The organism is Acinetobacter sp. YH12211, assembly GCF_013418015.1.
GTDB classification, from domain to species: domain Bacteria; phylum Pseudomonadota; class Gammaproteobacteria; order Pseudomonadales; family Moraxellaceae; genus Acinetobacter; species Acinetobacter towneri.
Genome location: NZ_VPCW01000013.1, coordinates 1 through 57,671 on the forward strand (window position 1 = coordinate 1; position 57,671 = coordinate 57,671).

General features: G+C 41.0%; 51 protein-coding genes, 1 other RNA gene and 3 pseudogenes. 30 read left to right on the forward strand and 25 right to left on the reverse strand.

What is annotated here, in order from left to right; translation table 11 throughout:
• Positions 1–123: 123 nt before the first annotated feature.
• Complete coding sequence (locus tag FTU98_RS08190) at positions 124–1,452, reverse strand: hemolysin family protein (RefSeq protein WP_104852324.1); 1,329 nt, start codon at positions 1,450–1,452, stop codon at positions 124–126.
• A 137-nt stretch (positions 1,453–1,589) separates the two neighbouring features.
• Complete coding sequence (locus tag FTU98_RS08195) at positions 1,590–2,579, reverse strand: LysR family transcriptional regulator (RefSeq protein ID WP_004977282.1); 990 nt, start codon at positions 2,577–2,579, stop codon at positions 1,590–1,592.
• Between the two features lie 645 nt (positions 2,580–3,224).
• Here FTU98_RS08195 and FTU98_RS08200 point away from each other — a divergent pair.
• Positions 3,225–4,826, forward strand: coding sequence for an isocitrate lyase (locus FTU98_RS08200; protein WP_179994050.1), 1,602 nt, complete (start codon positions 3,225–3,227; stop codon positions 4,824–4,826).
• Between the two features lie 127 nt (positions 4,827–4,953).
• Here the strand turns inward: FTU98_RS08200 and FTU98_RS08205 are convergent, their stop codons facing one another.
• Positions 4,954–5,784 (reverse strand): copper resistance protein NlpE N-terminal domain-containing protein, encoded by an 831-nt coding sequence (locus tag FTU98_RS08205; RefSeq protein ID WP_179996063.1) that lies wholly within the window; start codon positions 5,782–5,784, stop codon positions 4,954–4,956.
• A gap of 356 nt (positions 5,785–6,140) precedes the next feature.
• Here FTU98_RS08205 and FTU98_RS08210 point away from each other — a divergent pair, with 356 nt between their 5' ends.
• Positions 6,141–6,767 carry a 1-acyl-sn-glycerol-3-phosphate acyltransferase gene (locus FTU98_RS08210; RefSeq protein WP_104852321.1) on the forward strand — a complete coding sequence of 209 codons (627 nt, stop codon included), beginning with the start codon at positions 6,141–6,143 and terminating at the stop codon, positions 6,765–6,767.
• Between the two features lie 47 nt (positions 6,768–6,814).
• Here the strand turns inward: FTU98_RS08210 and ykgO are convergent, their stop codons facing one another.
• The 3 genes from ykgO to mrdA all read right to left on the reverse strand — a co-directional run bounded on the left by ykgO (position 6,815) and on the right by mrdA (position 9,694).
• Positions 6,815–6,937, reverse strand: coding sequence for a type B 50S ribosomal protein L36 (gene ykgO / locus FTU98_RS08215; RefSeq protein ID WP_026438469.1), 123 nt, complete (start codon positions 6,935–6,937; stop codon positions 6,815–6,817).
• A gap of 105 nt (positions 6,938–7,042) precedes the next feature.
• The gene (gene rsmD, locus FTU98_RS08220; protein WP_004970724.1) at positions 7,043–7,600 is read right to left on the reverse strand and encodes a 16S rRNA (guanine(966)-N(2))-methyltransferase RsmD; all 558 of its coding nucleotides are present in this window, start codon (positions 7,598–7,600) and stop codon (positions 7,043–7,045) included.
• Between the two features lie 3 nt (positions 7,601–7,603).
• Entirely contained in the window at positions 7,604–9,694 is a 2,091-nt protein-coding gene (gene mrdA, locus FTU98_RS08225; RefSeq protein ID WP_180050988.1) for a penicillin-binding protein 2, read from the reverse strand.
• Between the two features lie 254 nt (positions 9,695–9,948).
• Here mrdA and FTU98_RS08230 point away from each other — a divergent pair, with 254 nt between their 5' ends.
• The 4 genes from FTU98_RS08230 (at position 9,949) to FTU98_RS08245 (ending at position 12,920) form a co-directional block, all read left to right on the forward strand.
• Complete coding sequence (locus tag FTU98_RS08230) at positions 9,949–10,467, forward strand: hypothetical protein (RefSeq protein ID WP_180050991.1); 519 nt, start codon at positions 9,949–9,951, stop codon at positions 10,465–10,467.
• A 63-nt stretch (positions 10,468–10,530) separates the two neighbouring features.
• Positions 10,531–11,847 (forward strand): hypothetical protein, encoded by a 1,317-nt coding sequence (locus FTU98_RS08235; RefSeq protein ID WP_167846149.1) that lies wholly within the window; start codon positions 10,531–10,533, stop codon positions 11,845–11,847.
• A gap of 81 nt (positions 11,848–11,928) precedes the next feature.
• Positions 11,929–12,588 carry an adenylate kinase gene (gene adk, locus FTU98_RS08240; RefSeq protein ID WP_004970717.1) on the forward strand — a complete coding sequence of 220 codons (660 nt, stop codon included), beginning with the start codon at positions 11,929–11,931 and terminating at the stop codon, positions 12,586–12,588.
• 128 nt (positions 12,589–12,716) lie between these two features.
• On the forward strand, positions 12,717–12,920 hold the full coding sequence (locus tag FTU98_RS08245; RefSeq protein ID WP_004970716.1) for a hypothetical protein: 204 nt from the start codon (positions 12,717–12,719) through the stop codon (positions 12,918–12,920).
• 328 nt (positions 12,921–13,248) lie between these two features.
• On the opposite strand, the gene nth is transcribed toward FTU98_RS08245, so the two are convergent.
• Positions 13,249–13,938 (reverse strand): endonuclease III, encoded by a 690-nt coding sequence (gene nth / locus FTU98_RS08250; protein WP_154321249.1) that lies wholly within the window; start codon positions 13,936–13,938, stop codon positions 13,249–13,251.
• Between the two features lie 92 nt (positions 13,939–14,030).
• Positions 14,031–14,825 carry an RnfABCDGE type electron transport complex subunit B gene (locus tag FTU98_RS08255; RefSeq protein ID WP_180050995.1) on the reverse strand — a complete coding sequence of 265 codons (795 nt, stop codon included), beginning with the start codon at positions 14,823–14,825 and terminating at the stop codon, positions 14,031–14,033.
• A 357-nt stretch (positions 14,826–15,182) separates the two neighbouring features.
• On the opposite strand from FTU98_RS08255, the gene gdhA reads away from it, so the two are divergent.
• Positions 15,183–16,526 carry an NADP-specific glutamate dehydrogenase gene (gdhA, locus tag FTU98_RS08260; protein ID WP_004970711.1) on the forward strand — a complete coding sequence of 448 codons (1,344 nt, stop codon included), beginning with the start codon at positions 15,183–15,185 and terminating at the stop codon, positions 16,524–16,526.
• 72 nt (positions 16,527–16,598) lie between these two features.
• Here gdhA and FTU98_RS08265 read toward each other — a convergent pair.
• From FTU98_RS08265 to rlmH, 3 genes and pseudogenes are all read right to left on the reverse strand, one after another.
• Positions 16,599–17,381 (reverse strand): annotated as a pseudogene (locus FTU98_RS08265) (DUF4377 domain-containing protein).
• 139 nt (positions 17,382–17,520) lie between these two features.
• Positions 17,521–18,297, reverse strand: a complete 777-nt coding sequence (locus FTU98_RS08270; protein WP_096901485.1) for a dioxygenase — start codon at positions 18,295–18,297, stop codon at positions 17,521–17,523.
• 150 nt (positions 18,298–18,447) lie between these two features.
• Complete coding sequence (gene rlmH / locus FTU98_RS08275) at positions 18,448–18,930, reverse strand: 23S rRNA (pseudouridine(1915)-N(3))-methyltransferase RlmH (RefSeq protein ID WP_026438445.1); 483 nt, start codon at positions 18,928–18,930, stop codon at positions 18,448–18,450.
• 157 nt (positions 18,931–19,087) lie between these two features.
• Here rlmH and FTU98_RS08280 point away from each other — a divergent pair, with 157 nt between their 5' ends.
• A complete protein-coding gene (locus FTU98_RS08280) occupies positions 19,088–20,053 on the forward strand; it encodes a M28 family peptidase (RefSeq protein ID WP_373683476.1) in 966 nt (321 codons plus the stop codon).
• A 355-nt stretch (positions 20,054–20,408) separates the two neighbouring features.
• Here the strand turns inward: FTU98_RS08280 and lon are convergent, their stop codons facing one another.
• The gene (gene lon, locus FTU98_RS08285; RefSeq protein ID WP_131260796.1) at positions 20,409–22,835 is read right to left on the reverse strand and encodes an endopeptidase La; all 2,427 of its coding nucleotides are present in this window, start codon (positions 22,833–22,835) and stop codon (positions 20,409–20,411) included.
• 147 nt (positions 22,836–22,982) lie between these two features.
• Positions 22,983–23,579 (reverse strand): 5-formyltetrahydrofolate cyclo-ligase, encoded by a 597-nt coding sequence (locus FTU98_RS08290; protein WP_026438444.1) that lies wholly within the window; start codon positions 23,577–23,579, stop codon positions 22,983–22,985.
• A 351-nt stretch (positions 23,580–23,930) separates the two neighbouring features.
• On the opposite strand from FTU98_RS08290, the gene FTU98_RS08295 reads away from it, so the two are divergent.
• From FTU98_RS08295 to FTU98_RS08325, 7 genes are all read left to right on the forward strand, one after another.
• Positions 23,931–25,181: a YncE family protein gene (locus FTU98_RS08295; protein ID WP_096902747.1), complete on the forward strand. Its 1,251-nt coding sequence runs from the start codon at positions 23,931–23,933 to the stop codon at positions 25,179–25,181.
• Between the two features lie 97 nt (positions 25,182–25,278).
• Positions 25,279–25,776: a hypothetical protein gene (locus FTU98_RS08300; protein WP_004970693.1), complete on the forward strand. Its 498-nt coding sequence runs from the start codon at positions 25,279–25,281 to the stop codon at positions 25,774–25,776.
• 518 nt (positions 25,777–26,294) lie between these two features.
• Positions 26,295–27,965, forward strand: a complete 1,671-nt coding sequence (gene lldP / locus FTU98_RS08305) for an L-lactate permease (protein WP_180050998.1) — start codon at positions 26,295–26,297, stop codon at positions 27,963–27,965.
• Positions 27,966–27,989: 24 nt separating this feature from the next.
• Positions 27,990–28,739, forward strand: a complete 750-nt coding sequence (lldR, locus tag FTU98_RS08310) for a transcriptional regulator LldR (RefSeq protein ID WP_004970689.1) — start codon at positions 27,990–27,992, stop codon at positions 28,737–28,739.
• Positions 28,736–29,890 carry an FMN-dependent L-lactate dehydrogenase LldD gene (gene lldD, locus FTU98_RS08315; RefSeq protein WP_016659249.1) on the forward strand — a complete coding sequence of 385 codons (1,155 nt, stop codon included), beginning with the start codon at positions 28,736–28,738 and terminating at the stop codon, positions 29,888–29,890. Before lldR ends, lldD begins: the two co-directional genes overlap by 4 nt.
• Before the next feature lie 90 nt (positions 29,891–29,980).
• Positions 29,981–31,696, forward strand: coding sequence for a D-lactate dehydrogenase (dld, locus tag FTU98_RS08320; protein ID WP_035311162.1), 1,716 nt, complete (start codon positions 29,981–29,983; stop codon positions 31,694–31,696).
• A 48-nt stretch (positions 31,697–31,744) separates the two neighbouring features.
• A complete protein-coding gene (locus FTU98_RS08325) occupies positions 31,745–32,644 on the forward strand; it encodes a LysR family transcriptional regulator (protein ID WP_180051001.1) in 900 nt (299 codons plus the stop codon).
• A gap of 105 nt (positions 32,645–32,749) precedes the next feature.
• Here the strand turns inward: FTU98_RS08325 and FTU98_RS08330 are convergent, their stop codons facing one another.
• On the reverse strand, positions 32,750–33,301 hold the full coding sequence (locus FTU98_RS08330; protein ID WP_019837853.1) for a ricin-type beta-trefoil lectin domain protein: 552 nt from the start codon (positions 33,299–33,301) through the stop codon (positions 32,750–32,752).
• 381 nt (positions 33,302–33,682) lie between these two features.
• On the opposite strand from FTU98_RS08330, the gene FTU98_RS08335 reads away from it, so the two are divergent.
• From FTU98_RS08335 to FTU98_RS08350, 4 genes and pseudogenes are all read left to right on the forward strand, one after another.
• Positions 33,683–35,257, forward strand: coding sequence for a sensor domain-containing diguanylate cyclase (locus FTU98_RS08335; RefSeq protein ID WP_180051004.1), 1,575 nt, complete (start codon positions 33,683–33,685; stop codon positions 35,255–35,257).
• 42 nt (positions 35,258–35,299) lie between these two features.
• Positions 35,300–36,430, forward strand: coding sequence for a TIGR00341 family protein (locus FTU98_RS08340; protein WP_004970544.1), 1,131 nt, complete (start codon positions 35,300–35,302; stop codon positions 36,428–36,430).
• A gap of 180 nt (positions 36,431–36,610) precedes the next feature.
• Entirely contained in the window at positions 36,611–36,988 is a 378-nt protein-coding gene (locus FTU98_RS08345) for a diacylglycerol kinase (protein WP_154320482.1), read from the forward strand.
• 56 nt (positions 36,989–37,044) lie between these two features.
• Positions 37,045–37,758: pseudogene (locus FTU98_RS08350) on the forward strand (phosphatase PAP2 family protein).
• Here the strand turns inward: FTU98_RS08350 and FTU98_RS08355 are convergent.
• The 6 genes and pseudogenes from FTU98_RS08355 to FTU98_RS08380 all read right to left on the reverse strand — a co-directional run bounded on the left by FTU98_RS08355 (position 37,739) and on the right by FTU98_RS08380 (position 46,172).
• Complete coding sequence (locus tag FTU98_RS08355) at positions 37,739–39,052, reverse strand: ATP-binding protein (RefSeq protein WP_154320483.1); 1,314 nt, start codon at positions 39,050–39,052, stop codon at positions 37,739–37,741. The pseudogene FTU98_RS08350 and the gene FTU98_RS08355 overlap by 20 nt on opposite strands.
• Complete coding sequence (locus FTU98_RS08360; protein ID WP_180051007.1) at positions 39,052–39,729, reverse strand: response regulator transcription factor; 678 nt, start codon at positions 39,727–39,729, stop codon at positions 39,052–39,054. Before FTU98_RS08360 ends, FTU98_RS08355 begins: the two co-directional genes overlap by 1 nt.
• A pseudogene (locus FTU98_RS08365) lies at positions 39,722–41,442 on the reverse strand (phosphoethanolamine transferase). Before FTU98_RS08365 ends, FTU98_RS08360 begins: the two are co-directional and overlap by 8 nt.
• Positions 41,443–41,689: 247 nt before the next feature.
• Entirely contained in the window at positions 41,690–42,391 is a 702-nt protein-coding gene (locus FTU98_RS08370; RefSeq protein ID WP_096902719.1) for a VIT family protein, read from the reverse strand.
• Between the two features lie 858 nt (positions 42,392–43,249).
• Positions 43,250–43,642 carry a Cu(I)-responsive transcriptional regulator gene (gene cueR / locus FTU98_RS08375; RefSeq protein ID WP_179991269.1) on the reverse strand — a complete coding sequence of 131 codons (393 nt, stop codon included), beginning with the start codon at positions 43,640–43,642 and terminating at the stop codon, positions 43,250–43,252.
• Between the two features lie 58 nt (positions 43,643–43,700).
• Positions 43,701–46,172 (reverse strand): heavy metal translocating P-type ATPase, encoded by a 2,472-nt coding sequence (locus FTU98_RS08380; RefSeq protein ID WP_180051010.1) that lies wholly within the window; start codon positions 46,170–46,172, stop codon positions 43,701–43,703.
• Positions 46,173–46,321: 149 nt separating this feature from the next.
• On the opposite strand from FTU98_RS08380, the gene FTU98_RS08385 reads away from it, so the two are divergent.
• From FTU98_RS08385 to FTU98_RS08410, 6 genes are all read left to right on the forward strand, one after another.
• Positions 46,322–46,516 carry a heavy-metal-associated domain-containing protein gene (locus FTU98_RS08385; protein ID WP_004970528.1) on the forward strand — a complete coding sequence of 65 codons (195 nt, stop codon included), beginning with the start codon at positions 46,322–46,324 and terminating at the stop codon, positions 46,514–46,516.
• 503 nt (positions 46,517–47,019) lie between these two features.
• Positions 47,020–48,021, forward strand: a complete 1,002-nt coding sequence (locus tag FTU98_RS08390) for a putative oxygenase MesX (RefSeq protein ID WP_154320486.1) — start codon at positions 47,020–47,022, stop codon at positions 48,019–48,021.
• Positions 48,022–48,047: 26 nt separating this feature from the next.
• Entirely contained in the window at positions 48,048–49,076 is a 1,029-nt protein-coding gene (locus FTU98_RS08395) for a methionine synthase (RefSeq protein WP_179988915.1), read from the forward strand.
• Between the two features lie 122 nt (positions 49,077–49,198).
• Positions 49,199–49,693, forward strand: a complete 495-nt coding sequence (locus FTU98_RS08400) for a flavin reductase (RefSeq protein WP_004970523.1) — start codon at positions 49,199–49,201, stop codon at positions 49,691–49,693.
• A 71-nt stretch (positions 49,694–49,764) separates the two neighbouring features.
• Positions 49,765–50,055, forward strand: coding sequence for a type II toxin-antitoxin system HigB family toxin (locus FTU98_RS08405; RefSeq protein WP_019836372.1), 291 nt, complete (start codon positions 49,765–49,767; stop codon positions 50,053–50,055).
• Position 50,056: 1 nt separating this feature from the next.
• Entirely contained in the window at positions 50,057–50,458 is a 402-nt protein-coding gene (locus FTU98_RS08410; RefSeq protein WP_004970519.1) for a type II toxin-antitoxin system HigA family antitoxin, read from the forward strand.
• Between the two features lie 47 nt (positions 50,459–50,505).
• Here FTU98_RS08410 and ssrS read toward each other — a convergent pair.
• The 3 genes from ssrS to FTU98_RS08425 form a co-directional block, all read right to left on the reverse strand.
• Positions 50,506–50,688, reverse strand: a non-coding RNA gene (gene ssrS, locus FTU98_RS08415) — 6S RNA.
• A 110-nt stretch (positions 50,689–50,798) separates the two neighbouring features.
• Positions 50,799–51,083, reverse strand: coding sequence for a cell division protein ZapA (locus FTU98_RS08420; RefSeq protein WP_004970518.1), 285 nt, complete (start codon positions 51,081–51,083; stop codon positions 50,799–50,801).
• Position 51,084: 1 nt separating this feature from the next.
• Complete coding sequence (locus tag FTU98_RS08425) at positions 51,085–51,636, reverse strand: hypothetical protein (RefSeq protein WP_180051012.1); 552 nt, start codon at positions 51,634–51,636, stop codon at positions 51,085–51,087.
• A 64-nt stretch (positions 51,637–51,700) separates the two neighbouring features.
• Between FTU98_RS08425 and FTU98_RS08430 the strand changes: the two genes are divergently transcribed.
• Positions 51,701–52,339 carry a UPF0149 family protein gene (locus tag FTU98_RS08430; RefSeq protein ID WP_179996074.1) on the forward strand — a complete coding sequence of 213 codons (639 nt, stop codon included), beginning with the start codon at positions 51,701–51,703 and terminating at the stop codon, positions 52,337–52,339.
• Between the two features lie 94 nt (positions 52,340–52,433).
• Positions 52,434–53,768 carry a Xaa-Pro aminopeptidase gene (gene pepP, locus FTU98_RS08435; RefSeq protein ID WP_154320488.1) on the forward strand — a complete coding sequence of 445 codons (1,335 nt, stop codon included), beginning with the start codon at positions 52,434–52,436 and terminating at the stop codon, positions 53,766–53,768.
• A gap of 79 nt (positions 53,769–53,847) precedes the next feature.
• On the opposite strand, the gene FTU98_RS08440 is transcribed toward pepP, so the two are convergent.
• Positions 53,848–54,141 carry a type II toxin-antitoxin system RelE/ParE family toxin gene (locus FTU98_RS08440; RefSeq protein WP_180051015.1) on the reverse strand — a complete coding sequence of 98 codons (294 nt, stop codon included), beginning with the start codon at positions 54,139–54,141 and terminating at the stop codon, positions 53,848–53,850.
• The gene (locus FTU98_RS08445; RefSeq protein WP_004970507.1) at positions 54,131–54,376 is read right to left on the reverse strand and encodes a type II toxin-antitoxin system RelB/DinJ family antitoxin; all 246 of its coding nucleotides are present in this window, start codon (positions 54,374–54,376) and stop codon (positions 54,131–54,133) included. Before FTU98_RS08445 ends, FTU98_RS08440 begins: the two co-directional genes overlap by 11 nt.
• Before the next feature lie 372 nt (positions 54,377–54,748).
• Here FTU98_RS08445 and ubiH point away from each other — a divergent pair, with 372 nt between their 5' ends.
• The 3 genes from ubiH (at position 54,749) to FTU98_RS08460 (ending at position 57,629) form a co-directional block, all read left to right on the forward strand.
• The gene (ubiH, locus tag FTU98_RS08450; RefSeq protein ID WP_179991267.1) at positions 54,749–55,957 is read left to right on the forward strand and encodes a 2-octaprenyl-6-methoxyphenyl hydroxylase; all 1,209 of its coding nucleotides are present in this window, start codon (positions 54,749–54,751) and stop codon (positions 55,955–55,957) included.
• Complete coding sequence (locus FTU98_RS08455; protein ID WP_154320491.1) at positions 55,954–57,204, forward strand: FAD-dependent monooxygenase; 1,251 nt, start codon at positions 55,954–55,956, stop codon at positions 57,202–57,204. Before ubiH ends, FTU98_RS08455 begins: the two co-directional genes overlap by 4 nt.
• A 176-nt stretch (positions 57,205–57,380) precedes the next feature.
• Positions 57,381–57,629 carry a hypothetical protein gene (locus FTU98_RS08460; RefSeq protein WP_004972644.1) on the forward strand — a complete coding sequence of 83 codons (249 nt, stop codon included), beginning with the start codon at positions 57,381–57,383 and terminating at the stop codon, positions 57,627–57,629.
• The last annotated feature ends 42 nt before the right edge of the window (positions 57,630–57,671 follow it).

Below are 57,671 nucleotides of genomic sequence, written 5' to 3' on the forward strand. Positions count from 1 at the left end.
AGGGTGGATGCGGTAAAGGTCGCCCTAAGAAGCAGAAAGCAAGCGAAATCCGTGAGGAAGTCGCCTAAGAGCTTTGCTTTTAGAATCCCCCACTTGAGTGAAAACGAAAGTGGTGGGAGTATGTCAACCATCTGCTTCAGTGTTGTTTTGTATTTCCTGTGTTTCTACAATTCGTGTTACTAAAAGTTGGTCAATTTTAAAATGATCGACATCGACCACTTCAAATTTATAACCATCAAAAAGTACAGAATCGGCAGGGCGAGGGATTTTACGCAGCTTATACATCATAAAACCTGCAATGGTTTCATAATTTTCATCATCTGGCATTTCATCAATTTGCAGCGCGTGTTTAATGTCTTCAATTGGCGTGCTGCCATCAATCAGCCAAGAATTGTTATCACGTTTAATAATTTGCTGGTCTTCTTCAATAGGTGTTACCCAATCGCCCATCACAGTAATCATAATATCAGACAGGGTAATCACGCCCACAACCAAAGCATATTCATTAATCACCACGGCAAATTTTTCTTTGGTCGAGCGGAAACGATCTAAGACTTCAGACAGCGTGAGTGTATCTGGAATGGTCAATACATTACGGATGGTGCTTTCATTCAGTTGCAGTAAAGATTGATTATTGAGGATTCTGACCAGAATATCTTTGGCATCGACATAGCCAATAACATCATCAATATTTTCGCTACAGACCAAAAATTTGGAATAAGGATATTCTGCAAGTTTTTGACGAATACTGGCTTCAGATTCCTTTAGGGTAAAAAACACCACATTTTCACGTGTAGTCATACTCGAAGGCACGTTACGTTCTTCAAGTTCAAACACGTTTTCAATAAAGTGATGTTCCTGCTTTTGTAAAACACCTGCTTGAGCGCCTGCATCCATGACTGCAGAAATATCATCAAATGTAATATTGTCTTCGCGCGTGGTGTTTACTTTGAATAAACGGAACAGCACGTTGGCAATCGCATTAATCATCCATGCCAAAGGCTTGCATATCCGAATAAAAATTTGAATCGGATTAATCACCGATACCGCAATTTTTTCAGGGGCGATCATTGCCAAACGCTTAGGCATTAGGTCGGCAAATAAAATAAACAGCGAAGTCACTAAGGTAAATGACAAGGCAAAACTAAGCGTTTCAGCCCATGGTCCTTGATAGAAGCGCACAACTAAGTTGTAAAAATAAGGACGGAATGCGCCTTCACCTAAAATACCACCTAAAATGGCAACTGCGTTTAAGCCAATTTGTGAGGCAGCAAAAAAATCAGCTGAGTTTTCTTGTAGGTCTAAAACTTTTTGGGCACGTTCATCGCCTGATTCGGCTAGAATTTTCAGTTTAACTTTACGTGCACCAGCCAACGCAATTTCAGTCAGCGATAAAAAACCAGCTCCGACAATGAGGATGAGGATAATAACAATATTCTGGAAGAGGCTCACGAATCCACCTGTGGATTATATTATTTTAAATATAACAATTTGAATCTTTATTAAATCATGATTAAACAATGAGGAATATCGAAATATTCCTCATCTGAGTATAAGCGTTTGTACCAATAAGTTCAGTGAATTTTTAATTAATAGGCTGAAAATTGAGAGTTATTCAGTAAAAACTCACGGTTTTCTTCTTCAATCATTTGGCGCGCTACATATAAAATCAATTGGCGTAACCAACGGTGTGCAGGGTGATGATGTAACAACGGACACCATGCCATCTTTAATTCAAATTCTGGAATATAAAATGGTGGGTCTTTAATCAGTAAACTTTGGCTTTTGGCTTGTAAGCGCGCAATACGTGTAGGTAAGGTTGCGACTAAATCTACATTAGACGCGAGTAGTGCAGGCATTTGATAATGACGGGTAAACACCGAAATTTTACGTTTTTGTCCAATACGCTCTAAAGCTTGATCAATCCAACCCAGTCCCGCTTGTTTCTCTGGATTCACACCAAAACCAACGCCCATACCTGTTTTAGAAACCCAAATATGTTGTGCATCTAAGTAGCTTTTTAAATTCAGGTTATTGGCAGCAGGGTGTTTGTGATTGAGCAGGCAAGAAAAACTATCACGCCAAACTAAAACCTGATGGAAACTTTGTGGAATTTCATTAAAACGGTTAATCGCCAAATCGACTTTACCTTGTTCCATGTCGCGATAAGACACATCACTCGGGGTTAAAAAGTCTAATACCACATTAGGTGCTTCAGAGCGTAAAGCTTTAACCAAGCGTGGGACTAATGTGGCTTCTGCGTAATCGGAGGTCATAATCCGAAATACACGATTTGAAGTATAAGGGCGGAACTCAGTACGCGGCTCCAAAATCATAGAAAGGTCAGATAAGGCATCGCGGATACGCGGTTGTAATTCTAAGGCACGTTCAGTTGGCGTCATGCCTTCAGAAGAACGAATCAGCAGGGGATCATTAAATAAATTGCGCAAACGACGTAAAATGTTACTCATCGCAGGTTGGGTAACGCCCAATTGTTCTGCAGCACGGGTTACATTTTTTTCACGAAGTAAGACGTCAAGATAAATTAATAGATTAAGATCAACCCGCTCCAGATTCATAAAATAAATACCGAAAATAAAATCACTAAATTATTGGAATTATGCCATAAGCCGTAAGGCTTGTGTATAAATTATGATGAAAAAATCGACGAGATAAATAGCAAAAAATCTGAATAAAAACAGCCAGCCCCATCATTATTTCCTAAAGAAATGTAAGCTGCCTAGCACTGCATCTATACTTTTTAATATTAAATGCAAAAACACTTAAAAGCATTGGCAGAACTGATAGCAGATTCTATTTTGTATGAAACTTATGCACTTACATTGTGCTGAAAAGCAGCAAAATTTTGCTAAAAAATGGCAGAAATCGCCAATGCAAGCATTTTTTATGAAATGCAAGACTTAAGTCTAATGCAGAAAATATCGGCACAGAGATGAATTTGTAAGCAAAGATATTTGATTAATTTTCTAAATAAGGTTTTTAAAATCAATATGTTGTGTTTTTATTGTTTTTGTGAATTAAGACTTTGATCTATACATTTTTTTAAAAAATACCGAGAATTACACGAGAATATTGGATTAATTCATTCAGTCACTCTACTCTGTATTCATCGTAACGAAGTGCTCTAAATCTGAGCAATCAAGCATAAGCGCGATTTAGCCTTCGATTGATAAATCCTAAATAATATTACAGGGTACAATATCATGACTACATACCAAACAGCGATTGATGCAATCCGCGAATTAAAAGCAAAATTCGGCAACACTTGGGCAGACATCAGTCCTGAAGATGCTGCGCGTATGCAAATGCAAAACCGTTTCAAAACTGGTTTAGATATTGCTAAATATACAGCTGCGATTATGCGTCGTGATATGGCTGCTTATGATGCTGATTCAAGCAAATACACTCAATCTTTAGGTTGCTGGCACGGTTTTGTTGCGCAACAAAAAATGATTGCGAACAAAAAATACTTCGGTACTACTGAACGCCGTTATATCTACCTTTCTGGTTGGATGGTTGCTGCACTTCGTTCAGAATTCGGTCCACTTCCTGACCAATCTATGCACGAAAAAACTTCTGTTCCTGCATTGATCGAAGAAATCTACACATTCTTACGTCAAGCTGACGCGAAAGAATTAAACGATTTGTTCCGCGCACTTAAAAAAGCACAAGACGCTGGTGATACTGCTAAAGCTGCTGAAATCACTGCTCAAATCGACAACTTTGAAACTCACGTTGTGCCAATCATTGCGGACATCGACGCTGGTTTCGGTAACGAAGAAGCAACTTACTTATTAGCTAAGAAAATGATCGAAGCGGGTGCTTGTGCTCTACAAATCGAAAACCAAGTTTCTGACGCTAAACAATGTGGTCACCAAGCTGGTAAAGTAACTGTTCCACACGAAGACTTCATCGCTAAAATCCACGCTTTACGTTATGCGTTCTTAGAAATGGGTCTTGACGACGGTATTATCGTTGCACGTACTGACTCTGAAGGTGCTGACTTGACTCAAAAAATCCCAGTGGTTAAAGAGCCAGGCGACATCGCTTCTCAATACATCAGCTACTTAGACACTCAAGAAATTGACATCTCTGAAGCGAAAGAAGACGAAATTCTTATCAAGCGTGATGGTAAATTACACCGTCCTAAGCGTTTAGCTTCTGGCTTGTACCAATTCCGTGAAGGCACTCAAATTGACCGCGTTGTACTTGACTGTGTAACTAGCTTACAAAACGGTGCTGACCTTCTTTGGATCGAAACTGCGACTCCAAACGTAGAAGAAATTGCACACATGGTTAACCGTGTGAAAGAAGTTGTTCCAAATGCGAAGCTTGTTTATAACAACTCTCCATCGTTCAACTGGACTTTAAACTTCCGTCAACAAGCTTACGACCGTTGGGTTGCTGAAGGTAAAGACGTATCTGCATACGACCGCGCTAAATTAATGAGCGCTGAGTACGACGATTCTGAATTGGCTGCTGAAGCTGACGAAAAAGTACGTACATTCCAAGCAGACGCTTCTCGTGAAGCAGGCGTGTTCCACCACTTGATCACTCTGCCTACTTACCACACAGCTGCTCTTTCTACTCACGAGCTTGCTCAAGGTTACTTCGGTTCTGAAGGTATGTTGGCTTATGTTGCTGGCGTACAACGTAAAGAAATCCGCGGTGGTATCGCTTGTGTTAAACACCAAGCAATGGCTGGTTCTGACATCGGTGACGATCACAAAGAAATTTTCTCTGGTGACAACGCGCTTAAAGCAGCGGACGAAGCTAAAAACACAATGAACCAATTCAACGCGTAATCGCTTGATGGTTTAAAAGAAAACCCTGCTGATGCAGGGTTTTTTTATGGCTATTTAAAATAGTCAAAGAACTTTGAAACATCCTTAAATTGATGTTCCTTCATTTATGAAATGCAGCAGCTGTAACCTATTTAATTTTGATCACATCTGCCTCTACAGAAGCAGGGTAATGGAAAGACACCTTAATCCATTGTTTTTGTTGTGCAGGAATTGGTTCTAAAAAATGCGGATCGACTACGGCTGCATATTCTTGATATTGCTGATCGACCAAAACCAAGTCATTGGCATGTAATTGTAATGCTTGATCAGATTGATTGTGAATTGCCAGAAAATAATCGTGTGCCATCACAGGGTCGTTTAATTCTTTGACCTCAACATTTTGTACGTGTTCAGCCTGAATATCGACATGCTTCAGGGCATTACTGACTTGCATATTTTCTACAGGATGTAAGAAAACCTGAGTTTCATTTTTCTGCTGATTTTGTGTCTTTTTCTGATTGTATAAGCTGAATTTAAGACCGTGCGCTGTGAGTTGAATACGTGCATAGGCTTGCCCATTTTCTGTATTGAGCAACCATTCATTTGCCGTGTTTTGCGATGGGTGTTGGTTCTGTTTGTCTTGCTGATTGTTGCCCTGAGCAGCTTGAATCGTTCCCGCCACTTGGTTTTCGCGCTGGCGCTGTTTCGAGCGTTTAATGTCGATGAGTTGAAAGGTTTGATCATCATTCAGGCGTAAATGAATCACATGCTGTTCACAGTTGTCACAAGGCAATAAGGCTCTAAAGTTACCTGTAGCTTGTCCTGTCCATGAAGTTGCTGAATTTTGAACTTCAGTTTTGGGCGTAATTTGTGGCTCAGAAGGCAAAGCGGATTGATATTCCCTGCTTGGATCAGTTGATCCGCAAGCTACTAAAAATAAGCTAAGTGTACTGAGTGCAATCGGATAACGATTCAGCATAAATGTTCTGAACTTCAAACTTGTCTTGCTGCCACCTTAAACTTTCACCTTGTATCTGAAAAGCCAATTTGCCTTATTTTTAATGAAGATTTGTAGCAAATCATAACAAGCCAGATGTTTTAAAGTTTTAAGTTTCACTTCAAGGATTACATCGGATTAGACCGTAAAAAACTCAGCAAACTGTGCGTAAATTTATATATTTACCATTTTAAACTTGCTTGAATCTAGCAATGAATAAGCGCAAAAACAGTATGATTTTGCATGGAATGACAAAAATAAGATGAGTGCAGGAAATTTTTATACATTTATAAAGTATTTGTTTATTTATTCGTCGTTTTAGACTTTTGTATTTGTCGATGCTTGCTAAAATTCGCACACTTTATTTGGGGTATGCGGTTGTGTTTGAAAAGTTAGCTGAGCGAAGCTTAAATTTAATGGGTTGGGAAATCGACAATCATTGTCCGTTGGAATTAGACCAATATGTGATGATTGCTGCACCGCATACCAGTAATTGGGATGCCTTATATGCACGCTTAGGGCTTAAAGCTTTGGGCGTTAATGTTCGCTTGACCATTAAAGACAGCTATATGAAATTGCCGTTTGGGCCATTTGTCCGTGCGATGGGAGGTATTGGTATAGACCGTCGTCCGAAAGCACCAGGCGAAGCACGACCTAGTATGGTTCAGCTCATGACGGACTTATTTAAAAACCATCCTAAATTGGTGATGTTGGTGACGCCTGAAGCCACACGTGCGCGTCAAGAACAATGGAAAACAGGTTTTTATCATGTTGCGCTAAATGCAGGTGTGCCAATTGCTTTGGCGTATATGGATTACGCAAAAAAGAAAACGGGTGTGGGAAAAATTGTGCATCCAACCGGCGATTTTGAAAAAGATATGGCTGAAATCATGGCATTTTATGCGCAGGTTCAAGCAAAATTTCCTGAAAGTTTTAGTGTCGATACACGTTACTATTCAGAATAAGCACACTATTTCAGTGTAATAATCTATCAAAACTAAAAGACAGGGGATTATCCCTGTCTTGCTTTAAAACGTGGATTGGATTTGCAAATCACAAATAATTTGCCACGACGTTTCACAATTTGACAATCGGCACGCGATTTTGCACTTTTTAAAGATGAACGAACTTTCATGAAGATAAACACTACAATATGTAATGTTATAATATTACATTAATAGATGACTCTTGAAAAGTGTCGATAGTCATAAAATTACCGCGTATCTTTTAAGGAGAAAATTTAAACAACAATCTTTTGGTATAAGCCCGCACGTACAGTTCCCGCTTTGCTCTCTTTAACTTTTTGCCAAGTCTGCGGTAATTTTAACAGGTTTAAATCACGATCTGCTTCAACATAAATCAGACCTTGTGCCGCAATGAGTGGATCAGCCAACCCTGCCAATTCTTCCCATAAATCTAAACTATAAGGCGGGTCTAAAAATACCAAATCAAACTGATCTTTTAGTGTCGCCAAAGCATGTTGTGCGGTAGAAACTTTTAATTGTGCTTTGCTTTTATTGACGCGTAATAATTCTAAATTTTGCTGTAAAAACTGTGCTTGTGTACGGTTTGGCTCAATCATGACCACGTGTGCCGCACCGCGAGACAGGGCTTCAAAAGCTAAAGCGCCCGAACCTGAACAGAGGTCTAACACTTTGGCGTTTTGCACATCCCACATTAACCAGTTGAATAAGGTTTCGCGCACTCGGTCGGGCGTAGGGCGTAATCCCTCAATTGAAGCAAAAGCCAACTGACGACGTTTCCATTCTCCACCAATAATGCGTAGTTGATTTTTCATGGCTTAGTCGCTCTCAATTGGGTTAGTGGGTACAACTGCTGTTGGCGCAGTTGCAGGTGGATTGGTTGGAGCTGAACTCGGAGTAGTTTGCGAAGGATTTGGGTTGAGCGCAGGGTGATTGGTTGCTGTATTCGGATTATTCACGTTATTCGTATTTGGTGCAGTAGATGAAGGGACTTCACCACTTGGCAATTCACTTGGTTCTAAACCTGCAGTCATTAAGCCACCACTCACTTGTGCGGCAGATGGACGAATTGGCTTTTTATTTTTATTCAGTAACCAATAGTCTAAAATTGGACGCGCCAAAGCCGTTGCTGCAGAACCACCGCGACCATTTTCTAGAATGATGGCAATTGCGATTTCAGGGTTTTCGGCAGGAGCGAAGCCAACAAATAAACCGTGGTCAAGCTGACGGTCGGTCAATAAGGCTTCGTTATAGCGTTTACCTTGCGCAATACTTTTAACCTGTGCTGTACCTGTTTTACCTGCAACTGAATATTGCAAGCCGCCTTTAATCCCTTTACCTGTACCTGATTGAATCACATCAACCATGGCATCACGCATTTTAATCCAGTCTTCTTCTGTGCCGTTAAAGTCAATTTTTCCGTTGGTACCATTGTGAACTTTAAATGGTTTCGCGCCACGACTTTCACGTAACACGTGCGGTGTGACTTTAAATCCTTTGTTGGCGGTGATGGCGGTGGCCATTGCTAATTGCAATGGTGTCGAGGTAAATGCACCCTGACCAATACTGACGGAAATTGTTTCACCTTTCATCCATTTGGCTTTGCGCGTACGCATTTTCCAGTCCGGGTTTGGGTAGAGTCCTGTGCTTTCACTTGGTAAATCGACCCCAGTTTTTTCACTAAAGCCAAATTGACGCATCCAGTCGTTCATTTTTTCAATGCCCATGCGATACGACAATACATAGAAGTAGGTATCACACGACACGACTTGAGCTTTGTGCATATCGACAATGCCATGCCCAGTTTTTTTATGGTCACGGAAACGGTGGCTGTCGCCTGGTAAAGTGAAATAACCATAATCCTGAATGGCGGTTTTCCAGTCGACATAGCCATAATGAATACCGCCTAAACCAAACATCGGCTTAATGGTAGAACCCGGTGGATAAACACCTTGTACTGCACGGTTATAGAGTGGTTGATCTAAATTATCGCGTAAGGCAGAGTAGTCGGTATGGCTAATACCTGTGACAAATAAGTTAGGGTTAAAACTCGGACTGGAGACTAAAGCTAAAATTTCACCTGTACGTGGGTCAAGTGCCACAATTGCACCACGGCGTTCTGCCAGTTGTTCAGAGGCGACCACTTGCAAGCCATAATCCAATGACAAAAACAAATCATTGCCACGTACAGGGTCTTTACGTCCTAAATTGCGCAGCACATTACCATGTGCATCGGCTTCTACAGATTCGTTGCCGGGTACGCCATGTAGCAAGTGCTCATACGATTTCTCCACCCCAATTTTGCCAATCAAGTTGGTGCCTGCATAAGCATCTTTGTCAATTTCTTTCAGTTCTTTGTCGTTAATGCGCCCGACATAACCAATCACGTGCGCAAATAAGTCACCATGCGGATAGTAACGTGTCATCTGGGTTTCAATATTGACCCCAGGGAATTGAAATTTAACTTCACTAAAACGGGCAATATCCGATTCATTTAAATTCAGCTTGATCGATACACGTTCAGTTTTACGTGAAGTTTTAATCCGACTTTTAAAGCGATCGATATCTTCTTCTGTCAGTTGTAAAACAGGTGTCAGTCGCGCAATGGTATCGTCAATATCTTCAACATCTGCACGGCTTAAAGTGGCTGAGAACACAGGGTAGTTATCTGCCAATAACACACCATTGCGGTCATAAATATAACCACGTGCAGGTGCGAGTGGTTGTAGCCGAATTCGGTTTTTATCTGATGCAGTCGCAAATTCATCGTAGCCGCTAATTTGTAAAAAGGCATAACGAGCCACCAACAGCAGCAAGAAAAAAACCACAACACCCACCGAAAAAAAGATGCGATTGCGAAAAATACGCTTCTCTTGCTGAGCATTTTTTAACGGATAGTGTTGTTTCATACAAAAATTGGCTTAACAAAAATGAGGGAGAACGAATTTGGACTATTCTAACGCATCTATTGGCAATTTTGAGTAACCATGTTTGACTGAATTGCCCGATTTAACCTAGAAGATGGGCGCAATCTTAATTTTTGACTTTAGCGACATCAAAATTGTAATTTGCTGTATATAAGAATCCTGACAATTCTGCTAGAGTCAAAACACGAAAACAGGATTGTTTTTAAAATTAAAACAAATGGACACTGGTGACAATAATGACAAAAGTCTATTCTTTCGTGGCATTACTTGCCTTTTCAAGTTTTAGCTCTGCTGGGAACACTACTTTTTTACCTGAAGCAAAAATTAGCGCAGATAGCGCAAAAACCTGGAATGTAGGGGCGGGTATTACCCAAAAATTACTGCATTTGAATGGTGAATGGGTCAATCCTTATGGCATTGCCTATCTAAAAGCGGGGGCTTTTTTAAATGGTGACCATGAAGTCGGTGGGCAAACAGGTTTTCGTTACCCATACCACCTCACAGGTAAAGACAAAAATGGTTATTATATTGGCGCTTACGCAGGACACCTAGAATCTAAATGGGTGGATGGTGAAGAAAAAGCGCGTTTAGGTGCAGGCATTGATCTGGCTTATGTATTACTGAGCCCTGAACGCATCAGTAGCTTTAGTGTTGGCATTGGCGCAGGTGAAAAATTGGAAGATCGACAAGGGCGAGTGATTGCGGAAACTGAGCCTAGACTACAATTTTCCTATACGCTCAGTATGGGTTTGTAGTCAGAATAGTGACTTTTAACTACTTTAGAATCTTGTAATTAGAACTAAATATGGAAAAAATGCATGCTTGAGTACGTCAATCAGTTGTGGCAAACCTTTTTGAATCGTCCAGATTTTTGGGCCGTGCTCAGTATTATTCCTGTGACTGCTTTTGTGACTTGGGCGCACGTGTGGATGGCACTAAAAATGGTGTTCTATCCAATTAGCTTTTGGGGCTTTCACCTTGGGCCTATTCCTGTGGGATGGCAGGGGATTGTACCGCGTAAAGCAGGGCGTATTTCAGGCATCATTACCGATAACACATTGTCAAAATTAGGTTCATTGCGTGAGTTTCTCAATGCTATGGACCCTGACGATATGGCGCGTATTATTGGTGAGCAAGTGGGTTTTGAACTTGAGCACTTAATTGATGAGGTCATGTTAGACCGCAATGCTGTGCTTTGGGAAAACCTACCGTATTCGATTAAACGCCGTATTTACGCACAGGCGCATAAACAATTGCCAGGTGTGCTGCGTGAATTGGTGACTGAACTGACCTTGAATGTTGAATCCTTGGTGGATATGCGTGAAATGGTGGTCAGCCAAATGGAAGGTGATCGCCGCTTAATGGTGCGTATGTTCCTAAAAGTCGGTCAAAAAGAAATTAACTTTATTTGGCATATCAGTGCATTGATTGGGATGTTCTTTGGTATTTTCCAAATGATTGTTTGGTTTCTTGTACCATGGCACTGGACGGTTCCATTTTGGGCGGCAATTTGGGGCTTCTTGACCAACTGGATTGCGATTTGGATGGTATTTAACCCAGTCGAACCACATTACGTGAAATATCCGCAGTTCTTTAAATTGACTGAAAATCGTCAATTTCCATGGATTAAGCCAGTGATTCCACGCATTGGGACTTATAATATTCAGGGTGCGTTCATGAAACGCCAAGAAGAAGTCTCGGATGTGTTTGCAACGGTAGTCACAGAAGATCTGATTACGTTAAAATCGATTATGACTGAAATGATGTATGGCAGTAAAAAAGACAAAACCCGCCGTATTGTCAAACGCCACATCAACGAAATTATGGAAACACCATTGGTTCGTACCTCTTTACAGTTGTCTTTGGGGCCAAAAGAGTATGCCAAACTCAAGACTGACTTGATTGATCGTTCGATTGAAATTACGATGGTGCCTGTATGCGACCCTGCCTTTAATGCGAGCCGTGCACAGAAAATTTATCAAATGTTCAGAGATCGTATTCGTGAACTGACGCCAAAAGAATTCCAGAATCTCTTGCGTCCTGCCTTTCAGGAAGATGAGTGGATTTTAATTGTCTTGGGTGGTGTAACTGGTTTTATTGCTGGTTTAATACATTTGTTTGTCGCTTTCTTATAAGAGGATGCTGGCTGCGTAAAGGGCGATGGCTCTGATATGCAACGAGTGTCAAATACATTGTTAAAATGAGGATGTTTTTTTATGCGCATTATCTTACTCGGACCACCTGGAGCAGGTAAAGGTACACAAGCTCAGTTGATCTGTAAGCGCTACAATATCCCACAAATTTCAACCGGTGATATGCTCCGTGCTGCAATTCGTGAAGGTACTGAATTAGGTCTACAAGCCAAAAGCGTCATGGACGGTGGCGGTTTGGTATCTGATGAACTGATCATTGGCTTAGTGAAAGAGCGTATTGCGCAGCCAGATTGCGTGAATGGTTGTATTTTTGATGGTTTCCCTCGCACTATTCCACAAGCTGAAGCCTTGGAAAGCGAAGGCATCAATATCGACCACGTGATTGAAATTGATGTTGCAGACGAAGAAATCGTACAACGTTTGTCTGGTCGTCGTCAGCACCCTGCATCTGGTCGTATTTATCACCTTGTTTACAATCCACCAAAAGTGGAAGGTAAAGATGACGAAACTGGCGAAGATTTGGTTCAACGTCCAGATGACCAAGAAGAAACCATTCGTAAGCGTTTAAAAGCGTATCACTCAGAAACTGAGCAATTGGTTGGCTTCTATCAAGGTCGTGCTGCTTCTGGTGAAAATGCACCAAGCTATAACAAATTGAATGGTCTTCGTCCAATTGAAGAAGTTCAAGCAGATTTGTTTGCTATTTTAGACCAAGCAAAATAAGTCTAGGTCTTAGACCAAGTCTGTTTAAAAGAAAATAAAATCGTTTAAACAGGCTGCTTGTTTTGACTTTAAAAGAGTCCTGATTCATATTAGGGCTCTTTTTATTTGTTTCAGTTTGGGAGAGTGCTTTGCAACATGCTGCTGTGATCATCATGTTATTGGCAAGTATTGCCGTTTTAGGCTTTCTTGTTTTTGTGAGCTATAAGTTGTTGCGCAATACACAAGCTCAGAATTCGGCTGAAAAAAAATCAGGCAAGCACTATCAATTGCATCCGAAACTTAAACAACAGCAAGAGCAACAACGTCAGTCTGAAGATTCTCAGGATAAATAAACCATCACACATCTGCAAAAGATTGCAATTTTAAATTTGGGCAGTTTTTATAAAACCTTATGAAAAAGAATAAAATTCTATTAATAATTCTTGTGGTTGGTATTATTACTTTAGGTATTGTAATTTTTATAAAATCTCAAGCAGTTACAGAGACAAAAAGATTAGGTAACGGTGAAAATACCAACCATGAAGAAACAAGTTCATCTCTGTACAATCTTGTGCATAGATTGCACAGTTATCCACACGATTTTGGATGATCCACATTGCTTTGATGATCTAGCTTGTCTTCAATAAGTTTAGATCACTTTGCAAAACTCTACCGAAGCACTTACTTAGATATGGGCGCGTGATGAATTTCATGCAGCGTAGTATGACGATGTGCACCAAATTCAAAGCGATCAGGCCAGTTACACACATCTGACACCACACATTCAGCGCATTTAGGCTTACGCGCAATACAACAATAACGGCCATGTAAAATTAGCCAGTGATGCGAGTCAATTAAAAATTCTTTAGGAATGACTTTAATTAAACGGTGTTCGACTTCTAAAACATTTTTACCTACAGCTAAACCTGTACGGTTACCTAAGCGGAAAATATGCGTATCGACCGCCATAGTAGGCTGTCCAAATGCGGTATTTAACACTACATTGGCCGTTTTGCGTCCCACGCCGGGCAAGGCTTCTAAATCGGCACGATTATCAGGCACGATGCTGCCGTGTTTTTCGATGAGAATTTTACAGGTTTTAATGACATTTTCTGCTTTGGAATTATACAGCCCGATGGTTTTAATATATTCTTTTAAACCTTCCACACCTAAGGCATAAATCGCTTCGGGAGTATTGGCAACAGGAAACAGTTTGTCGGTGGCTTTATTGACGCTGACATCGGTCGCTTGTGCAGATAAGGTCACCGCAATCAGCAATTCAAATGGATTGGAAAAATTCAGTTCAGTGGTCGGATTTGGACGTTGGTCACGTAAGCGCTCAAAAAAAGTCTGAATTTGCTTTTTGGTCATATTTTTAGACGGCTTTTCTTTGAGCGTGGTGCTTTTGGCAGCCGTTGTTTTAACCGCTTTATTGGTCAGACGTGTATTTCTTTCGGGCATGTTTATGCTCCTAATTCACGTAACTGTTGTTGTAAATTGGTTAGTAATAGCCGTTTTTTCTCATCGTCACGCACACTGAGTTGTTTTTCGAGTTTTTTAATTTGTGTGCGTAATTTTGCCAGTTCGATGGTGGTTTGTGCATCGGCAGTGGAAATCTGTTCATTTTTTTGCACAGGCAATTCAATCACAGGCACAGCAGCATCGGCTTGTGCAGAAAATTGAGCAAACAGTTCGGTATCAATTTCTGCACGTACCACAGGGCCTTTACGGTGCAGACGACGTTGTTCTTCACGTTGTATGTGGGCGTAGTAGCGTTGGCGTAAATCATTCTGTTCTGCCACTCGTGCGCTATCAGAAAGCAGGGGTTGTGTATCTTCTACCAAGTCAATGCAATCGACAGGGCAAGGTGGAATACACAATTCACAGCCAGTACATAAATCAGTCAAAATGCTGTGCATGAGTTTGCCTGAGCCTAAAATGGCATCGACAGGGCAGGCATTAATACATTTTGTACAACCAATGCACTCATCTTCACGAATTAGCGCTTTCATACGCTGTGGGCGTCCATCTGCCTGCACAGGCCAAACACTGGCTTCTGCGGTCAATACAGGGCGTTGCAGTAAGTTTGCTAGTGCATCTGCAACAGGTTGTCCACCGGGTACGCATTTATTGGCCGCTTCGCCTTCTGCAATCGCTTTGGCGTAGGGTAAACAGCCATCACGGTGACCACATAAGCCACATTGAGTTTGAGGGAGTAGCGCATCAATATTGTGAATCAGAGCAATTTGCGAATTCATGGACAAACCAATGCCACTTTAAACAGCAGCAGAAAAACGGAAGATAAGGCTAGGGGGAAATTCTAGGTCGATGATTTTAGCACGATTTTTGCTTTTAGGCTTGTGCGCAAATTAAGAACAACAATTGCTAGCTTTTTGGGCAAAAATGCTCAAAACTATGAATTAATTTGTTACATTAACTTATGGGCTTAACACGCTAAAAAATAAGTTAAATTTATGAAAATACAAATGTTTTAAAGTTTTTTGAAAAAAACTATTGTAGATTGTTAACAAAAGATATTTAATATTTTGCGCCAAAATATATCATTGATTGAAATTTTGACCAATTTTGATCCATTTTCTGCTGAGGATTAAGCGTTGAAATACAACAGCCTTAACGAATTCCTAGATTACGTTAAAACACGTGATGCACATCAACCAGAGTTTCTACAAGCTGTAGAAGAAGTAATGACCAGCCTTTGGCCGTTCATTGAAAAGAACCCTCAATATGCAGCACATGGTTTGCTTGAGCGTTTGGTTGAGCCTGAGCGTGCAATTCAGTTCCGCGTTTCTTGGGTAGATGACCAAGGTCAAACCCACGTAAACCGTGCATTCCGTGTACAGTACAACTCAGCAATTGGTCCATTTAAAGGTGGTATGCGTTTCCACCCATCAGTGAACCTTTCAATTTTAAAATTCTTAGGTTTTGAACAAACCTTTAAAAATGCTTTGACCACATTGCCAATGGGCGGTGGTAAAGGTGGTTCAGACTTTGACCCTAAAGGTAAGTCTGAAGGCGAAATTATGCGTTTCTGCCAAGCCTTAATGATCGAGTTATATCGTCATTTAGGTTCTAACACGGATATTCCTGCGGGTGATATTGGTGTAGGCGGTCGTGAAGTGGGTTACATGGCGGGTATGATGAAGAAGCTCAGCAATGACACTTCATGTGTATTCACAGGTAAAGGCTTGTCTTTCGGTGGTTCTTTGGCGCGTCCAGAAGCTACAGGTTACGGTACTGTGTATTTCGCTGAGGAAATGCTCAAGACTCGTGGCGATTGCTTTAAAGATAAAGTCGTTGCGATTTCTGGTTCAGGCAACGTTGCACAATTTGCTGCAGACAAAGCAATGTACTTGGGTGCGAAAGTAGTTTCACTTTCTGACTCGAATGGTACTGTGTACGTGAAAGAAGGTTTCACGCCAGAATTACTTGCTGAAGTGATGGAACTTAAAAACGTAAAACGTGGTCGTATTTCTGAATTTGCGTCTAAGCACGGTTTTGAATACCTTGAAGGTCAACGTCCTTGGGGTATTAAATGTGATATCGCGCTTCCATGTGCGACTCAAAACGAACTTGATGCGAATGATGCAGCAGCGCTTCTTGCAAACGGCGTAATCTGTGTTGCTGAAGGTGCGAACATGCCTTCTACACTTGAAGCGGTTGAGAAATTCGTTGAAGCGAAAATTCTTTATGCGCCAGGTAAAGCATCTAACGCCGGTGGTGTAGCAACTTCTGGTCTGGAAATGTCTCAAAACGCATTGCGTTTAGGCTGGACTTTCGAAGAAGTTGATGAGCGCTTACACGCAATCATGAAAGAAATTCACCGCAACTGCGTAAAATTCGGTACGAAAGAAGACGGTACCGTGAACTATGTAGACGGCGCAAACATCGCTGGCTTCGTAAAAGTTGCTGATGCAATGCTTTCTCAAGGCGTATTCTAAGTCTGACTGAGTTTAAGCTTGAAAAAAAAACCGAGGTGAATGCCTCGGTTTTTTTATATTGCGATTTTATCGTTATAGAGTGCCTTTGACTGCTTCACGCTCTACGGTCATGTCGAATACATAGGCATATTTAGACTGGTCAGCTGCCGGATTTTTAATTTCATAACGTTTTACCCGAATAATCTGACGCTCATTCGATGAATGCTGAAAACCTTCGATCTGATCGTAAAATAAAGTCCAGTCTTTATCGACCTGAGTCTTTAAGCCTTTTTCATCATATTTGATTTCTTTCACCTGTAAGCAGGTTTGCTGAGCTACACCCGTACAGGCTTTAGTCTGTGACGAAACTTCCAGGAAAATGGTTTCTGCCTGACCTTGTTATTTGGTTTCCGGTGTCATTTTTCCGGTAAAGACATATTTTTGACCATCAGCTGCAGTAATACTCAGTTTTGGCTGATTGGCATCATTTAGATCCAGACTAAACGGAATATTACGCTTTTGCAGAAGCTGGCTGATAAAACGTTCCTGTTCCATTAATGGTGCATCACATGCCATCATGGTGCCCATCATGTCACCCGTACTCAGGGTATTATCTTTAACAGTCCAGCTCGTGCCAAGGCCATTACAGCCAGAAGCTACACTTAGTCTGCCTCGTTGATCAAAGCTCAGAACAATCGGGCGTTGCAGCCCACGATCAAGTTCCCAGGTATAAGCGGGCAAAATTTGTGTAGGCGTTTTTAATGTGGTGGATAGAGTAGAAATAGCCGGATCTCCTGAAGTGGCAGGAAGATGTGAAGATTGACATGCAGTTAAAGCCAAAGGGAGCAGGGCAAGCGCAAAAATACTGAATTTCATTGGTTTATATTCTATGTGCTAAAGTTTCAACGTGATTATAATCAAGAGATTAACAAAAAATATGGATACAAATCGTAGCTTTTGCTAACAAAATGTATCCAAATTAAAAAGTCAGATTTTAAATAAGCGGAGCTATCGGTTAGTCAAAACGATAAATATCCATACCGAGTGAACCCATGCTAAAGCTGCTATGTACAATGTTAAATCGATCTCCCGTACCCATTGCAAAAAACAGCGGTGCAAAGTGTTCTAGGGTTGGGTGATTACGTGCTACATGTGGCAATTGTTGCCAATCTAGTACTGCATCATAATTGCGATGACTTAAATGCTGCACCACACGATTACGGAAACTAGATGCCCATTCAGGCACAGCTGCATTGGGTGTATTCCATGATAATTCACGTAAGTTATGGGTGATACTGCCTGAGCCAATCAGTAAAATTTGCTGTTCACGTAATGGCGCTAAACTTTGCCCAATGTGATAAATCTGTTCGGCGCTCATATTCATGGGCAAAGAAATGGTAATCACTGGAATATTGGCATCGGGATACATGTGTAGTAATGGCATCCATACGCCATGATCATGCGGGCGTGTGCTGTTGGCATGGGCAGCAAAGCCCGCATCAGCCAAACGCTGCAAAATATCTTCTGCCAGTTCAGGTAAGCCAGGTGCAGGGTAGCGCAGGGCGTACAAGGCTTCAGGAAAACCACGGAAGTCATGCCATGTTTCAGGGCGAATACCTGTGTTGACCTCCAGTGCATTACTTTCCCAATGCGCCGACATCACCACAATGGCTTGCGGTGTTGGCAAATTTTCACTTAAACGGCTGAGTGCAGGCCCGACCTGTTCAGGATTGAGTGCCAACATGGGCGAACCATGTGAGATAAATAAACCGGGTAATGTCTGTAAGTTCATGCCTAGATCCCTAAAGCCTGCTGTTCTACAGCATCGCAAAAAAGTGTGTATAGCGAAATGTACTTTTGTTCAACGCTATGTTGCAGCTTTGCAACGTCGTTTGAGTTGAAGATATTTTGATAACTCAACGTACAAATTGAATAAGTTGATTTAACCTGCACGATGATAAGGATGGTTGTGGTTGATGCTCATAGCACGGTATAGCTGCTCAATCAGCATCACGCGAACTAAAGGGTGTGGCAAAGTTAGTTTGGATAATGACCAATGCCATGCTGCTGCTTTACGTACTGCTTCAGAGTGACCATCTGGTCCACCAATCGCAAGCACGACATCATTGCCTTCTAGCATCCAGCCTTTCATGGTTTCTGCAAGTTTTTCGGTGCTGAACTCTTTGCCGCCCACTTCCAAGGCAATTAACAGCTCATTGTTTTTCATGGCATTTAAAATGCTATCACCTTCAATTTGGCGATATTTTAGAATATCGGCCTCAGAATCATTTTTGCCACGTTTCGCCATTGGCAGTTCGACAATTTGAGTCTGCACAAAAGGCTGAATCCGTTTGAAATAATCTTCAAAACCAGTCAGCACCCAAGCAGGCATTTTTTGTCCAATGGTCAGAATGCGAATTTTCATAGGCGAGTTCATGTAGCGATCAATCAGAATCTCGCATTATACCCATGATTCAACACAAGCGCTGTGTAACGACACAATTTGCAATTGAATTTGCCAACAGGCTGTTGCTTTAATACTCAGCAATCTTATTGGTCTTTTTTGTCTTGGAATTATCAGCATGCGCGCGTTTCAAAGTCAGCAGTTATATTCATGGATATTGGGCGCGGGTATGGGATTGATGACCACTGCTACATTTGCTGTGCCTGAGGCTCAATGGGCAGAACCAAACAATTTGCAAGTCTATATGCAGCAAGTGATTGGGCAGCAGGGTTTGGGTAATTCCGAACAGTATCGTCATTATAAAAATGTGATTGAACTGAATCGGGTTTCGGCATGGATTCGGGAACAAATGCGAGTATTTGGAATTCCGTGTCAATTTCAAAATTATGTGGTCAATCAGCAAAGCTACCGCAATGTGGTGTGCAAATTGAATATCGGTGCTGCGCAAAAAACGATTTTTGGTGCGCATTACGATGTTTATGGGCAGCAGCAGGGGGCAAATGACAACGCTTCTGGCGTTGCAGGTGTAATCGAAACAGCACGAATTTTGGCGCAGGAAAAGAATAAACTTAGTCAAAATGTTGAATTTGTTTTTTATACCTTGGCAGAGCCACCATTTTTTAAAACCGAGTCGATGGGCAGTTTTATACATGCCAAATCTGTGCAGGCTGAAAAGGAAAAAATCCGTGCGGTGTATGTGCTGGATATGATTGGTTATTACGATAAAAATTTGGTGCAAAATTACCCAATCGGTTTAAAGTGGATTTACCCAAGTCATGGCAATTTTATTGTGGCATTGAGCAATATGCAATCACGTGAAATGAGTGCAAGCTATTGCAATACGATGCAGCGTTTGAACCAGTTGCAATGTGAGCGCGTGGTGGCACCGACTTTCATCAAGGGTATAGATTTTTCAGATCATTTAAATTATTGGAAATATGATATTCCAGCTATTTTAATTACCGATACGGGCAGTTATCGCAGCTCACTTCGCCACACCACAGGTGATACTTTAAAAACAGTAAATTTTGAAAAAATGGCACATGTCGTGAATGGCTTGGTTGCACAGATTTTATCACCTTGATGATTGATCGCAGCGCATAAAGAACGCAGCCCTGAATAGAAATAGGACTGCGGTTAAAAGGTCATCCACCTGGAGATATGGATGACCAGACCATGAAGCACGCTTCAATCAAAAGCGTCTGATCAATTTATCGGTCTAAATAGACCAAACAAGAAACATACAGCGCGATGTATCTTAAATTTATATATGTGGATGGTTTGCCTATTTTTTCAAGGAAATTGAATTAAAAACAGACTATCCATTTTAAAAATAATTAAAAAATTATTCAATTATTTTAAATCCAGAATCTAAATACGACAAAAGAGCACCGAAGTGCTCTTTTGAGATGTTCTATGCTTAAAGCAGAGTAACTTGCTTAATGACGTGCGGCTTTGCCTGCTGCTACTGGCTTCACAATCGGTGCCTTGGTTAAAGGCTTAGGCATACTGGTCAGTGCCAAAGGCAAGATTTCATCAATGCTTTTCACAGCCTTGATTTCCAAACCTTCTTTGACATTGTCTGGAATTTCAGACAAGTCACGCACGTTTTCCTGTGGGATAAATACCAGTTTGATACCACCACGATGTGCCGCAAGAAGTTTCTCTTTCAAGCCACCAATGCGCATTGCACGACCACGTAAGCTGGTTTCGCCTGTCATGGCAATATCAGGACGAATTGGAATATCTGTAAATGCAGATACCAATGCCGTAGTCAATGCCAAACCTGCAGATGGACCATCTTTAGGTGTTGCACCTTCTGGCAAGTGTACGTGTACATCGGTTTCGGCAAATACATTGGCTTCAATGCCTAAACTGTCGGCACGGGTACGCACAACGGTCATCGCGGCTTTGATTGACTCTTGCATCACATCACCCAATGAACCTGTGGTGATGAAATTACCTTTGCCTTTCATGGTTGCCACTTCAATGGTGAGTAATTCACCACCCACTGAAGTCCAAGCCAAGCCATTTACACGACCCACTTCGGCTTCTTCTTCTGCCATACCATAGTCAAATTTGTGTGGACCAAGGTAGTCAGGCAAGTTTTGTGAAGTCACATCTACCTGTAGGTTTTTGGCTTTTTTGCTGACTGCTTCTTTCACCACCTTACGGGCAATTTTTGACACTTCACGTTCCAGACTACGCACACCTGCTTCACGTGTATAGCGCTGCACAATGTCACGAATCGCTTCTTCATGAACCGTCAATTCTTTAGCACGCAAGCCATTATTTTTGATGGCTTTAGGGACAAGATAGCGTTCTGCAATATTCACTTTTTCATCTTCGGTATAACCCGGTAGACGAATTACTTCCATACGATCTAACAGAGCTTCTGGAATATTCATACTGTTGGCAGTACAAATGAACATCACTTCAGACAAGTCTAAGTCTAGATCTAAATAGTGATCATTAAACTTGTTGTTTTGTGATGGATCAAGTACTTCTAACAAAGCAGATGCAGGGTCGCCACGGTAATCCTGTGCCATTTTGTCAATTTCATCGAGCAAGAACAGTGGGTTCTTCACACCAACTTTAGTCAATGACTGCACAATTTTACCCGGCATCGCACCAATATAGGTACGGCGGTGACCGCGAATTTCCGCTTCATCACGTACGCCGCCTAGCGCCATGCGCACGAACTCACGTCCAGTGGCTTTTGCAACCGATTCACCCAGTGAGGTTTTACCTACACCCGGAGGACCGACTAAGCACAGAATTGGACCTTTGAGTTTTTTCACGCGCGACTGCACAGCAAGGTATTCCACAATACGGTCTTTGACTTCATCTAAACCGTAATGGTCGGCATCTAAAATTTCTTGTGCTTTCGCCAAGTTAATGCTGACTTTGCTGGCTTTGTTCCATGGCGTATCTAAAATTACTTCCAGATAGTTACGTACCACAGCCGCTTCGCTAGATGCAGGTTGCATGGCTTTTAGCTTACGGAACTCAGCTTCTGCTTTTTTGCGGACATGTTCTGGCAAGTCTGCTTCGGCCAGACGTTTTTCAATTTCAGCGACATCATCTTCCGCACCGCCGTTCATATCGGACAGTTCGCGTTGAATGACTTTCATCTTCTCATTCAAGAAGTATTCACGCTGATTTTTTTCCATCTGGCGTTTAACAGAGTCATGCAAGGTTTGCTCAATCTGCTGTTCTTCAGACTGTTGCAATAAATAAGTCATTAACTCGGTCAAGTGGGCTTCAAACTCATCGTGCTCAAGGAATTTTTGTTTGACATCAATATTCAATGGCACACGGGTTGCAACAAAGAACAACAACTGCAATAAATCTTCAATTTTATTGGCAGCAGCAATCAGTTCACGTGCATTGCGTAATTTTGCTTCTGCATATTGCGCAAATAAGGCACGTAATTCTTGCAAACGTGTTGCTTGGGTATTTTCATCCATCGCAACAGTCATTGGGCTCAAGCTGTGTTCTGCAGTCAAATACGCGTCTTCATCAATAATTTTTTCGAGTTTGGCGCGGTATAAGCCTTCAATCAGCACTTTGATACAGTTTTCATCATTTTCGTGATTCACAACTTGCACAATCTTCGCGACAGTACCGTATTGATATAAATTGTCGTGATCAATTTCTTCTGTAAGCGAATCTTTTTGCGCAACTACAAATACTAGATTGTCACTGTTACGAGCCACATCAACTGCATTGATCGATTTTTCACGACCTACAAATAGCGCAATTTGCATGTGCGGATAAACCACCACATCACGTAGCGCTAAAAGCGGTAATACACTTGGAACCTGAGGCTCTAAGGTTTCTTGATTCATAATAATTTCAGACATGGGCACTCCTAATGAGTGACAACGGTGTTGCCATGTTTTTAATAGTGATGGGTATTTTTTAAAATACAAGGGCAGGTCAACACAAATTGTTTAAAAAGTAGCTAAATATGTGATTTTAAATTGATCTACTCAGTCAAAATGATCAATTTAGCGTTTCAAGGTGCGTTTAAACTGTAAAAAATGTTGTGGAGTTAGTAAGGCATCTACAGGTTGATCCCAATTTTCACGTGGCAAGCGTGTATGAATTAGCTGAAAATCATGTGCAATCCCTAAGCGATAAGGATGCTGCGGGGCAGAGGCTAAAGTGCGGTCATAATAACCACCGCCCATTCCAATGCGGGTGCCATGCGTATCGCAAGCCAATAAGGGCATCAAGACTAAATCTAAATGGGAGATGTGTTTTCCGCGACTTGTTCTTGGTTCTTGCATCCCCAAACGATGATGGGCAAAGCGACGCTGACGATATTGTTGTGGGGTGATTTGTACCCACACCAAGTGTTGATTCATATTGCAAATCATGGGCAAATACACTTGTTTGCTATGCGCGAAGCAATATTCAATGATGCGGTGTGTATGAATTTCACCAAAAGCATGTAAATACATACCCACTTTTTTTGCGTACTGAAATTTTGGCAGTCGTATTAGCCGCTGCAAAACAGCTTGCTGTGCGTGTTGCTGTTGGGTGCGCGTGACCGCTCTGCGCTGTTGTCGAAGCTGTTTACGCAAGGTTTTAAGTTCCAACAACTGCATCTCGGCACATCCTTATATTCTTGAGTTTAAATGCTTGAATGGGTATGGGATTACTGTCATTTCATCGACAAAAACAAGCTTTTATCATACTTGGCATTTTAACAGGATGTGATGCTGTATTTCTGTTTATCTGAAAATTGACCTGCTATCGGATAGTCTAGCTCGAACCCTAGACGCAAAATTACAAAAACTCTTATGCTATTGCCCAATCAATGCCACGCCAACAATCTTCGAGATCGCTTCAAGATGGATTAGGCAGGCTTCAGTTAAAAACAACAAATATGTAAAAACACAAGCCAAAACAAAAACAACACTTTCATTTTGCTGTTCAGGGAGAACAAGAACATGAATTATTCCAACAAGGTGTTTAAACATCTACTTCAAGGCGTGCTGGCTTTAGGAAGTTGTGTCAGCGCACAAAGTTATGCAGATTCGACCTATTTACCGCAGCCACCGAATACCCAACAAGTCTTTTTTGTCGGCAATAACTGGGATGGCACAGTGACGGTGATTCACCCTTCACAAGACTTTGGCAAAGTGGGTGTGGTCAATATGATTCCTGACCGCAAAGAGCGTTTATTAGAAATTCATTTAAATCCAGTGAAATTGATTGCCTACACTTACATTCAACAAACTGCAGGTGAGGGCAATGACCAGTTGGTGGATGATATGTATTCCACGCCAGATGGACAGTCGATTGTGGCTTCACGTCCAAGTTTTGCCGATGTGGTATCCATCAACATTAAAACGGGCAAAATTAATTGGCGTACGCCAGTCGAAGGTTTCCGCGCAGACCACATGGCGGTTTCACCAGATGGACAACGTGTTGCTGTGTCGGCATCGTCAGGTAATGTGGTGCATGTTTTAGATATTCATACAGGTAAAGAATTGGGGCGTTTTGCAACAGGGGATAAGCCGCACGAAAATATTTACTTTGCAGGTGGAACGAAAATCTTAAACTCTGCGATTGGTAACGTAGAAACTTCGATGGATGCACAGTGGCAAGATTTTACCAAAGGTAAGCGCTTTATTACCATTGCCGATGCCAACAATTATAAAGTTCTGAAAAAAATTGATTTCCGACCTGCGTTAGATGCCTTTGGACGTAAAGATTTATCCAACTCAGTGCGTCCTATGGTGCTAAGTAAAGATGAAAGCAAACTTTATGCGCAGGTTTCATTTTTTAATGGTTTGGTGGAATACGACTTAAAAACCGATAAAGTCACGCGTATTGGACAATTACCGGGCAGCAGTACAATTCCAAAAGACCGCAGCAAATGGGTAAATGATTCACGTCATCATGGTTTATCCATCAGCGCAGATGGCGAAAAACTCTGTGTGGCAGGCACGATGGATGATTACGCGACCATTGTAGACCGTCAGAGTTTAAAAGCAGGCAAACTGATTCCTGCAGGTAAACCATATTGGGCAACCCGTAGCCCAGATGGAAAAAGCTGTGTGATTTCAGAAAGTGAAACCGATGTGGTAACGGTGATTGACTTTGCTACGGGAGAAAAAGTCCGCAGTGTGCCAGTGGGGAATCACCCACAGCGAGTGCGTTTGGGTTATGCACCAAGCGATTGGTCGACGCCGTAATTTTTAAGCCGATCATAACAGGCAAAGCATGCTAAGGCGCTCAAGACGATATTTGAATTGAGCGCATTTTAGGATGGTTTGCTTATGGAGCATGCACATGAATGGGACTCGATGGCTCGGTATTGGCTTTTTTGTTTTGGCGGTCGCGGTGTTGTTTACCGTGGTGTATGTATTTCAACCACCGAATAAGACTGTTTCGGAAACAGTGTGGGTGAAACCGAACACGGCTTCCACAGAGATAGAAACAACGCAAAGTCTATATTCAGATGAATCTGAAAATGTACTGGAAACAAACGCTATGCTAGAGCGTGCTGCGGTATCTGCAGTTGAAATGCAGCAATTAATCCAGCAACGTGATCAGTTGTATTTAGGCTTTAAGCAAATTAGTACAGGTTTAAGCCAAGGGCAAAAGCCTGATTTAAACCGTGTACAAAGTATGTTGCTACAGCAGGAACAATTGGTACAAGCAGGCGTATTAAGAGCAGAAGATGCAATGAACTATAGCCAGTTTTTAAAGCAAATTTTACCTGAAATTGCAGGGCAAATTGATTTGCATATTTCGCGTTTAAAGCGCCTGAACGTGGTGACAGGTTAAGCCACAGTAAGGTGTGAGTTGCTGTTATAAATACACGATGACGCCATTGTTGCAGTCAATAATGGCGTTATTTTTTTGTCTAAAAAATTCTTTTAATCCACATGTTTTTAAGCCGAATAGCGGCCACTTGAGCTGAATTTATCCATGATTCCTTTGATCAAGCGTTCAATTCATCTTAGAAGAAAGCACACGTATTTTACTGTATTAGACGAAAGTTGTATAAGGCTGTGCCGAATAAATTTGGTTTTTCCTTCCTCTTAAAAACTACAGAAAAAACAAAGTTTAAATTTTTCTTCACCGTATTTTTTATGCTGCGAACAAAGATCATCTTTATTTAAATTGGTATGACCAAATGAATAAACAATCCAACCAATATTGACATTTATTTGTATAAAACTATTATTTGTTGCAAATATTAAGAGTATTTTGATTTTTATCTTAATATTGGTCAGACCAAAATTAGAATTTTATCTATATGCTTAGACCTATGTTTACGTTTGAGTGAGCATTTCAAGGAGATGACAATGCTTCAACATTGGCAACAGATCTACGATCCAATGGCAAATATTTGGATTTCGAGTCTTATTGCATTAATCCCGATTATCTTTTTCTTTCTGGCATTGGCTGTATTTCGCTTAAAAGGAAGTGTTGCGGGAACAATTACGGTTATTTTGGCGTTATTAGTGTCGTTATTTGCCTATGGCATGCCTGTACCAATGGCTTTTGCTTCATTGATCTATGGCTTTTTCTACGGTTTATGGCCAATCGCATGGATTATTATTGGCGCATTATTTTTATATAAAATCTCTGTAAAAACAGGGCAGTTTAACATTATTCGCTCATCTATTCTGTCAATTACAGAAGATCAGCGTCTCCAGATGCTACTAGTGGGCTTCGCGTTTGGCACATTTTTAGAAGGTGCAGCGGGCTTTGGGGCGCCAGTGGCAATTACTGCTGCTTTGTTGGTGGGTTTGGGTTTTAAACCTTTATACGCTGCGGGTTTATGTTTGATTGTGAACACCGCACCTGTTGCGTTTGGCGCAATGGGGATTCCAATTATTGTGGCGGGTCAGGTTTCGGGTGTAGAAACCATGGAAATTAGCCAGATGGTTGGGCGTCAGTTGCCATTTATGGTGCCTATTGTGCTGTTCTGGATTATGGCAATTATGGATGGCTGGCGCGGTGTGAAAGAAACTTGGCCTGCAGTGTTGGTGGGTGGTGGTGCTTTTGCGATTGCACAATACTTGACCTCTAACTTTGTTGGACCTGAGTTACCTGACATTACAGCCGCAATTGCCTCTTTGATTAGTTTAACGGTCTTATTTAAATTCTGGCAGCCAAAACACATTTTCCGTTTTAGCGATGCAGACACCAAAGTGGATGCCAACTTAGTTGCAGAACAACAGCAAAAATACAGCATCGGGCAGATTGTTAAAGCATGGTCACCTTTTGCAGTGTTAACGGTGATGGTCACTATTTGGAGCATCAAGCCGTTTAAAGATTTATTTGCCAAAGATGGCGCAATGAACGACTGGGTAATTTCCATCAAAGTGCCATTTTTACACCAACTGGTGCAAAAGATGCCGCCTGTGGTCGCTGATGTTAAAGACTATGATGCGATCTTTAAGTTCGATTGGCTTAGCGCAACTGGGACTGCGATTATGATTGCGGCCATCATCACCATCATTTATTTAAAAATGAAACCGCGTGAAGCTGTTAAAACTTTTGCTGAAACCATCAACGAGCTAAAAACACCAATTTATTCTATTGGGATGGTGTTGGCGTTTGCATTTATTGCCAATTATTCAGGTATGTCTGCGACTTTGGCACTGGCTTTGTCACACACAGGCAATGCTTTCACATTCTTCTCGCCATTTTTAGGCTGGATTGGGGTGTTCTTGACAGGTTCAGATACTTCAGCCAACGCCTTGTTTGCTGCCTTGCAAGCCACAACCGCACAGCAAATTGGTGTACCAGAAGTTCTGTTGGTTGCTGCCAATACCAGTGGTGGGGTAACAGGCAAAATGATTTCACCGCAATCTATTGCAATTGCCTGTGCGGCTGTTGGTTTAGTCGGTAAAGAATCGGATTTATTCCGCTTTACCGTGAAACACAGTATCACGTTCACCGTAATGATCGGTATTATTATCACTCTACAAGCTTATGTGTTCCCATGGATGATTCCATAACCACATGCACAAGAGGATAGCCGCATGAAAGTTTCCGACAAAGTTGTTCAAGACCTGCGCACACTGGTTGAAAAAAATCAGATGCAAGTCGGAGACCGATTGCCTGCCGAAAGAAAGTTATGTGAACAACTCGGGGTTTCCCGTTCCTCTTTGCGTGAGGCTATTCAGCAATTGACCAGTCAGGGCATGCTGGTCAGCAAAGTTGGAGCGGGTACTTTTTTGCAACAACTGCCTACCAATTGGTCGCAATATCAAATTGTGCAGCCTTTAAGTAACCTGATTGATGAAGATCCTGCTTATCGTTTTGATGTGCAGGAAGCACGAATGGTGCTTGAAGGTGGTACGGCATGGTATGCCGCACAGCGGGCAACTGCTGAGGATTTGAAAAACATCCGTGCCTGTTATGAGCAAATCGCCCATTTTCAAATTTTAGGTGATGACGATCAGGCAGCAATTGCCGATGCCAAGTTTCATTTGGCAATTGCCGAAGCATCGCACAATTTGGTGCTCATTCAAATGATGCGCGGCTTATTTGATTTGTTGCAATACAACGTAGTTTTGGGCAGACGCAAAGTCTATACCGAAGCCCACCGTTTCGATCAGTTGCACGATCAACACTTTCAAGTGATGGATGCAATTGAACGCCAGGATCCAGAAGCTGCCCGTTCGGCAGTGTGTGGACATATTGAATTTGTAGTTCAACAAGTACGCATGATAGACGAGGAAGATGCGCGTCGTCAGCGTGCGAGTCGATTAAACAGGATAGCGCCATGATTATTTCTTCTGCGAATGATTACCGCGAAGCAGCCAAACGCCGTTTACCGCCATTTTTATTTCACTATATTGATGGAGGTGCGTACGCGGAACAAACGCTGAAAAGAAATGTGGAAGACCTTTCACAGATTGCCTTGCGCCAACGTGTTTTGAATGACATGTCGGCTTTGAGTTTAGAAACCACCTTATTTAATGAAACCTTGTCAATGCCTGTGGCTTTGGCACCTGTGGGTTTAACGGGCATGTATGCGCGCCGTGGTGAAGTGCAGGCTGCAGTTGCAGCTGACAAAAAAGGTATTCCGTTTACTTTATCTACCGTGTCGGTGTGCCCAATTGAAGAAGTGGTGCCTGCCATTTCACGCCCAATGTGGTTTCAATTATATGTATTACGTGACCGTGGTTTTATGCGCAATGCCTTGGAACGTGCCAAAGCAGCAGGCTGTTCAACCTTAGTCTTTACGGTAGATATGCCTGTGCCTGGCGCACGTTATCGTGATGCACATTCGGGCATGAGTGGTCCAAATGCTGCTATGCGCCGCTATATGCAGGCAGTGATGCATCCAAACTGGGCATGGGATGTTGGCTTACTAGGTCGTCCGCATGACTTGGGCAATATCTCTAAATACTTAGGCAAACCAACAGGACTTGAAGATTATATTGGCTGGTTAGGCAATAACTTTGACCCATCTATTTCATGGAAAGACTTGGAGTGGATTCGTGAATTCTGGGATGGCCCAATGGTCATTAAAGGCATTTTAGACCCAGAAGATGCTAAGGATGCTGTTCGTTTTGGGGCTGATGGAATTGTGGTGTCCAATCACGGTGGTCGTCAGTTAGATGGTGTTCTCTCGACTGCACGTGCTTTACCGCCAATAGCCGATGCAGTAAAAGGAGATCTAAAAATTCTAGTGGATTCAGGTATTCGTAATGGCCTAGATGTGGTGCGCATGTTGGCGATGGGTGCGGATACTTGTATGCTCGGACGTGCCTTTATTTATGCACTAGGTGCAGCAGGTGGGGCGGGTGTGAGTAATTTACTCGAATTGATTGATAAAGAAATGCGAGTCGCAATGACCTTAACGGGTGCTAAAAACATTCAAGCGATTAACTCAGATTGCTTGGTACAACTTGAGCGTGAACTGAAAGGCTAAATTGCCAACAGGAGCGATCAATCCATCAACCGATGCATTTGGCTGAATCGCTTAATTGTATTTTTCACCTTGTTTCAGGACTTGTACACTATGCCACAGACAATTTCTTCTGCAACACAATTTGATGCTGCAGCAACCCTCAAAAACTTGGTCGATATTGTGGGAAAAGCGCATGTATTGACCCATGAATCAGATACTCGTTTATATCGTCAAGGGCGACGTTTTGGCGAAGGACAGGTTTTTGCGGTGGTCACGCCAGGTTCTTTATTGCAGCAGTGGCAAGTGTTACAAGTGGCTGTGGCAGCAGATTGCATTATTATTATGCAAGCCGCCAATACTGGACTCACGGGTGGTTCTACCCCTTTTGGTGATGACTATGATCGTCCTGTAATTTTGATCAACACCCAACGTTTAAAAGGTATTCAGCTCATCAACGATGCCAAGCAAGTGATTTGCTTGCCTGGTGCAACATTGGATGCTTTGGAACAGCAATTGGCGCCGCATCAGCGTGAGCCACACTCAGTCATTGGTTCATCTTGTATTGGCGCTTCAGTGTTGGGCGGGGTATGTAATAATTCAGGTGGTGCATTGGTCAGACGTGGTCCTGCCTATACTGAGTTGGCCTTATATGCACAAGTCGATGCACTGGGCGAGTTGCAACTCATCAATCATTTGGGGGTGAATTTAGGGAACTCGCCAGAAGAAATTTTAACCAAACTTGAGCAACAACAATATCGCCCTGAAGATATTGAATATTCGGAACATTGTTGTGCTTCAGATCAGCGTTACGTGCATGATGTTGCCCAAGTCGATGCCGATACGCCTGCACGGTTTAATGCCGACCCGAGCCGTTTGTTTGAAGCTTCGGGTTCGGCAGGTAAAGTCTGTGTGTTTGCAGTGCGTTTGGATACATTTGAGAAAATTCCGAGTCAGGTGTTTTATATCGGCAGCAATCAGCAGGATGATTTAACCGCGATTCGCCGTTTTTTATTACGTGATTTGCCGCGTGTACCGATTGCTGGCGAGTATATTCATCGAGATGCCTATGACATTGGTGCAGAATACGGCAAAGACAGCTTCTTGTTTATCGAGAAGTTTGGCACCAGTAAAGTACCTGCAGCTTTTGCCATGAAAGATAAAGTTGATGGTTTTCTAACCCGTTGGGGCATGCGTGGATTGTCGGATAAAGTTTTGCAAATGTTCACGAAACTACTGCCAAATCATTTACCAGAACGCATGAACCAATTTCGTGATTTGTATGAACATCATTTAATTTTGCGCATTGAGCAGCAAGATGTTGCGGCAGTACAGCAGTTTTTAATGGATTATTTTATCACGCGCAATTCCGGCAGTTTTTTTCTATGTAATGAAGATGAAGGCCGCAAGGCTTTTCTGCATCGCTTTGCAGTGGCAGGTGCTGCAATTCGTTATCGTGATACACATCGAAATGAAGTGGAAGACATTGTTGCTTTAGATATTGCGTTAAGACGTAATGATCAGCAATGGGTTGAAACCTTGCCCGAAGAGTTGGAGCAGGCGATTATACATAAGTTGTATTATGGTCATTTTTTATGTCATGTCTTTCATCAGGACTATATTATTAAAAAAGGCGTAGACCCGTTGGCGATGGAACATCAAATGTGGTCATTGCTTGATGCACGTGGGGCAGAGTATCCTGCAGAGCATAATGTTGGGCATTTATATGTGGCGAAGCCTGCCTTAAAGCAGCATTATCAAAAATTGGATCCGACCAATTGTTTTAATGTGGGCATTGGGCATAGCTCTAAATTAAAAGCTTGGCGTTAAATAAGGATGAAAACTGAGCAGTGAAACTGATTCTAAGGAAAGATGGATATGTTTAAGTTAGATAGCAAACTGCTACAGATTTTTTACTATGTATATAAATTAAAAAATGTGTCTGCAGCAGCAGATGCATTGGGCATGAGTCAGCCTGCGGTTAGTAACTGTTTAAATAAAATTCGTCAGCATTTTAATGACCCATTATTTTTAAGGGTTGGCAATGAAATGTTGCCTACAGAGTTGGCGAAACAGATTTTTTCACCGATTAGTGAAATTATTAATAAAATTGAAACGGTCAATAATTTTAAAGTCGATTTTGATCCGACACATTCCGATCAATTATTTACCTTGGCAATGACCGATGTTTCGCATTTGGTTTTATTGCCAAAACTGACCAAGTTTTTAAAAAAATATGCACCTTCAGTGCGGATTAAAATTCGTCCTATTACCCGTGAAACCAGTTATCAAATGGCAAATGGTGAAATTGATTTTGCGATTGGTTTTTTACCTGAGTTAGAGCAGGGTTTTTATCAGCAGCAATTATTTTTACAATATTATGTGGTGATTAGTCGTAAAGATCATCCACGTATTTGTGAAAAAAGTTTAGATGTTGAAGCTTATATTCGTGAATCGCATGTCGATGTAGATACCAGTATAGGTCACTACCATATTGAAAATGAATTAAGCAATCGTGGTTTAAGACGTAATATTCTAATGAGTATCCCAAGTTATTTAGGGGTCGGTTTAATTGTGCAAGAAACCGATATGATTGCGACAGTGCCTTATTATTTAAGTGAGGTGTTATTGGCACGCGGGAATTTACAAGTAGTGAGAGCGCCTTTGAATTTTCCAACCTATCCTGTACGACAATATTGGCATACGTCTTGTCATCACCAAACCAGTCATCAGTGGTTAAGAAAAGTGATTTTTGATTTGTTTAGTCAGCATCCTTAATTAATCGTATTTAAAGTAAAACTTTTATAATTTTTTAAATTATCATTCGCTAATTCCCTCATCTTCAAAAGAGCAGGCTAGGCTGAGGGAATTAGTGATTCTTTTTTATAAGGCAATAAAACTAAATTTCTGCCCACGATTTTGATTGCAGCTATACATTTTCATTTTTCCATTATAAATATCTAAACATTTGCCTGTATCTGCACTACGAATACGCTGACCATCGAGATACCATTTTTGGTTACTTTGTCCATTACAGGTATAAGCAATTACTTCAGCACCATCATGTTTCTGTTTTCCTGCTACATCTAGACATTTACCTTGCACGGTAATGCTTTGATCAGGATGGAAAATAAAATGCTGATTGGTACCATCATGACAATGTGAAGTCTGAATGGAACGTTGATTACTGCGACTAAAATCTACGCAGCGACCATCATAGGTTTTAATTTTGACTTTTTGTTGCCATGTTTGTGCAGGATAAGGCATAGGTGTTGGCATATAAATGGTTTGTTGTGCAGGACGTTCTACAGGTGTACTTGCTGGAATTTGAGGTTGAATGACGATATTGGGAATCTGCCCCGATGCTGTTCCGTCAACTACAATACATGCTGTTAAAAGTGAGCAACTGCTTATAGTGAAAAGTGTCTTAAACATAAGAGAAAACAATTTATTTATTAGGTGGATAGGATAAATTTAAAGCATGGAATAAATATTTATTTTTTGTAATTTTATGAGTAATTGACCCTAAAAATTTATCGAATAGACAAGGTTTTCAGCAAAAAATAAGAACGAAAAAATTCAAGTTGTCTTTATTTGTTATTAGTCGGTGCATTCTTAGGAAGTGTGTGGTAGAAATTGTATTTAGAGGATATATTTCTGATTTAGTTTGTGGTCAGCAACAAGCGAATTATCCAATTTGTTGAATTGAACATCAAAAATTCAACTATATTGCTTTAAAATTATGTGATTGAGTTGTAAAATTATGTGTTAAAGTTGGCAATTGTCACAGTTTTTGAATTTTTGGGGTAGGAACTGTTGAAACATTTTTTACTACGACTTGGATTGGATCTGCGTAAACTTATTTTAATTTCCACAATTTTAAGTGTATCAGGCTTATTTGTCGTAAGTATTTTTATTTTAAATTATGTAATTAAACAACAATTAATTCAAAATTCACTTTCGATCAATGAAAAATATGCAGAAAAAATTGCCACCAGTGCCAATCAACATTTTTCAGATATGCTGCAAGAGTTGGATTATAGTGCACGTTTATTAGAAAAAAAATTTTATAATACACAAGTTAGAAAAGAAGAAGTAAAACGCTTAAAAAATCAATCGAATAATTTTAATAGTGTTTTATTGGTAGAGCAGAATAAACATATTTTAGCTTATGCACCTAATACATTAAAACTTAATTTTAATCAGGCTTATAGTACCATTGGTATTGATGGATCTATTGAAAAAAAGAAAACTTATATTTCATCTCCCTATTGGTCTATAAGTAATAATTTAATCGTCATGATGTCACAACCTATTTATAATAAAACACATCAATATTTAGGCTTAATCAGTGGTACGATTTATTTACAGGAGCAGAACTTGATTAATACCATGCTCAATACTCAGTATGATTATAAAAAAAGTTATATGTATGTGATTGATCAACATAATCGTATTATTTTTCATCCAGATAAAAAGCGAATTGGTGAAAAAATTATCAATAATACAGGTTTGGATTATATTAATAAGAATACAAAGGGATCAATTCGTTTAAAGAATAGTTTAGGTATAGATAATTTGGCGGGTTTTGCACATATTCCAAGTGTAAATTGGATTGTGGTTTCTCAGCAGCCGACAGAGGATTTACTTGCACAAGCCAATACCTTGATTTTAAAAGTATCGGTTGGAATCTTTATTTTTTACTTATTTATTTTCTTATTGGTTTGGTATATCTCAAGCTTTATTTCTTCACCTTTGAACCGCTTGGCACGTATGGCAAGTATGCTGAATCAGGCTGAAATTCAAGATAAAATTAAAGAAGTCGACCCGTGGTATTTCGAGGTATTAAAGTTTAGAACCTCATTATTACTCAGTTTGGAAACCTTTAGTCATCGGATTGCGGAGTTAAAGCATCGTGTCAATACGGACCCATTAACAGGTTTATATAACCGTCGTGGGATGCAATTATTTTTAAATGAGTTGGTCAAAACCCGAACTGAGTTTGCAGCATTGTCTATTGATATTGATTTCTTTAAGAAAGTTAATGATCACTATGGGCATGATCAAGGTGATATGGTACTGCAAACGCTCGCCCAAATAATGCAAACTAATTTTAGGGATCATGATATTTGTTGCCGTTCTGGGGGCGAAGAGTTTTTAGTGCTGATGACGACTGCCGACCCAAGTGTGGCATATAAAGCTGCGGAGCGTTTAAGAACGACCATGCAACAAACCAATATTAATGGTATGGGTGAAATTACCATCTCAATTGGTATCGCATTTTGGTTTAAAGATGCAGAGGATATTTCTGAAGTGCTTAAACTTGCAGATAATAAATTGTATGAAGCCAAACATGCTGGGCGGAATTGCACAAAGTCTACGGCTACATGAGAATTTGGATAGATTCCTATTCAGCTAACACAGAGGCATGCGATGGAAAAAGATCAAGATCCAACGATTGTGGTTGAAGACAGTCCTGAACAAGAAAAATATGAACTTTTGAAAGAAAAGCTGAAATACAAACAGGCGGAGCGCGAAAATTCTAAAAAAATTGATCATAAACAAGTACGGTTGAACATTCAAGCGGATGCCTTACCAAGCAAAACCTTTTTTATAATGAATGCTTTGGCAGCGATTATTGCGGGCTATGGTTTATTGTCAAATTCAGCCGCAGTGGTGATTGGTGCAATGCTGGTTGCGATGATGCTAGGCCCTATTTCAGGTATGGCTTTAGCATTTATTGATAATCGATGGTTGTTTTTTAAAACAGCATTTAAAACCTTAGTTTTAGGTGTGTCGATGATTGTCAGTATTGGCATCATTTTAGGTCTTATCAATATTAACTTACCTATCACCCATGAAATTCTGTCTAGAACTCAGCCTACCATTATGGATTTAATGATTGCACTTGCGGGTGGTGCAGCAGGGGCATTTGCAGCCGTTTCACCACGTCTGTCTGTGGCTGTTGTTGGCGTTGCAGTTGCGACTGCTTTGGTACCGCCGCTGGTTGCAAGTGGCATATTAATTGCGCATCTGGAATGGAAACATGCAGCAAATGCTCTGCTGTTGGCACTGACCAATATTGTTGCTATTCAAATTAGTTCTTCACTGGTGTTATGGGCAGCAGGTTTTAGACGCGGTTCAGATGAAGAAGTAAATAGCACAGTAATTGAATTTATTAAAAGAAATATCGTGAGTCTTTTAGTACTTTTTGCGCTGGGTATCTATTTAAGCTTTAACTTTATGATGATGTTAAATAAACAGATGTATGAACATCAGGTAGAAAGCTTGATTGAAAGTCAATTTAATCAACATAATAATTTGATTGATACGGTGCAGTTTGATCGGCGTAAAGAGATGACTTTAATTCGCGTAGTCTTGCGTGGAGATATAGCGCCAAAACCTCAACAGATTTCTGCATTGAATCAAAAATTAGCACAAGACCCACGTGGAAAACCAAGTGTGGTTCAAGTGCGCTTTATTCCTGTGCAAATTATTCAAGCCAAAGAAAGTCCTGATTTTGATATTAAGCAAGTTGAAGCCGAGCAATTGATACAACCTTAGATTCAACAATAAGAAATTGATGGTATTTACAGCTTACTTTAGATGGAGTCTTATTATTCAATAGGGCACTCATAATGTTACATATTACACCGATTTAATTTAATAGTCTCAAAAGGTTATAGTTAAGCCAATTTTAAGCTAAACCACTTAATATCCGATTTATTTCAAATCAGATTCACTATGCTTCCACGCTCTCCTTACAAAGGCACTTCTGGTTTACAACAGATTTTGAATGCCACAGGCTATTCTTTGGCAGGCTTTAAAGCCGCCTTTCAAAATGAAGCGGCATTTCGGCAAATCATTCTGATTAATTTACTGCTGATCCCGCTCAGTTTTTTCATGCCTGTCAGTCGTGTTGAACAAGTGCTCATGATTGTGGTGTGTTTACTTGCCATCATTGTCGAACTGATTAACTCTGCTATTGAAGCCGTGGTCGATCGTGTTTCGATGGAGCAACACCCCTTGTCTAAAAATGCCAAAGATATGGGCAGTGCAGCGCAATTTGTTGCTTTGGCAATTATCACATTGACTTGGGGCGCATGCCTGATTCCTGCTTAATCCTTCAAAAAAGCATAAGACAGACTTTAAAATAGATAGTGAGTTGAGTAATCCTCATGCGGCATCAGCATTCAAAATTTTTACTTCTTCAAGCAATTTTACTCCTTCTGAGTTTGCTGATATTGCTCAATTTTTTTAGCGTTGCAGGCACGCAAGATTTACACCTAATTCAACCCTTTGTGGATGCTCATGCAGAATTTCCACTGCGACAAAATTGGGCATTGGCTGAATTAAATCATCGTTATGTCAAATATATCCTGATTGCAGTATATCTGAGCTATTTGCTGGCTTGGTTGCTGTCTTTCAGATTTCAAAAATTACGTGCTCGTCGTTGGAAGTTTGGCTATTTCTTTTGGATGGCGGTGATTTCAACCAGTGTGATTGCAATACTTAAATCGCAGTCGGCACATGCTTGCCCGTGGGATATGAGCATTGCCACAGCGCATGGCGTTTGGTAGGATTTAAGTGCAACGGCAGGGCATTGTTTTCCTGGTGGGCATGCCTCAAGTGGTTTTGCTTTATTGGTAGGGTATTTTGTTTATCGGGTTGCTCAACCTAAACGTGCTTATTTTTTCTTAATTGCAGCATGTATTTTAGGCATGGGGATGGGCTGGGCGCAAATGATGCGCGGGGCACATTTTTTTAGTCATAATCTTTGGACAGGCTGGATTACTTGGTGTTTAAATGTGGTTGCCTATGCATTCTTGGCGCATAAATTGCCACAATCAAAATCTAAATTAAAACCCGATCTTAACGCATCGGAAATTTAACCTGCACACATAAACCACCTAAACTGGCACTTTTAGAAAACTCTAAACTTGCACCTAAGCGTTGGGTGGCTTTATCTACAATAGATAAACCTAAACCGCTGCCAATTTCTGCATGGTTGTGAATACGGTAAAAACGCTGTCGAATTTGATTGAATAGTGCGGGGTCAATGCCTGCACCACTGTCTTCAATTTGCAAAATTGCATGTTGTTCTTGCTGAAAAATAGTCACATTGATCACGCCTTGTTTGGGCGTATATTTAATCGCATTATCAATTAAATTATAAATAATGGAATGCAAAGCAGAACTTTGCCCATGAATATTCAACTCTTGGCGTTGTTCGACACCTAAATCAATATCTTTTTGCAATGCCAATTGAATAAGTTGTTCCACACAGGCAATGGTCATTTGATTTAAAGATAGGGTTTGATCGTTTTCAATTAGACTATCTGAGGCATCTTGCTTGGCTAAGCTTAATAACTGATTGACTAAATGCTGTAAACGCAAAACCCCTTGGCTTAAATTATTGAGGGCATCACTATGTGGAAATTGCTGCAATAAAATTTGTACTTGTAAATTGAGTGCAGTGAGTGGGGTACGTAATTCATGTGCAGCATCGGCAACGAACTGGCGCTGTTCCTGCTGTGCGGCAGAAATTCGCGTAAATAACTGATTCATTTCCTGAATCGTGGGTGCAAGCTCAACTGGATAATCCAGCATTCTAATTGGATTGAGATCCTGCGCTTTACGACGTGCCAATTCACTTTTAAAGTCATTTAGAGGTCGAAAATTATGGCGAATTAGCCAACTTAAAGCCAATAATGCAAAGGGTAAAAATAGTGCATAGGGAATAAACATATTTGCTGCTAACTCTAAAGCTAAATATTGGCGCACAGAGTTTTGCTGGCTAATTTGAATTTGCAGATTTTCCTGCGGCAAAATATAAGTACGCCACAATTCAGATTGAGTTTGATGACTATAAAAACCCGGTTTTTCTACAGGCTGTAGTAGTAATACATCTTGAGGGTGTAATTGTGGCGTTGCATCAGCATACGCCCAAATATCGACAAATAAGTCTTCTTCACTATATTTTTGATTTAAATTGATTTGGCTTCGCGTAGGTTCTGGGTGGTTCGCTGCAATGCGTTCTGCCAAACTTTGCATTTGAGCATCTAAAATTTCATTGATTTCTTCTAGGGCAATTCGATAGGCTGCAAATACCAAAACGCAGCCCAACATGACACTAAAGATAGAAACATAAACAATCAGACGTTTTTGCAAAGAGTAGGATTGCATTAAATTTGCCCTAAACGGTAGCCCAAACCACGAATGGTACGAATAAAGTCCTTGCCAAGTTTGGCGCGAAAATGGTGAATATAGACTTCAATGGTGTTGCTGCTGACTTCACTGTCAAAATCATATAATTTATCTTCTAAATTACTTTTAGAGAAAATTTTATTAGGGTGGCTGAGCAAAGCCATTAAAATTGCCCATTCACGATTCGACAGTTCAATATATTCACCTTTGAATTTTGCCAAATGTTGTTCGGTATCTAAGACTAAATCGCCATAACTTAAAATATGCGCAGTATTATTCACTGGATTTTGTGTACCGCTGCGTCTGAGTAGGGCATAAATTCGCGCCAGTAATTCATCAAACTCATAGGGCTTAATTAGATAATCATCTGCGCCCTGATTCAAACCATCCACCCGTTGTTGCAATTGATCACGCGCAGAAATAATCAGCACGGGCAATTGTGGATGTAACTGGCGAATATTTTTTAATACCTGCATGCCGTCCATCATGGGTAAGCCTAAGTCCAGCAACACCAGCTGGATATCATGTTGATGTAATTGCTTTAAGCCATCCATCCCGTTATTCACCCAAGTAACATCAAATTGCTGTAGCTTGAGCAAGGTCTGGGTCGATTCGGCAATCATAAAATCATCTTCGATGATTAATATTTTAGGCATGTGATGACTCGTGCTGCGGTTGGGCGATGTATGGAGTATGACATTGATTCAGCATATCATTTTTCGGGTCAATTACTTTGCTGTTTACATCCAGCAAGCCCAATAAACTTGGGAAAAGATTATCCTGACTCAATGTTGCTTGACGTTGTGCTTTTAAGCAATTCACTTGCGCAGAATTTTGTTGTTGCCAGGTTTCTGAAAACCACATCAGCATAGGTACATGGGTCTGTTGAGTAGGCCCCATAGAATATGGTGCACCGTGCAAATATAAACCATGTTCACCTGTCGATTCACCATGGTCAGACAAATACCAAAAACCGGTTTGATAGTGCTTTTGTTGCGCTAAAGTTTGAATCAACTGACTTAAAACATGGTCGGTATAGACAATCGAGTTGTCATAGGTATTGCGTAAGGCATCGGCACTGCACCCCTGAATCGCATTGCTGTTACACGTCGGTTGGAAGGGTTGATAAGCTGCGGTTGAGTGTTTGAAATAAGCAGGTCCATGACTGCCCATTTGGTGCAATACAACTAAATGTGAGCGCGTGTCTTTCGGGTCAAGTTGAGCAAGATAAGCCTGTAAACTGTCTACTAAAATTTCGTCTAAACATTCACCGCTGGCATCACACCATTTTTGTTTTAGTTCTGCAGGAATTTGATATTGCTGCACCCGATCACAGGCACCTTTACAGCCTGAATTGTTATCAATCCAAGTGACTTGATAACCTGCACGCTGAGCAATATCCAGTAATCCTTCACGGTGACTTGCCAGTTGTTCATCATAATTTTGGCGTGGCATCCCCGAGAACATGCACGGCACAGAAACAGCCGTGGCTGTACCACAAGAGCTGACTTGAGTGAAATTAATCACAGGCAGTTTAGACAGTTCTGGATTGGTATTTTTTGCGTAGCCATTCAGCGAGAAGCTTTCAGCACGTGCAGTTTCACCGACCACCAATAGCATATTTTGGGTGATGCGCCTGCTTTCGCACGTTGAATTAAATGCGCATCTTCACCATAGCGTAGCAGCGGCAAATTCTGTTTGGGTGCTTTCTTTTTATAATAGGACAGAACAGATGCAATCGCATTTTGTGGCGAAAGCATGCCTTTTAAATCACGATGTTCACGGAAGATTGCAGCATAATCGACATAAAAACAGAACAATAAACCCGAAATCAGCACAATAGAAACTACACTACCCAAGGTCTTTTGCAGTAATTGTCGAGCAAAATGAGTCGGCTGAATTTTAACAGACCACACCAAGACCAATGGCAGCAGCACAAACAGCATACTCCAAACCACCAAGCGTACAGACCAGAGATCACGTACTTCACGCACATCGGTTTGCAGCATATTTTGAATTTGGTCTGCGGTAATCACTACGCCCAAACTATTAACAAAATAAGCGCTGAATCCACCAACTACAATCAAAATACTTGCTAATATTTTGGCATTCCAACGCCAGTTCAGCCATTGCAGCAACAGATGATACGCCGATACGATGACGATCACAGTTGCAATCAATAAGCCTATGGCTTTAATGCCCTGATAAGGTGTGAATTGTTGAATTTTCTCATAAAATCCATAGTTCAATACCAAGCCTAACCATAGGGCAAGCAGTAGATTGAAATAGAATAAAGAAATCGGTTTTTGCCAAAAGCGTAGTCGGGCAAAGATAGATGGAGCAAGTGGTGATTCGGGCTGCTTAGACATCGTCAATGATTCAAAAGACCTTAAGATGCTTTAGCTTAAAATTTGAAACTTAAAACGGACTTAAAATTGTGGGCTAAATATGTTGTGGGGTTTATTGGAATAATTTTGAAGATAGAAGAAATTTTAGAGATGTAAACTTTGTATGGGCAAGCTGCTCATTCACGCTATTTCTGAAGTTTCCCCCTATCTCTGAATATATTTTTATCCAAAGATAGGGCAGAGATTTACACTGAATTTCCTAGATTTTTTAAGCCACAGCGACATGGAACATTGAACCAATCCACGCACTGAATACCATGGCGACAATACCCCAGATCATGACACGCAATGCGCCTTTCCACATACTTGCACCACCGACATAGCTGGCAAGCGCACCCATAACCCCTAGACTAATTACACCAACCAACATTACGCCTTTGTCTAACAGATGTTCAGGTAAGAGTAAAATAGACACCAACGGGAATAATGAACCTACAGTAAATGCCAATGCCGACGAAAAAGCTGCCATAAATGGCTGCGCTGAGGTGTGTTCTAAAATACCAATTTCGTCACGGGCATGGGCATCTAAAGCATTGTGTGCAGTCAGTTGTATGGCGACTTGTTCTGCCAATTCGGCATCTAAACCGCGAATCATATAAATATTGGTGAGTTCTTTTAGCTCATGCTCTGGATTGAGTTTTAATTCGCGTGCTTCCATCGCAAGGTCATTTTGTTCAATGTCTTGTTGAGATTTCACCGAAATATATTCACCTGCTGCCATAGAAGCAGCGCCCGAAATTAAGCCTGCAATACAGGTAATTAACAATGTTTGAGAAGATGCACCACTGGCTGCCATCCCCACGACCAAACTGGTCACAGAAATGATCCCATCGTTCGCACCCAATACTGCAGCACGTAACCATCCAGACCGTTCAATATAGTGTTTTTCGAGGTGGTAAGAATGTGGCATAGATCAAACTCTCTTGTTATTCAATTTTCGTTTATTGATGTGTGATATAGCATAAATCATTCTAAAAAATTTATCGTTTAAAAATGAGAGGTATTTCACAAAATAGATGAAGTCGTAATGTGGTTTTTGAGTTTGAGCTTGGAGTTTTTTATAAAATTTCCTTAAATTTCAACCTTTAAATGCCTTAAAAAATGATCAATAGCTTGTAAGATGATAAAAGAGATTGATTCAATCAGGCTTGCAAGTAAATAGGAAATATCGTGATGTCTTTTCAGAATATTGTCGTACCTGTAGTGAGCGAAGTCAGTCTAAAAACCATTCATCGGTTGGGTGCAGGGTAAAGTATGCCTAAATTATCTCGTGACTTAGTATCGCCAGACGTATTTGACTTAAAGTCATTTATTTCTCCTCGCATTAGGGGTAGATGTCGCACTTGCAGAAGTCATACGTGGACACGGTACAATTTATGATGCAGAAGTCTGTGATGCTGCGGTTCGTTTAATTAATGAAAAAGGGTATGAATTACCGCGCTAAAATATGCGTAATGAATAGTGCTAAAACTTGATTGTTGTGCAGTTTATTGGAGAGATTCTTAAAAAGTGTTAAATTTATCTCGTAAATTATATAGAATGCTCACTAATTCAAATTGTTTTTATATATAATACGCTCCCATAAAGTAACAGATATTCAAAGTTTCCCCCCACACTTCCCCAAAGTGTGATTTTTTTTATGCTATGTATTAAAAAAGATAGGGATGTAGATTTCCTAAGTCAAATTTAAGCTGACAGATACAACAATGGTTTCTAACAAGTGGATAACTGTCAGGTCTTGTTTGAATGGGGGAGGCTTAATTCCAAATCACTTCCCCAACTCAATATCCTTCAAAATCACACAATCTGCCTGCTCATCCCCAGAGCAATGATCTGCAGAGCTTTGTAGCCAGTTCGCCATTTCCTGTAATTGCGCAATCTTCTGTTTTAAGGTTTCAATATGTTTAAGTGTGAGCTGCTTTACTTCTGCACTTTGTCGGTCAGCATTTTTCCATAAACCTAGCAATTCTTTCATTTGCTCAGAAGAGAAACCCAAATCCCGTGCATGCTTAATAAAAGACAAAGTTTTTAAATCTTGCTCAGAATAAATCCGATAACCCGAAGCAGAGCGTTTGGCGCTATCCAGCAAACCAATTTGCTCATAATAACGAATCATTTTGCTGGAAATACCCGATAGCTTAGAGGCTTGACCAATATTCATGTGACTTCTCTCATAAAAAGGGCGTAGAACAATCTTCTAAACCCTTTGTGTGTTGCATTTAAACCTGTGCTGCTTGGAAATATTTTAAGCGGAGCGCATTACCCAATACAAACACTGAAGATAATGCCATCGCGCCTGCAGCAAAAATAGGCGAGAGCAAAATACCTGCAAACGGGTATAGCACGCCTGCAGCAATTGGAATCAAGGCAATATTATAAATAAATGCCCAAAACAGATTTTGACGAATATTGCGGATAGTGGCTTTACTCAAAGCAATTGCATTGGGCACACCTTGTAAATTGCCCGACATCAATACAACTTCGGCTGCTTCAATCGCAACATCTGTACCTGTACCAATCGCAATTCCAACATCGGCTTGTGCCAAAGCAGGGGCATCATTAATACCATCACCCACAAAAGCCACACGTCCAAATTGCTGTTGTAATTCACGTACAACATCGACCTTGCCTTCAGGTAAAACCTCGGCCACCACATGATCAATCTGTAAACGTGCAGCAATTGCCTGAGCCGTATGTCGGTTATCTCCCGTAATCATCGCCACTTTTAAACCCAGTTGATGCAACGCCGCAATAGCAGCAAAAGTCGTGTCTTTAATTGGGTCTGCAACGGCAACAATGGCTGCCAGTTGTTGATCAATCGCCATATAAATGGGTGTTTTGCCTTCTTGTCCTAAACGTGCAGCTTCTGCGTTAAAAGCGCTAACATCTAGCCCAATTTGCTGCATATAGCGGTCTGCACCAATCTGAATACGCTGACCATCCACCCCTGCTTCAATACCTGAACCTGTGATGCTGTCAAACTCGGTCACAGGCAGTAAATTGACTTGCTTTTTTGTTGCGGCTTGCACAATCGCCAATGCAATAGGATGCTCAGACTTCGCTTCTACCGATGCCAAAAGTGCAAAGACCTGATCTGCATCAAAACCTGATTGCACATGAAAATCGGTTAATGTTGGTTTGCCTTCGGTGAGCGTTCCTGTTTTATCCACCGCGACCACTTTAACATCTTGCAAAAGCTGCAAAGCTTCGCCTTTACGAAACAGCACGCCCATTTCTGCGCCACGACCTGTTCCCACCATAATTGAAGTCGGTGTGGCTAAACCCATCGCACATGGGCAGGCAATAATTAGAACAGCGACTGCATTGACTAAACCAAAGGTTAGGGTAGGTTCTGGGCCAAAAATAAACCACACAATAAAAGTAAGTGCAGCCAATAACATCACGGCAGGTACAAACCACATGGTCACTTTATCCACCAAGGCTTGAATAGGTAATTTAGAGCCTTGCGCTTGTTCGACCATACGAATAATTTGCGCCAACACCGAAGCTTCACCAATGGCAGTAGCACGAATATTTAGTGTGCCATTTTGGTTGATGGTACCGCCTACAACTTGATTGCCCACTTGTTTTGCCACAGGAACAGGTTCACCTGTAATCATCGATTCATCTATATAACTATGACCTTCGACTACTTCACCATCTACAGGAATACGTTCACCCGGGCGGATTTCGACAATGGTATTGGAACTGACTTCTGCCACAGGTACTTCAATGATTTGACCATCCCGATGAATATGTGCAGTTTTGGCTTGCATGCCAATTAAATGCTGAATGGCTTGCGAGGTGCGACCTTTGGCTTTGGCTTCAAAATAACGACCCAGCAAAATCAAACTGACAATCACTGCCGCAGCTTCATAATAAACATGCACTGTGCCTTCGGGTAAAAGCTGCGGCATAAACGTTGCCACCAATGAAAAACTGTATGCAGCCAAAGTTCCTACCGCCACCAAAGAGTTCATATCAGGCGCAAAATGTAACAGCGCTGGAATCCCTTTTTGATAAAAACGACGTCCTGGTAACAGCAGCACCAATGTGGTTAAAGCAAATTGAATCAACCAACTTTGTTGTTGCCCAATATTGTGCATCACCCACATGTGAAAGGCGGGAATCATGTGTGAGCCCATTTCCAGAATAAATACAGGCAAGGCTAAAATCAGTGAAATTACTAAATCACGTTTCAGTTGTTGCTGTTCCAGATTCTTTTTATCGTGTTGTTCGTTAGAGTCGTGTTGCAGCAGTTTGGCGTCATAACCTGCTTTTTGAATCGCTCGAATCAGGTCTTGGCTAGAAACTGTGGCATTCGGTTGAATCCATGCGCGTTCAGTCGCCAAATTGACATTGGCTTGTTCTACACCAGACACTTTCTTTAAGGCTTTTTCGACACGTGCTACACACGAGGCACAGGTCATGCCATCAATAGACAGTTCTATTGGTTGAATGGCAGCTACATCAAAACCTGCACGTTGCACTGCCTTAATGAGCAGTGCACGGTCTAAAGGTTGCGATGCGTGAATCAGTGCTTTTTCTGTTGCAAGATTCACTTCAGCTTTTTCTACACCATCGACTTTTTTTAAGGCTTTTTCGACACGCCCGACACATGAGGCACAGGTCATGCCTTCTATAGACAAAGTTTCCTGATAGGGAGAGGCATTTGGGTGTTTTGCGTCCATGGTCGTCTCTATAATTTGGAGGATGTGTTTAGCATATAGATTGACACGATGGTAAGGTCAAGTAAATTTTAGCCCAAAATAGGCTTGACCTTGCCAGCATGGTAAGCTTTAAACTACAGTTCAACAAAGGCAGAAGTGTGGAGTTCGCAATGAAACTATTGATTGAAAATATGACTTGTGGCGGTTGTGCACGTGGTGTCACGGCAACCATTCAAGATGTTGATCCTGCTGCAAAAGTTGAAGTCGATTTAGCGACTAAAATTGTGACCGTGGAAAGCACTGCAACTGTAGATCAAATTACGGCTGCATTGGCAGAAGATGATTTTCCTGCACAAGTTCAATAAAACTGCATCATCTAAGAAGCTCCAATGTGTGAGCTTATCGTAAGGTCAATTGGTCAACTGACGAATTGACCTATTTTTTTGCCTGCCGATTTTTTCTCGTTGTTTTTTGATGTGACCAACTGAATACATTTTGATCACGAAGATGCTAAACCAAGCCAATCAGAAGCTGAGATTTTCTAACTTCAAGCTGAGTTTCATTCATTCAGGGCTGAAATCTGCTGAATGAACTATGTGCTGTCCTCTAAAATATACTCTTCAATATTTATCGGAATAAAAATATTTTTTGGTTTTAACTTGTTGTTATTGAAATATTTATTTTAATTTTTAAATTTAAGGGATAACAGAAAAACCATCATTTTTAGATGTTTTGCTGCATATTTTAAATTAAGGTGAATAAAATTCACTTTGGACTGAGGTTAAATCATTTTTATTCACTTTGTCGTTCCAGTATAAATACCCTCATTCAGAAATTTTAACTTTTTAAATTTGGGTAGTAGATCATCATGACAAAGCCATTCACCTGTTCAATTAAACGTATTCGTTTTGACGAAAACTATGAACCTGCTAACAACACGCGTTTAACCACCAATTTTGCAAATTTGGCGCGTGGTGAAAGCCGTCAGGAAAATTTACGCAGAACTTTAGCGATGATCAATAATCGTTTTAACTCGCTGGCATCTTGCGATAACCCAAAAGGTGATCGTTATTCGCTTGAAATCGACATTATTTCTGCAGAAATTGATATTGAAGGAAATGGCAAAACTTTTCCATTCATTGAAATGCTAAAAAGTACGATCACAGATCATCAAACAAATGAACGTATTGAAGGCATGATTGGCAACAGTTTTTCATCGTATGTTCGTGATTATGATTTTAGTGTGGTCTTGCCAGCATTAGGCTGCAAAGTAAATGAAAAGCCTGAAAGTTTTGGTGATTTACATGGCAAGCTTTATCAGCATTTGGTCAGTTCAGCAGTGTTCCAAGCTGAGTTTCAAAAACAACCTGTGATTTGCCTGAGCGTATCAACCACAAAAACTTATTATCGTACGACCAATGTGCATCCTGTCTTAGGTACAGAATATAAAAATGATGAATATTCAAGAACCGATGACTATTTTGAAAAAATGGGTTTAACCGTGCGTTACTTCAAACCTGAAAATAGCAATGCACCGCTTGCGTTCTATTTTTCTGGCGATTTACTGCATGATTACACAGATTTTGAGTTGATCAGTGCCATCAGTACTATGGAAAGTTTCCAGAAAATTTATCGTCCTGAAATTTATAACACCAACTCACCTGCAGGCGAGGTCTATCAGCCAAGTTTGAATTATCAGGATTATTCATTAACCCAAGTTGTATATGACCGTGTTGAGCGAGGTCAGTTGGCAGTCAAGCAGGGCAAATGGACTGAAGAAAACTTTATCAAGCCTTATCAAGATATTCTTGAACAATGGGCTGCCAAGTTCGTGCCGCTACATGCTGCCAATCAAGAACGTGTTGCTTAACTTAAAATACAGATAGAAGATTCAAAATGGCTATTTTATTACCGACCTCAACGGCTGGCAGTTTACCTAAACCTTCGTGGCTCGCAGAACCTGAAAAGCTTTGGTCAGCTTGGAAATTAACAGGGCAAGAATTACTGGACGCAAAACAAGATGCGCTACGTCTATCACTGCATGAACAACAGCAAGCAGAGATTGATATTGTGAGTGATGGGGAGCAAACCCGTCAGCATTTTGTCACCACCTTTATTGAACACCTTGAAGGTGTCGATTTTGAAAAACGTGAAACAGTCAAAATTCGTGATCGTTATGATGCCAGTGTCCCTTCTGTGGTGGGTGCAGTTTCTAGGCAAAAACCAGTCTTTGTTGAAGATGCCAAATTCCTGCGTTCACTGACAGATCAACCCATCAAATGGGCGCTGCCTGGTCCTATGACCATGATTGATACTTTATACGATGCGCACTACAAGAGCCGTGAAAAACTGGCGTGGGAATTTGCCAAAATCCTGAATCAGGAAGCGCGTGAACTTGAAGCAGCAGGCGTGGATATCATCCAGTTTGATGAACCTGCGTTTAATGTGTTTTTTGATGAGGTGAATGACTGGGGCGTGGCAACATTAGAGCGCGCGTTAGAAGGTTTGAAATGTGAAACAGCCGTGCATATTTGCTATGGCTATGGCATTAAAGCCAATACCGATTGGAAAAAAACACTCGGCTCAGAATGGCGTCAATACGAAGCAGTTTTCCCAAAACTACAGCAGTCTAATTTGGATATTATCTCACTGGAATGTCACAACTCACGTGTTCCGATGGATTTGCTTGAACTTATCCGTGGTAAAAAGGTGATGGTGGGTGCGATTGATGTCGCAACGAATACGATTGAAACAGCCGATGAAGTTGCAGATACATTGCGCAAAGCATTGCAATTTGTCGATGCTAACAAGTTGTACCCATCGACTAACTGTGGAATGGCACCATTGAGTCGTCAGGTTGCACGAGGCAAGTTACAGGCTTTGGCTGCTGGTACGAAGATTATTCGCCAAGAATTATCTAGTTAAGCGTTCGATCAGGCGAAGTGAATTCAAGCCAAGTGAATTTAAGTTAAGTGAATCAGGGATGCTTTTTCAGGCAAAAAGCATCCTTTGAACTTTCTAAAAAAGTTGAGTGTTGGAATACGGTGATGGTTAAAGCAACAGACTTCAAAAATGCAATGTCTTTCTTATCAAGTGCAGTCAATGTAGTGACGACAATGGGAGATGCAGGACGTCATGGTTTTACTGCATCTGCGGTATGTAGCGTGACAGATACACCGCCAACATTATTGGTGTGTATGAACAAATCATCGCGTTCTCATCTCAGTTTTTTAGAGAATAAAGTGCTGTGTGTGAATGTGCTAAATGCAGAACAAGAACATCTTTCTAATGCATTTGCCTCATCAAAATTGAGTTCCGATGAGCGTTTTAAGCAGGCTGAATGGGCAGCTTTGGAAACAGGTGCTCCTATATTAAAAAATGCATTGGTCAGTTTTGATTGTGAAATTTCACAAATTCAAGAAGTGGGGACGCATACTATTTTTATTTGCCCAATTGTTGCTATTCAAAAAAATCAACAAGATCAGGCGTTGGTTTATTTTAATCGTCACTATCATCAAGTTGGTGAAACTGAGTTTGTTTAATTCGCTATAAAATATTGCAATATGCGATAATCAGTTTATACTTGATTTATAGCAAAATGCGATAAAATATTATGCATGTGATCACCCACGCTAGAATTATAGAGGCAATGCACAAGTGGCCACAGGCTGAAACAGCACTCGATGGTTGGTATCGAATTATTAAGGCAAATGATCCGAAAGACTTTGCCGAAATGAAGCAGTTATTTCCAGCAGTTGATAAAGTTGGAAAGTTTCATGTATTCGATATTGGTGGGAATAAGATTCGACTTATTGCTGTTGTGATGTATCAGGCAAAGCGTGTGTATATTCGTCATGTGTTATCCCATAAAGAATATGACAAAGGTCATTGGAAGGAGGATTAGTATGAACGCAATGATTAAACAGGCTGTAGATCACTGGCACTACGTTGCTCCTTTGCTGAGTAAACCAGAAAATGAAAAAGATTTTCATGCACTTGTCGAGGCTTTAGATGAGCTTTTAGATATTGTTGGTGATGATGAAACGCATCCTTTAATGGGGCTGATTCATCAACTCGGTGACTTGGTTTCTGTTTATGAAAATGAACACCTGCCTATTCCTCATGGAGATGGTCGTGCTGCTTTAGCTTTTTTGATGGCGCAACATGGATTAGGTCAATCTGACTTGGCAGAGGTTGCAACTCAATCTGTGATTTCGGAGATTTTAAGCGGCAAACGCCAGTTGAATATTCGTCATATTAAAGCGCTGTCTGAGCGGTTTAAGGTTTCTGCTGATACATTTTTCTAAACGATTTTATATTTTTTAGACATTTTATTTTTAGATATTTAAAAATAAATAGCTCCGAAGATGCCGCTGCATGTCGTTACCCTGAACCCGAAAAAGTTCAAGGCGGACGCGACGCATACTTGCTGGGTTTCCCATACGAGATGGGCATACGCTCTAAATATGCAGAACACAATCCTAAGATTAAAGTATCGGCAGGGATATAGACTCGCTGGCGAACACCTCAGAGTTAGAATTAGTATAACCCATCTCAGTTGCTTGGCAACTCATGTTCACGAATTAAGTATAAAGATAGAGCTTGTTTGCATAGCCTTTATGCAAACTTAAGTCAAAAAAACACCACTTAAGTAAGGGCTTCAACTTCTTGCAAAATGGTGCTGAGTAAACGCTCACAATGCTCATAATGCTGCAAAGATTTATTCATAGAAAGAACCTCTTGCATCAACTCTAAAGCCACCACAATAATCAGTTTGCTCGGTTCCATATTGGGCGCTTTACGACGAAACTCATCATAGCGTTCATTCAATAATTGTGCCGCACGCTCTAAATCTTCTCTTTTTTCTTCAGTTGTGGCTAAACGGAAACTATGTCCTAAAACACGTAAATCAATTGGAATTTGAACTGACATATTAACCTTCCTCGCTCACTTCGGCAGGGTGGGCAAGTTGTTGAATTTCTTGCGCATGATGATCTTGAGCTGTACCTAAAATTGCAAGACGCTGAATAATGGCTTCCACTTTGGCTTTTGCATGCTCATTTTTTTGTAACAATCTTTCACGTTCTTGTTTGAGTGTCTGAATTTCGTGCTGATTTAAACGCTGATCATTCAGCATTTTTTCTTTTAAAATGCGTAATTCATTGCGTTCAGCCAAAATTTCCTGAAAGCGGTTTTTCAAATCAGTACAGCTTTTTTCCAAACGACTGTAACGATCTGCCAATGCTGTCGCATCTTGATTTAACTGCTGTAATTGCGCTTGCGTGCTGCTTAATTGCTCAGTCAAATTCTCAATTTCATCTTGCTTGGCAGTAATGATGCCGTTTCTTTGAACAATTTGAGCATTATGCTGTTCCTCAGCAGTTTGCTTGGCTGTGCTGAGGGCGGCATTTTCACTTTCATAATGATTAATTCGTGTTTTTAAAACACCAATATACGCTTGTAGACGCTGTAATTCTTCTAACATATCGTGGTCGCACAGTATTGCAAACAAAGGTAATATATACGAAGTATAGAGATTGGATAAACGAATGCAAGACGATATTTCAGGTTGGTCGGAATGGTTCCGCAATTTTTCTAACATTGAAGAAATTTCAAGCCCAAGTGAGTTACATGGCTTGCTGACAGGTATAGTTTGTGTGACAAATGCACCAACCGAAACCGAATGGCAGCAGATTTTAGAAACTTTAAATGTGCCAGAATTAGAGCCAGCCGCACTCTCACTTTTAACCGATGAATCAGAAGATGTCGCACATGCCCTGTCTGAAGATGAGTTGGATTATTTGCCGTTGTTGCCAGATGATGAACATCTTTTACAAGAACGTGTGCAAGCTTTGGCGGATTGGTGTGCAGGCGTCGTGCTTGGGTTTGGTTTAGCTTCTGGGCATATTCGTTCAGATGAAATCGAACTGATTGAGCATTTACAAGATGTCGCTGCGGTTGAATTTGAAGATTCAGACAATGATGAAGAAGGCGAAGAAAGCTATCAGGAATTGTATGAATTTGTACGTTTGATTCCTGTGAGTTTATCTGTAGGACGTAAAAAAGTGCCTGTAGAAGAAAGCTCTTTATTGCAAAACTTACATGCTAAGTCGCGTCAACAAACCGTACAAACAACACAAAACGCAAGTGCTGTTGTTGAAATGTTTACGCCACACCGTCCGAGTTAATCGGGCGTTGTGTGCCTAAGTTAAGTCGGTGTAAGGTGCTTTAAGTCATTACAACAATCATATTTTCATCATTTTATATATGTAGACCGTATTTATGAAAAAACTGACTCAAGTCGAATTTAAAGAACGTCGTGATCAACTTGCAGAACTGATGGGACCCAATAGTGTCGCAATTATTGCAACCAGTCCTGTGGCAATGCGTAATCGTGATGCAGATTATAAATATCGTGCCGACAGCAGTTTTTTCTATTTAACAGGTTTTGCTGAACCTGAAGCAGTTGCGGTGATTGAAACCTATGAATCAATTGATGAAGGTTATACCTACACGTTGTTCTGCCGTGAACGTAACCGTGAAATGGAAATCTGGAATGGTTATCGCGCAGGTTTAGAAGGTGCAATTGAGCTGTTTGAGGCAGATGAGTCTTTTGCAATTGCGCAATTAGATGCAGAAATCATCGCCAAAATTGTCAATAAAGACACGTTGTACTATCGCTTGGGGCATCAGACTGAATTTGATGTACGTGTTGCGGCATGGAACCAACAAGCTGATGCACAACATCGTCAAGGCAATACTGCACCTGCCAAAATTGTTCAGTTAGATCGTTTGCTGGATGAAATGCGTTTGCATAAAACTGAGTCTGAATTGGAACTGATGCAAATTGCTTCAAATATTAGTGCAGAAGCACATACTCGTGCCATGCAAACAGTAAAAGCAGGCATGATGGAATATGAGCTAGAAGCTGAACTGAATTATATTTTTGGTAAAAATGGCTGCGTACCTGCCTATAACAGTATTGTCGGTGGTGGTGAAAATGCCTGCATTTTGCATTATGTCGAAAATGACAAAGTGCTTAAAGATGGCGATTTAGTCCTGATTGATGCAGCCTGTGAATATCAGTGCTATGCCTCAGATATTACCCGTACTTTTCCCGTGAATGGTCAATTCAGTCCAGAACAAAAAGCACTGTATAACATTGTATTGGATGCGCAAATTGCAGCAATTGAAGCTGTACAAATTGGTAACTCCTATAAAGAACCACACCATGTTGCGGTGCGTATTTTGGTGCAAGGTTTGCTTGATCTAGGCATTATGCAGGGCAATTTAGAAGAAATTATTGCTTCGGAAAGTTATCGCCAGTTTTATATGCACGGTACAGGGCATTGGTTGGGCATGGATGTGCATGATGTCGGCAGCTATAAACACGGTGAAGACTGGCGTGTTTATGAAGAAGGTATGGTGGTGACCGTTGAACCGGGTCTATACATTGCACCCGATGATGAAACGGTAGATGCTAAATGGCGTGGTATAGGTATCCGTATTGAAGATGATATTGTTGCGACTGCGAACGGGCCATTGAATCTGACTTCAAAAGTGGTGAAAACCGTAGAAGAGATTGAAGCATTGATGGCAAAAGCTAAATCTGCTTAATTGGGTCTAATCAAAGCTGGTCAAGTGATCAGCTTTTTTATTAGAAAGCGCGTGTAAATTTTGAGTATGTAAATAATTTTTAGTCTTTGATCCGCTTTTTTGCTTCATCATAAACAATGTTATCAGCACGCTTTCCAACGGTAATGAGCAAAATAACGACCTGATCATCTTTGACCTGATAAATAAGTCGGACACCCGTTTTTAATAATTTGATTTTATAGCAGCCAGCAAGATCACCTTTAAGCATGTTCTTTGGAATATGTGGCTGCTCAATGACTTTGGCTAATTTTTTCTTGAATTGGTCGCGGATAGCACTCGGAAGCTTTTCCCATTCTGCAGTGAAGTCCTTATGACGTAAAAGATTATAAGTCATCTAATGTGACTTCCTCGAACATCTCTTTAGGATCATTCATGCGTTTACGGACAAGTGCCAATAGTTCAGCATCTTCTTCTGAAAGCAACGCTTTCTGTACTGGAAGCTTTCCAGTCGTTGCCACATATTCAAGAATATTGGTAAAGAAATCGGTAGGTGAGATACCTTGTTCTTTAAGGATTGAATAAGATTTTTCTTTAAGGGCTTCATCGACCCTGAAATTAACAGTAGCCATCACTTCTCTCAGTTATTGAATGTATGGAAATATTGTAATGCAATATGCATTACAAAGATAGTTTGTATAATAACCATTATGTGAGATCATTTTTATCGTTGAGCTTATTCTAAAATCAATCATCAGCCATCAATAATACTAAGTATTGAATTTATCTTCTCTTGTGTCATACATGGCTCGGAGCAAGAAGATGAGGGACTAATAATTATAGTTTGAATTGGACATTTGCAAGAAGTCTAATCATCTTCCATAGCTTCAACACTAATTCATTATAAAAATAAATGACTTTGCGGTAAGATAAAATCCATTACAGATTATACGTATTTCGATTGAATCTTTTGAAGTCGAATACCTCATAAAAAGGATCAAGGCATGCAACAAGAAGTGATCATTGTAGGCGGTGGTATGGTCGGGCTAAGCTTAGCCTTGATGTTGGCTAAGTCAAACATTGCAGTGAAGTTGCTAGAAGCGATTCAATACCCCAATTATGACGATGCCAGCCTTGCGCCGTATCATTCCAGTTTTGATGCACGTAACAGTGCCTTGTCGCGTCGCAGCGTACAAATTTACCAAGAGCTAGGTTTATGGGATGCCTTGCAAGAACATGCTACGCCTATTTTAGAAGTTCAAATTACCGAACAAGATAGTTTTGGCAAGGCACGTTTATTGGCCGAACAAGAAAAAGTCGAAAGCTTTGGTCAGGTGATTGAAAATGCATGGTTAGGTCGAGTGTTGTTGACCGAAGTACGTAAACAACCTTTGATTGAATTGATTGATGGTGTGCAGGTCACCAGTCTTAAACAAGATGCAGATTTTGCCTATATTGAAGCGGTACGTGGTCAGGAACAATTACAGCTTGCTGCCAAACTACTGATTGCTGCCGATGGTCGTGATTCTTTCTGCCGTAAAGCCTTGGGCATTGGTGCATCGGAACATGATTATGACCAAGTAGCGATTGTGACCACAGTGCAAACCTCCAAGCCGCATGCGCATGTGGGTTTTGAGCGTTTTAGTCACTTAGGGCCTTTGGCGTTGCTGCCCTTGCCAGGTGAATATCGCCGTTCTGTGGTGTGGCCTGTGCCAAAAGGTACAGAACATGAATGGATTGGCGATGAAAATGATCAACACTTTTTAAATGCCTTGCAACAAGCCTATGGTGATCGTGCAGGGAAGTTTGAAAAAACAGGACGTCGTTTTAGTTTTCCATTGTCACAAGTTCTGGCAGAAAAACAGGCGGTTGGTCGCGTTGTACTGATGGGTAATGCAGCGCATACCATTCACCCAGTCGCAGGGCAGGGCTTTAACTTGTGTATGCGAGATGCTTACGTATTATTGCGTTATCTCACCGAACAGGCGGCACAGTCAGCAGATTTAGGCGATGCTGCAATGCTGCGTGACTATGAACAATCGCGTTTGAAAGATCAACAGCGAGTCATTAAATTCTGTGACAGCGTGGTACGTGGATTTAGCAATCAAAACCCAATCCTGAAATTTATGCGTAATACAGGCTTAGTCGCGTTTGATACCATTCCAGGCATTAAACCTTTGGTCGCCAATTATGCCATGGGGTTAAAAGCATGATCACAGCAAATCAACAAACGCAAGTGTTAGATGTCGTCATTATTGGTGGCGGCTTGGTGGGAGGCTTAACTGCACTTTTATTGGCACAAGGGGGTGTGCAGGCTACAGTTTTAGATGCCGCACCTATTTTAGATGCAGAGAAAACCCTTGCAGTTGCCAATCCGCGTGTATTGGCTTTAAGTCAGGCCACCATCCACCTGTTAAAAACAGTCAATGTCTGGTCTAAACTGGCGCGACATATGCCGTATAGCGGCATGCAGGTTTGGAATAAAAATGGCTATGGCGAAATTAACTTTGGGGCAAGTAACGAACGTACACCCGCTATTGAGCAGGCTCTGGGTTCAATGGTCGAGCCAAGCATTTTAAATCTAGCGATTCAGCAGCAAATGTTGCAACAAGTGCAAGATTATCGAACGCAAGTCAAAGTGACCCGTTTAGAGCGTGGTGTTGGCGTTTGGCACATTTATTTGGCCGATGGTACACAATTACAGACTAAGCTAGTCATTGGCGCAGATGGTGCTAACTCCTTTGTGCGCGAACAAGCCTTTATTGATTTTGATGTGTTGGATTATCGTCAGGCAGGTCTAACCTGTGCAATTCGTACTGCGCAGCCGCATCAGCATGTTGCACGTCAAATTTTCTTAGAAACTGGTCCTTTGGCCTATTTACCGATGGCAAGTTTACACGCCGAGCAGGAAGGGCATTGGCAGTCGATTGTTTGGACTTTGCCTGATGACTATGCCGAAGAATATGCCAAACTGAATGATGACGACTTTACCCAACTTTTGACTCGTGAAAGTCATCACATGCTTGGGGAAGTCTTAGAGGCAACCCCACGTGCTATTTTCCCACTGAAAGCACGTGCAGCGCAGCGTTATGTGCAAGATGGTTTGGCACTTATTGGTGATGCCGCGCATGTAATTCATCCGCTTGCAGGGCAGGGCGTGAATATTGGTTGTCTGGATGCAGCCGTACTGTGCGATGTGTTGTTGCATGATTTCAAACGTGGTGTTTGGGCGCATGAGCAAACTTTAAAGCGTTACGAGCATCGTCGTAAAGGACAAAATGATGCCATGATGCATAGTATGTCTGCGATTGGCTGGATGGAAACCACCACTTTATTCCCTGTGGTGTGGGCACGTAACTTTGGTTTAAAACAGGTGGAGCAGCTGCCTGCGTTAAAAGATGCCTTTATGTCACAAGCCAGTGGATTAAGCCTGCTTAAAGACACACGCTACGCGGTTTAAAGCAAAACAGTCGTTTTTTGTACGGTCATACATACCTGATTACGAATTTGGTTAAAAAAGATACGTTTTTTTTAATCTAGACTCTATGCGAAAGGCCAAGAGATTGCTAAATTTCATCGTAATTCATAACCAGTTTTCACTTGGACTAAATTGAAGTCATTTGTGGGGAGATTAAGATGACGGACATGAACGATTACGATGATGTAGAAGATTCAACTGTAGACGAAGATGAAGCGAAAGCGGCTGAAAAAGGTGCAGCAGAATCAGAAGAAGGTGCTGTAGATGGTGATCTTGCAGAAGCAGAAACTCTCACTGTAACTGCCAAACTAAAACAGCGTCAGGCATTGGAAGATGAAGTGGCTGCATTCTTGGCGCGTGGCGGAAAAATTACCGAAGTGCCACCAGATGAGTCTGCGCGCGACTAATCTGTTGAACGTGCTTGCTGAACTTGTTGATTGAATTTATTC

What these genes read in the sequence shown, in the direction of transcription:
- ubiH (WP_179991267.1), top strand. Translation starts at nt 54,749, where the DNA reads ATGCAACAAGAAGTGATCATTGTAGGCGGTGGTATGGTCGGGCTAAGC.
- FTU98_RS08280 (WP_373683476.1), top strand. Translation starts at nt 19,088, where the DNA reads ATGCGCGCGTTTCAAAGTCAGCAGTTATATTCATGGATATTGGGCGCG.
- lon (WP_131260796.1), bottom strand. Translation starts at nt 22,835, where the DNA reads ATGTCTGAAATTATTATGAATCAAGAAACCTTAGAGCCTCAGGTTCCA.
- FTU98_RS08295 (WP_096902747.1), top strand. Translation starts at nt 23,931, where the DNA reads ATGAATTATTCCAACAAGGTGTTTAAACATCTACTTCAAGGCGTGCTG.
- FTU98_RS08395 (WP_179988915.1), top strand. Translation starts at nt 48,048, where the DNA reads ATGGCTATTTTATTACCGACCTCAACGGCTGGCAGTTTACCTAAACCT.
- FTU98_RS08270 (WP_096901485.1), bottom strand. Translation starts at nt 18,297, where the DNA reads ATGAACTTACAGACATTACCCGGTTTATTTATCTCACATGGTTCGCCC.
- FTU98_RS08390 (WP_154320486.1), top strand. Translation starts at nt 47,020, where the DNA reads ATGACAAAGCCATTCACCTGTTCAATTAAACGTATTCGTTTTGACGAA.
- FTU98_RS08370 (WP_096902719.1), bottom strand. Translation starts at nt 42,391, where the DNA reads ATGCCACATTCTTACCACCTCGAAAAACACTATATTGAACGGTCTGGA.
- FTU98_RS08430 (WP_179996074.1), top strand. Translation starts at nt 51,701, where the DNA reads ATGCAAGACGATATTTCAGGTTGGTCGGAATGGTTCCGCAATTTTTCT.
- pepP (WP_154320488.1), top strand. Translation starts at nt 52,434, where the DNA reads ATGAAAAAACTGACTCAAGTCGAATTTAAAGAACGTCGTGATCAACTT.
- FTU98_RS08400 (WP_004970523.1), top strand. Translation starts at nt 49,199, where the DNA reads ATGGTTAAAGCAACAGACTTCAAAAATGCAATGTCTTTCTTATCAAGT.
- cueR (WP_179991269.1), bottom strand. Translation starts at nt 43,642, where the DNA reads ATGAATATTGGTCAAGCCTCTAAGCTATCGGGTATTTCCAGCAAAATG.
- FTU98_RS08340 (WP_004970544.1), top strand. Translation starts at nt 35,300, where the DNA reads ATGGAAAAAGATCAAGATCCAACGATTGTGGTTGAAGACAGTCCTGAA.
- FTU98_RS08380 (WP_180051010.1), bottom strand. Translation starts at nt 46,172, where the DNA reads ATGGACGCAAAACACCCAAATGCCTCTCCCTATCAGGAAACTTTGTCT.
- FTU98_RS08195 (WP_004977282.1), bottom strand. Translation starts at nt 2,579, where the DNA reads ATGAATCTGGAGCGGGTTGATCTTAATCTATTAATTTATCTTGACGTC.
- FTU98_RS08345 (WP_154320482.1), top strand. Translation starts at nt 36,611, where the DNA reads ATGCTTCCACGCTCTCCTTACAAAGGCACTTCTGGTTTACAACAGATT.
- FTU98_RS08230 (WP_180050991.1), top strand. Translation starts at nt 9,949, where the DNA reads ATGACAAAAGTCTATTCTTTCGTGGCATTACTTGCCTTTTCAAGTTTT.
- FTU98_RS08440 (WP_180051015.1), bottom strand. Translation starts at nt 54,141, where the DNA reads ATGACTTATAATCTTTTACGTCATAAGGACTTCACTGCAGAATGGGAA.
- FTU98_RS08420 (WP_004970518.1), bottom strand. Translation starts at nt 51,083, where the DNA reads ATGTCAGTTCAAATTCCAATTGATTTACGTGTTTTAGGACATAGTTTC.
- FTU98_RS08330 (WP_019837853.1), bottom strand. Translation starts at nt 33,301, where the DNA reads ATGTTTAAGACACTTTTCACTATAAGCAGTTGCTCACTTTTAACAGCA.
- dld (WP_035311162.1), top strand. Translation starts at nt 29,981, where the DNA reads ATGCCACAGACAATTTCTTCTGCAACACAATTTGATGCTGCAGCAACC.
- FTU98_RS08445 (WP_004970507.1), bottom strand. Translation starts at nt 54,376, where the DNA reads ATGGCTACTGTTAATTTCAGGGTCGATGAAGCCCTTAAAGAAAAATCT.
- FTU98_RS08410 (WP_004970519.1), top strand. Translation starts at nt 50,057, where the DNA reads ATGAACGCAATGATTAAACAGGCTGTAGATCACTGGCACTACGTTGCT.
- FTU98_RS08210 (WP_104852321.1), top strand. Translation starts at nt 6,141, where the DNA reads ATGCTTGCTAAAATTCGCACACTTTATTTGGGGTATGCGGTTGTGTTT.
- FTU98_RS08325 (WP_180051001.1), top strand. Translation starts at nt 31,745, where the DNA reads ATGTTTAAGTTAGATAGCAAACTGCTACAGATTTTTTACTATGTATAT.
- FTU98_RS08455 (WP_154320491.1), top strand. Translation starts at nt 55,954, where the DNA reads ATGATCACAGCAAATCAACAAACGCAAGTGTTAGATGTCGTCATTATT.
- FTU98_RS08355 (WP_154320483.1), bottom strand. Translation starts at nt 39,052, where the DNA reads ATGCAATCCTACTCTTTGCAAAAACGTCTGATTGTTTATGTTTCTATC.
- mrdA (WP_180050988.1), bottom strand. Translation starts at nt 9,694, where the DNA reads ATGAAACAACACTATCCGTTAAAAAATGCTCAGCAAGAGAAGCGTATT.
- lldD (WP_016659249.1), top strand. Translation starts at nt 28,736, where the DNA reads ATGATTATTTCTTCTGCGAATGATTACCGCGAAGCAGCCAAACGCCGT.
- FTU98_RS08460 (WP_004972644.1), top strand. Translation starts at nt 57,381, where the DNA reads ATGACGGACATGAACGATTACGATGATGTAGAAGATTCAACTGTAGAC.
- FTU98_RS08205 (WP_179996063.1), bottom strand. Translation starts at nt 5,784, where the DNA reads ATGCTGAATCGTTATCCGATTGCACTCAGTACACTTAGCTTATTTTTA.
- FTU98_RS08405 (WP_019836372.1), top strand. Translation starts at nt 49,765, where the DNA reads ATGCATGTGATCACCCACGCTAGAATTATAGAGGCAATGCACAAGTGG.
- FTU98_RS08360 (WP_180051007.1), bottom strand. Translation starts at nt 39,729, where the DNA reads ATGCCTAAAATATTAATCATCGAAGATGATTTTATGATTGCCGAATCG.
- FTU98_RS08425 (WP_180051012.1), bottom strand. Translation starts at nt 51,636, where the DNA reads ATGTTAGAAGAATTACAGCGTCTACAAGCGTATATTGGTGTTTTAAAA.
- ykgO (WP_026438469.1), bottom strand. Translation starts at nt 6,937, where the DNA reads ATGAAAGTTCGTTCATCTTTAAAAAGTGCAAAATCGCGTGCCGATTGT.
- FTU98_RS08235 (WP_167846149.1), top strand. Translation starts at nt 10,531, where the DNA reads ATGCTTGAGTACGTCAATCAGTTGTGGCAAACCTTTTTGAATCGTCCA.
- rsmD (WP_004970724.1), bottom strand. Translation starts at nt 7,600, where the DNA reads ATGAAAAATCAACTACGCATTATTGGTGGAGAATGGAAACGTCGTCAG.
- FTU98_RS08200 (WP_179994050.1), top strand. Translation starts at nt 3,225, where the DNA reads ATGACTACATACCAAACAGCGATTGATGCAATCCGCGAATTAAAAGCA.
- nth (WP_154321249.1), bottom strand. Translation starts at nt 13,938, where the DNA reads ATGACCAAAAAGCAAATTCAGACTTTTTTTGAGCGCTTACGTGACCAA.
- FTU98_RS08385 (WP_004970528.1), top strand. Translation starts at nt 46,322, where the DNA reads ATGAAACTATTGATTGAAAATATGACTTGTGGCGGTTGTGCACGTGGT.
- lldP (WP_180050998.1), top strand. Translation starts at nt 26,295, where the DNA reads ATGACAATGCTTCAACATTGGCAACAGATCTACGATCCAATGGCAAAT.
- adk (WP_004970717.1), top strand. Translation starts at nt 11,929, where the DNA reads ATGCGCATTATCTTACTCGGACCACCTGGAGCAGGTAAAGGTACACAA.
- lldR (WP_004970689.1), top strand. Translation starts at nt 27,990, where the DNA reads ATGAAAGTTTCCGACAAAGTTGTTCAAGACCTGCGCACACTGGTTGAA.
- FTU98_RS08255 (WP_180050995.1), bottom strand. Translation starts at nt 14,825, where the DNA reads ATGAATTCGCAAATTGCTCTGATTCACAATATTGATGCGCTACTCCCT.
- rlmH (WP_026438445.1), bottom strand. Translation starts at nt 18,930, where the DNA reads ATGAAAATTCGCATTCTGACCATTGGACAAAAAATGCCTGCTTGGGTG.
- FTU98_RS08300 (WP_004970693.1), top strand. Translation starts at nt 25,279, where the DNA reads ATGAATGGGACTCGATGGCTCGGTATTGGCTTTTTTGTTTTGGCGGTC.